The organism is Bacteroidota bacterium, assembly GCA_018816945.1.
In the GTDB taxonomy this organism is placed as follows: domain Bacteria; phylum Bacteroidota; class Bacteroidia; order Bacteroidales.
Window position 1 is genome coordinate 1 of the sequence record JAHIVC010000099.1, and the last position, 57,671, is coordinate 57,671.

40 protein-coding genes (1 of these 40 running past the window's edge) are annotated in these 57,671 nt (G+C 36.2%); 22 read left to right on the plus strand and 18 right to left on the minus strand.

The window, feature by feature from the left end; genetic code table 11:
* Positions 1-147: 147 nt before the first annotated feature.
* The 3 genes from KKG99_14375 to KKG99_14385 form a co-directional block, all read right to left on the minus strand.
* A complete protein-coding gene (locus KKG99_14375; GenBank protein ID MBU1014180.1) occupies positions 148-1,935 on the minus strand; it encodes a peptidase M14 in 1,788 nt (595 codons plus the stop codon).
* A gap of 28 nt (positions 1,936-1,963) precedes the next feature.
* Positions 1,964-3,880 carry a hypothetical protein gene (locus KKG99_14380; protein MBU1014181.1) on the minus strand — a complete coding sequence of 639 codons (1,917 nt, stop codon included), beginning with the start codon at positions 3,878-3,880 and terminating at the stop codon, positions 1,964-1,966.
* Between the two features lie 417 nt (positions 3,881-4,297).
* Positions 4,298-6,604 carry a PAS domain S-box protein gene (locus tag KKG99_14385; GenBank protein ID MBU1014182.1) on the minus strand — a complete coding sequence of 769 codons (2,307 nt, stop codon included), beginning with the start codon at positions 6,602-6,604 and terminating at the stop codon, positions 4,298-4,300.
* A gap of 263 nt (positions 6,605-6,867) precedes the next feature.
* Here KKG99_14385 and KKG99_14390 point away from each other — a divergent pair, with 263 nt between their 5' ends.
* The gene (locus tag KKG99_14390) at positions 6,868-7,986 is read left to right on the plus strand and encodes an NAD(P)/FAD-dependent oxidoreductase (GenBank protein MBU1014183.1); all 1,119 of its coding nucleotides are present in this window, start codon (positions 6,868-6,870) and stop codon (positions 7,984-7,986) included.
* A gap of 98 nt (positions 7,987-8,084) precedes the next feature.
* The gene (locus KKG99_14395) at positions 8,085-9,137 is read left to right on the plus strand and encodes a succinylglutamate desuccinylase/aspartoacylase family protein (protein ID MBU1014184.1); all 1,053 of its coding nucleotides are present in this window, start codon (positions 8,085-8,087) and stop codon (positions 9,135-9,137) included.
* On the opposite strand, the gene KKG99_14400 is transcribed toward KKG99_14395, so the two are convergent.
* From KKG99_14400 to KKG99_14420, 5 genes are all read right to left on the minus strand, one after another.
* Positions 9,134-9,337: a hypothetical protein gene (locus KKG99_14400; protein ID MBU1014185.1), complete on the minus strand. Its 204-nt coding sequence runs from the start codon at positions 9,335-9,337 to the stop codon at positions 9,134-9,136. The two genes, KKG99_14395 and KKG99_14400, sit on opposite strands and share 4 nt — an antisense overlap.
* Positions 9,338-9,854: 517 nt before the next feature.
* Positions 9,855-10,847: an ornithine cyclodeaminase family protein gene (locus KKG99_14405; GenBank protein MBU1014186.1), complete on the minus strand. Its 993-nt coding sequence runs from the start codon at positions 10,845-10,847 to the stop codon at positions 9,855-9,857.
* A gap of 85 nt (positions 10,848-10,932) precedes the next feature.
* Positions 10,933-15,378 carry a T9SS type A sorting domain-containing protein gene (locus KKG99_14410; GenBank protein MBU1014187.1) on the minus strand — a complete coding sequence of 1,482 codons (4,446 nt, stop codon included), beginning with the start codon at positions 15,376-15,378 and terminating at the stop codon, positions 10,933-10,935.
* Positions 15,379-15,864: a hypothetical protein gene (locus tag KKG99_14415; GenBank protein ID MBU1014188.1), complete on the minus strand. Its 486-nt coding sequence runs from the start codon at positions 15,862-15,864 to the stop codon at positions 15,379-15,381.
* Positions 15,865-15,906: 42 nt separating this feature from the next.
* Positions 15,907-17,403 carry a PAS domain-containing sensor histidine kinase gene (locus tag KKG99_14420; protein MBU1014189.1) on the minus strand — a complete coding sequence of 499 codons (1,497 nt, stop codon included), beginning with the start codon at positions 17,401-17,403 and terminating at the stop codon, positions 15,907-15,909.
* A gap of 236 nt (positions 17,404-17,639) precedes the next feature.
* On the opposite strand from KKG99_14420, the gene KKG99_14425 reads away from it, so the two are divergent.
* The 5 genes from KKG99_14425 (at position 17,640) to KKG99_14445 (ending at position 26,835) form a co-directional block, all read left to right on the plus strand.
* The gene (locus tag KKG99_14425) at positions 17,640-18,926 is read left to right on the plus strand and encodes a gliding motility-associated C-terminal domain-containing protein (GenBank protein MBU1014190.1); all 1,287 of its coding nucleotides are present in this window, start codon (positions 17,640-17,642) and stop codon (positions 18,924-18,926) included.
* Between the two features lie 13 nt (positions 18,927-18,939).
* Entirely contained in the window at positions 18,940-19,896 is a 957-nt protein-coding gene (locus KKG99_14430; GenBank protein MBU1014191.1) for a PorP/SprF family type IX secretion system membrane protein, read from the plus strand.
* 12 nt (positions 19,897-19,908) lie between these two features.
* Positions 19,909-23,529, plus strand: coding sequence for a T9SS type A sorting domain-containing protein (locus tag KKG99_14435; protein ID MBU1014192.1), 3,621 nt, complete (start codon positions 19,909-19,911; stop codon positions 23,527-23,529).
* A 91-nt stretch (positions 23,530-23,620) separates the two neighbouring features.
* The gene (locus tag KKG99_14440) at positions 23,621-24,601 is read left to right on the plus strand and encodes an adenosine kinase (GenBank protein MBU1014193.1); all 981 of its coding nucleotides are present in this window, start codon (positions 23,621-23,623) and stop codon (positions 24,599-24,601) included.
* A gap of 104 nt (positions 24,602-24,705) precedes the next feature.
* Entirely contained in the window at positions 24,706-26,835 is a 2,130-nt protein-coding gene (locus KKG99_14445; protein ID MBU1014194.1) for an elongation factor G, read from the plus strand.
* A 130-nt stretch (positions 26,836-26,965) separates the two neighbouring features.
* Here KKG99_14445 and KKG99_14450 read toward each other — a convergent pair whose 3' ends face one another.
* The 3 genes from KKG99_14450 to mnmA form a co-directional block, all read right to left on the minus strand.
* The gene (locus KKG99_14450) at positions 26,966-27,307 is read right to left on the minus strand and encodes a hypothetical protein (protein MBU1014195.1); all 342 of its coding nucleotides are present in this window, start codon (positions 27,305-27,307) and stop codon (positions 26,966-26,968) included.
* Between the two features lie 578 nt (positions 27,308-27,885).
* Positions 27,886-29,025, minus strand: coding sequence for an iron-containing alcohol dehydrogenase (locus KKG99_14455; protein ID MBU1014196.1), 1,140 nt, complete (start codon positions 29,023-29,025; stop codon positions 27,886-27,888).
* Positions 29,026-29,159: 134 nt separating this feature from the next.
* The gene (gene mnmA, locus KKG99_14460; protein MBU1014197.1) at positions 29,160-30,224 is read right to left on the minus strand and encodes a tRNA 2-thiouridine(34) synthase MnmA; all 1,065 of its coding nucleotides are present in this window, start codon (positions 30,222-30,224) and stop codon (positions 29,160-29,162) included.
* 271 nt (positions 30,225-30,495) lie between these two features.
* Between mnmA and KKG99_14465 the strand changes: the two genes are divergently transcribed.
* On the plus strand, positions 30,496-32,781 hold the full coding sequence (locus KKG99_14465; protein ID MBU1014198.1) for a TonB-dependent receptor: 2,286 nt from the start codon (positions 30,496-30,498) through the stop codon (positions 32,779-32,781).
* Between the two features lie 24 nt (positions 32,782-32,805).
* Positions 32,806-33,873 (plus strand): hypothetical protein, encoded by a 1,068-nt coding sequence (locus KKG99_14470; GenBank protein MBU1014199.1) that lies wholly within the window; start codon positions 32,806-32,808, stop codon positions 33,871-33,873.
* A gap of 113 nt (positions 33,874-33,986) precedes the next feature.
* Here KKG99_14470 and KKG99_14475 read toward each other — a convergent pair whose 3' ends face one another.
* Positions 33,987-34,949, minus strand: a complete 963-nt coding sequence (locus KKG99_14475) for an NAD-dependent epimerase/dehydratase family protein (GenBank protein ID MBU1014200.1) — start codon at positions 34,947-34,949, stop codon at positions 33,987-33,989.
* A 200-nt stretch (positions 34,950-35,149) separates the two neighbouring features.
* Between KKG99_14475 and kbl the strand changes: the two genes are divergently transcribed.
* The 11 genes from kbl (at position 35,150) to KKG99_14530 (ending at position 49,362) form a co-directional block, all read left to right on the plus strand.
* Positions 35,150-36,340: a glycine C-acetyltransferase gene (gene kbl, locus KKG99_14480; protein MBU1014201.1), complete on the plus strand. Its 1,191-nt coding sequence runs from the start codon at positions 35,150-35,152 to the stop codon at positions 36,338-36,340.
* Between the two features lie 108 nt (positions 36,341-36,448).
* Positions 36,449-37,969 (plus strand): cysteine--tRNA ligase, encoded by a 1,521-nt coding sequence (gene cysS, locus KKG99_14485; GenBank protein MBU1014202.1) that lies wholly within the window; start codon positions 36,449-36,451, stop codon positions 37,967-37,969.
* 325 nt (positions 37,970-38,294) lie between these two features.
* Positions 38,295-41,189 (plus strand): histidine kinase, encoded by a 2,895-nt coding sequence (locus KKG99_14490; GenBank protein ID MBU1014203.1) that lies wholly within the window; start codon positions 38,295-38,297, stop codon positions 41,187-41,189.
* Positions 41,190-41,199: 10 nt separating this feature from the next.
* The gene (locus KKG99_14495; protein MBU1014204.1) at positions 41,200-41,937 is read left to right on the plus strand and encodes a LytTR family DNA-binding domain-containing protein; all 738 of its coding nucleotides are present in this window, start codon (positions 41,200-41,202) and stop codon (positions 41,935-41,937) included.
* Positions 41,938-42,126: 189 nt separating this feature from the next.
* Positions 42,127-47,013: a hypothetical protein gene (locus KKG99_14500; GenBank protein MBU1014205.1), complete on the plus strand. Its 4,887-nt coding sequence runs from the start codon at positions 42,127-42,129 to the stop codon at positions 47,011-47,013.
* 83 nt (positions 47,014-47,096) lie between these two features.
* Positions 47,097-47,681, plus strand: a complete 585-nt coding sequence (locus KKG99_14505) for a hypothetical protein (GenBank protein ID MBU1014206.1) — start codon at positions 47,097-47,099, stop codon at positions 47,679-47,681.
* Positions 47,682-47,689: 8 nt separating this feature from the next.
* Complete coding sequence (locus KKG99_14510; protein ID MBU1014207.1) at positions 47,690-47,857, plus strand: hypothetical protein; 168 nt, start codon at positions 47,690-47,692, stop codon at positions 47,855-47,857.
* A gap of 17 nt (positions 47,858-47,874) precedes the next feature.
* A complete protein-coding gene (locus KKG99_14515) occupies positions 47,875-48,237 on the plus strand; it encodes a hypothetical protein (GenBank protein ID MBU1014208.1) in 363 nt (120 codons plus the stop codon).
* 6 nt (positions 48,238-48,243) lie between these two features.
* Positions 48,244-48,795 (plus strand): hypothetical protein, encoded by a 552-nt coding sequence (locus KKG99_14520; GenBank protein MBU1014209.1) that lies wholly within the window; start codon positions 48,244-48,246, stop codon positions 48,793-48,795.
* A gap of 31 nt (positions 48,796-48,826) precedes the next feature.
* Complete coding sequence (locus KKG99_14525; protein MBU1014210.1) at positions 48,827-49,021, plus strand: hypothetical protein; 195 nt, start codon at positions 48,827-48,829, stop codon at positions 49,019-49,021.
* A 5-nt stretch (positions 49,022-49,026) separates the two neighbouring features.
* The gene (locus KKG99_14530; GenBank protein MBU1014211.1) at positions 49,027-49,362 is read left to right on the plus strand and encodes a hypothetical protein; all 336 of its coding nucleotides are present in this window, start codon (positions 49,027-49,029) and stop codon (positions 49,360-49,362) included.
* Positions 49,363-49,372: 10 nt separating this feature from the next.
* Here KKG99_14530 and KKG99_14535 read toward each other — a convergent pair whose 3' ends face one another.
* Positions 49,373-50,647, minus strand: a complete 1,275-nt coding sequence (locus tag KKG99_14535; protein MBU1014212.1) for a tyrosine--tRNA ligase — start codon at positions 50,645-50,647, stop codon at positions 49,373-49,375.
* 107 nt (positions 50,648-50,754) lie between these two features.
* On the opposite strand from KKG99_14535, the gene KKG99_14540 reads away from it, so the two are divergent.
* Positions 50,755-51,765: an NAD-dependent epimerase/dehydratase family protein gene (locus KKG99_14540; GenBank protein MBU1014213.1), complete on the plus strand. Its 1,011-nt coding sequence runs from the start codon at positions 50,755-50,757 to the stop codon at positions 51,763-51,765.
* A gap of 84 nt (positions 51,766-51,849) precedes the next feature.
* Positions 51,850-52,371 carry a flavodoxin gene (locus KKG99_14545; GenBank protein ID MBU1014214.1) on the plus strand — a complete coding sequence of 174 codons (522 nt, stop codon included), beginning with the start codon at positions 51,850-51,852 and terminating at the stop codon, positions 52,369-52,371.
* Here KKG99_14545 and KKG99_14550 read toward each other — a convergent pair.
* From KKG99_14550 to KKG99_14570, 5 genes are all read right to left on the minus strand, one after another.
* Positions 52,368-53,822 (minus strand): transporter substrate-binding domain-containing protein, encoded by a 1,455-nt coding sequence (locus KKG99_14550; protein MBU1014215.1) that lies wholly within the window; start codon positions 53,820-53,822, stop codon positions 52,368-52,370. The genes KKG99_14545 and KKG99_14550 overlap by 4 nt on opposite strands.
* Positions 53,823-54,038: 216 nt before the next feature.
* The gene (locus KKG99_14555) at positions 54,039-55,157 is read right to left on the minus strand and encodes an ABC transporter permease (GenBank protein MBU1014216.1); all 1,119 of its coding nucleotides are present in this window, start codon (positions 55,155-55,157) and stop codon (positions 54,039-54,041) included.
* The gene (locus tag KKG99_14560; protein ID MBU1014217.1) at positions 55,157-56,263 is read right to left on the minus strand and encodes an ABC transporter permease; all 1,107 of its coding nucleotides are present in this window, start codon (positions 56,261-56,263) and stop codon (positions 55,157-55,159) included. Before KKG99_14560 ends, KKG99_14555 begins: the two co-directional genes overlap by 1 nt.
* Positions 56,264-56,267: 4 nt before the next feature.
* Complete coding sequence (locus KKG99_14565; GenBank protein ID MBU1014218.1) at positions 56,268-57,002, minus strand: ABC transporter ATP-binding protein; 735 nt, start codon at positions 57,000-57,002, stop codon at positions 56,268-56,270.
* Positions 56,989-57,671, minus strand: the 3' portion of a protein-coding gene (locus KKG99_14570; protein MBU1014219.1) for an ABC transporter ATP-binding protein. Its footprint extends 250 nt past the window's final position; the window shows 683 of its 933 coding nt (coding positions 251-933); its start codon lies beyond the right edge, outside the window — the gene reads right to left on this strand; its stop codon occupies positions 56,989-56,991. Before KKG99_14570 ends, KKG99_14565 begins: the two co-directional genes overlap by 14 nt.

Consider the following 57,671-nt stretch of genomic DNA (forward strand, 5'->3'; position numbering starts at 1 on the left):
CCGCATCTTAGCTGTAATATGCTGACTCCTGAACAAGCACATTTAACATCAGGAAAACTAAAAAGAAGATGGAAAAACTATTATAAAAAATCAGTAACTTTAAATGTTTAATCTGTAAACTTTTTTTAGGACGACACACCCTTTTTTTCATTTCACCTCAAAGGAAGTACTTATTGTACCGCCTTTTACTGAATCGTATTTAACAGTAACTTTCCCTGAACCCTTCACTAAATATTGAATGGTTCGGCTTGTTTTTCCCGGATGACCATTTCTGATCATAATCCGTTTCAAATCATGCTGATCAATTTCCTGTGTGATTGGATTCAGATAATCAAATGTTTTTGCATCATTGATCCAACTGGCAGAAATAATATCAACATTACCTTCAAGAGTAAGCAGGTCTGGCCTCACAACATTATTCTGTGCCGCTTTTGCAGTAATAGTAGGAGCCACTTTCGGGTTGCTAAACTCAATCCTAACCTTGTAAACATCACTTCCTATCTTCTCCACTTTATAGTCACCCATATTCATCATTGGCATTTCATCTGCCTGATAAAGCGTAAACGCCATATTCCTATGAGCAAGTTCTTCGTTCATAAACCTTGGAGGAATCCTTCCTCTTGTTTTTTTCCAGCGACCTCCCATCTCAACTTTTCCATAATCAGGATGATCAAATTCTTTCCAGTCAACATACTCATCCCTAAATTCAAGATAATCATCAAAAAACAAATCACCTCCTTGCCCTGAGATTGGGCTGTTAGGATCCAGTGTTTGCTTCTGTAATTCTTCACTTGTATAATATTGTCTTCCACTCCATAGTTCATTTGAGAAGGAGATAATACCCAGTCCGTCACTGGTCCAGTCAATAAAACCACCATGAACAGTATATAATCCGCTCCAAATAACTATATAGCGGTAAAATGGTAACATCCGCTCTCCATTCTTTCCAAGTTCATCATAAAATTTGACATCAGAAGCCGGATACTCTCCCAATGCTTCAGCACCCGGTCCACGCAATATCATTCCACCGGAATTATGATAAGCCTGCACTCCGGCAATATTTGGATGAGCCATTAAGAATTTATTTATCGCATTTGCTTCAGGTAATTGAAATGGGAATTCCATAGCACCGCCCTGTACATAATTAGGCTGCCAATCGACTGCCCAGTTTCTGTTCGGATCATAACCTCCGGGTCCATCTTCATTAACCAAACCATCCCCATCATCATCAATTCCTTCTAATCCAAGAATGATATAATCACCAGTTTCTCCAAAACCTACCGGTTCCATAATTCTATTATCCCTTGTACTGATTCGCATATTCCCTTTTCCGGGAACATACACTCTTATTTGTTCAATTACTCCGTTACCGTTAAGGTCGTTTGGCCCGTCTTCATCATAAAGACCATCATTATCAGCGTCTACCGGAACATGACCGGATCGGGCTCCTCCTCCGTCACCTTCCATAAAGTACTGACGACCATCGGGATTAACCGAAGGAAAAATATAAAATACTCTTTCATCGACAAGCTGTGTTATTTTATCTATCCTTCCATAATTCTCCATCAGATACCAGATCGTATACAAACAAATTTCACTTCCTTGTATTTCATTACCGTGAATATTGGCATCAATATACATTGCCGCTTTACTCAGTTCAGGGCCGGTTTCAGGATTGTTAATTGTCATATACATTATTTCCTGTCCTTTATAGGATTTTCCAACGGATCCCAATTTAAGAAATGTTGGAAAAGCCTTTTCAAGCCTTTTCATGTCATCCCACAATTCATTCACGTCATGCCAGCGGTTAAAATCAAGCTTTACCTTGAATTGGGGATCTGAGGCATATTTCTGACCATAGGACACAGGTGAAACAACTGTCGTTATTATCACAACGACAAATGCACAAGCTAAGGTTTTATATATAGTTTTCACTTTTATTTCCTCCATTTTGAATTTATTATTATTTCAATGTAATATTAACCTTATCAGTTCCTGCCTTCTGTGCAACAACTATAAGTTCAATTTTATCACCTGATTTTCCTTTGATCAGCCATTCGTATTTTTGTCGCATACCTGAACCGGCCAGTGCCTGAAAGAAATTTGTTTTGGCATTTCCCGAAATAATCGTCTCCGGTTTAACGCCCAACTGCACCATGGTGGGGCTTACGGCTCTTGATGTTACCCCCTGGCTCAGGGCAGTCGGAAGAAATCCTTCATTTTCAACTTCAACTTTAATCCTGAAAATTCCACCTCCATGGTTGATCACTTCGGTTTTGGCAATTTTAACTTTTGCATATAAACCTGATAACTTTACCGCGAATTTTGCATGAGCTTCGCCAAGTTCAACAATTTTTGATGCAGGCGGATTATTTATCTCATAAGGTGTGAATCCACCAATTTCAACCTCTCCCAGCACCGGATGAGTATATGTTTGCCAGTCAACAAATCCCTTAATATTGTTTTTATCAAGCCAGTTGAGATAAATTTTGTCGATACCTAAAGTTTGAGAAGCTCCGGGTGCTGGCATTGTAGAGTTACCGCCTGTTCCTCTAACTCCCCGAGCAGATATGGCAGCCTGAGGAGCAACTCCTCTTTCATCGCCAGCTGCCGGTCTTCTTCTTTCTTCGTTAGTCGCTTCTGCTACATCAATACCCCAGCCGGGGGTAGAAAATGAAAGTACACCATACTGAAAATAACCATACTGAAAAAATGCACCCTTTGGATCTCTTAACGCTGGTTGGGTTTTTATGCCCGTTAACTCCTTGTAAATATCACCTGCTTTTTTGAAATACTCCAAATCTGCCAGATTAAAGGTAGTTTCTGCACTTATAACAGGTCTTTGTCTGCCGGTAGGTTGAGCAGTTTGTTGATCCTGATTGCCTCTACCCATTCTGAACATACCAAATCTTCCGGCAACCTCAGTACTAACCATCCCAACTTTGCAAGCACCAGCATTACTTTCATTCGCGATATTAATCTGGTCGATACCTTTATCTGAGCTTAAAGTCCCTCTTGATCCCGGTGGAACAATCAGATTATCACTTTCACCAAAATTCAGCATAATGGCAATATTTCTGTGTTTAATAACCCATTCCATCAATGCCCTTGATTCATTTTCACTTACCATATGCTTACCTGCATCATTCTTGAAATAAGGATAATCATGCATAAAGTTTCGGTTAATATCAGTTCCTCCTTTAGCATCCTCATTAATAAATCCATCATTATCATTATCTATTCCTTCCCAGTAGATCGCGTATCCACCACTTTCACCCTTTGCCGGATCAGCTTTTTTCATGAGCCTTGGTTCATCCTTATCGATCATATACAACCCATTTTTATCTTTCACTCTCATCATGGTAATATAACCGTCTTTATTCAGATCATCAGGGCCATCCTCATCCATCCTTCCATCATTATCACCATCATATTCATTCATGTTCGTTTTTCTGCCTGTTTTAATATTCTCAAACATTCCTTCAGCAGCATCGGGATTCATTCGGGGGATAATGTAATAAACATGCTCATTGATACTCTTTTTCACAGCATCATCAGAAGTGTAATTTTTTAACAGATGATTTATGATTGAAAGAGAGATTTCACTTCCAATAAGATGATCGCCCTCAAAATTTGCACCTATAAACATACCCGGTCTTTCAGCCACGGGAACTGCTTCCGGATTAGCGATTGTAATCACCCAGAGATCTCGTCCCTCAAGCGTTTTACCAATAGATTCAATCTTAGCAATGCCCTTGTTTTCATTCACAAGCCGTTTCAACTCTTTAGTCATCGCATCATAATTATGATAGGTTGAAAAGTCCTGTGACACAGCAGCAGGGGCATGAATCAGCATTCCGATAATAGTTATTATTATCATTACCTGTTTGCTTTTAATAACAGATCGCACAATTTTATTCACTTTGGCCTCCTTTTTATATAGTTTTAATAATTAAAAGTTTATCCTGTATTAAAAATAAAATTTAAAAAATATCAAAGGGATGATTACAAGTTTTCAGGCTAATTTGGTTTATTCCTTTGAGCGTAATTAGTTAGTCATTTCAAATGTAATAATTTAATTTTTAGTTGTTTTTTAAATTCTACATACTCATTTTTTTGACATATCAAGACTTGATTTTAACTGAGATTGTGGATCGATCTGGGATCACCAATAAATTAACTTTAATAAAACCATCAGGAGATCAAGGGCATTCAGAATTTGAACGCTCATTTTATTTGGTGATAGCTGATTTTAACGTGAGGTTATAAATTCACTATCGTTTATCATTATCTTGTATCAAGCATTAAAATACTTCTGCATTAATTCTGCCAACAAAACCCGATTTATCGGTTTTGAAATATAATCATTACAACCGGCATTTAGGGCTTTTTCTCTTTCTCCCGCAACTGCATATGCCGTTTGTGCGATGATGATTACCTCTTTGTTAAACTGCCTTATTCTTCGGGTGGCTTCGTAACCATCCATCGTGGGCATTTTCACATCCATCAATATCAAATCAAGATCAGGAATATTGCGATAAATATCAATGGCTTCAATTCCATTTTTTGCTATTAATACGTCCTTACTATAGTCCTTAATAATTTTTTTTATCAGGATTTCTGATGGTTCATCGTCTTCTACAACCAGAACTTTCAATCCCGAAACTTTTGGATAAAGCTGATTATTTTCATCTTTAGCTAACATCCATTCATTTGAATAACTGATTTCTTTGGTTTTCGTATGGTAAGGAACGGTAAAGTAAAATACCGAACCAACTCCTTCTTCGCTTTCAACCCAGATTTTTCCACCCAGCATTTCAACATAGGCTTTTGAAATGGTTAATCCCAATCCGGAACCTTCATAACCTTTATTTAACAAATCATTGCCTTGCCTGAACCGCTCAAAAATGATTTCTTTTTTTTCGGCAGAAATACCTGTGCCTGTATCCTTCACAAAAAATTCCAGTAGGGACACCGAATTCGGTGTCCCTACCGACCTATATCCAAATTCAATAGATCCGGTTTTCGTAAATTTAATGGCATTTTTAACAAGATTTGTAAGAATGGCATATATTTTTTCCCGGTCGGTTTTAATTATAGACCTTTTAGAGGGCAAGCTGTTTTTAAAAGAAAATTGCACTCCTTTTTTTTCAATCTCGGGTTGAAAAAAAGTGTAAATATCCTCGATCTGTTCGTTTATATTTGTTTCGGTAAAAGATATTTCCATTTGACCTGCTTCCACTTTTGAAATATTAATGATGTCGTTGATAATGTTGAGCATCCGTTCACCACTTTTCTCAATAATATGGATGTATTTTTGTTGTTCTTCTCCTGTTAGTTTTGGTTCTTTTAGTAGTTGCGCAAAACCAAGTATCCCATTCATCGGGGTTCGTATTTCATGACTCATATTCGCTAAAAAGGCTGATTTTAACCGATCACTTTCTTCCGCTTTGTCTTTAGCCTCAATTAATTCTTTCTCTTTATTTATACGTTCGGTAATATCTGAAGCCACCCCTATTAAACCTATGGGTTTGTCAGATTTATCTTTGATTACAGTTGTAGAAAGAGATATAGGAAACTCACTTCCATTCTTTTTTGTATTGATCAATTCACCCTGCCAACTACCTTCCAAAGTAGCTAAAAATATTTTCCTGATTATTTGTGCTGGATTTTTTATTGAACCTACAATCTCCATTGTTTTACCTATCAATTCATCTTCTGTGTAACCATATGTTTTTAAGAAAGATTCGTTGAGAAATAATATTTTGTTTTCAAAATCAGTAATGCTCACACATTCGTTTACACTTTTTAAAGAATGGGCAAGTACCAATATTTCTTCTTCGGCACGTTTGCGTTCGGTGATGTCCTGAACTTGCAGCAGATATCCTTTAATTAAATGCTCTTTTGTTCCAAATATTGGTGTTATAATATAGTCTAGATGAGCTATTCCACTTTTATTTGTTCTATATTGCTTAAGCTCCTTAACTTTTTCAAAATTAAAAATTGCCTGATATGAGATAGATTTTCCTTGGCGAAGTTTTTTTTGTCTTTCAGGGTTTAAACTGGTACCCTCAAAAAGATTAAACTCCTTGATTTCTGAAACATCCGGTATTCCAAACATCTCCATAGAGGCCTTGTTTGCCGCAATTTGCTTTCCGTCTGCCTGGTAAAGTTCGATACCGATTGTTGATTCATTAAAAATAGTTTTAAACTTTTCTTCACTTTCTCGTAGTATATCGTCCGCTAGTTTACGTTCTGTAATGTCACGGGCAGAAGAGTGCATGTAATGAATGCCATTGATGATAATCCTGGTATTATTAAATTCTACATCGACTTTTTGACCATTCTTTTGCTTTATTTTTGATTCCGTCAATATTTCCTCCCCACTTATTATCCTGTTGTGGAACAGCAAAAAGGCTTGCAAATCCTGAGTTTCGTGCAAATCAGGAATTTTCATTTTTAATAATTCTTGTTCCGAATAGCCTGTCAACCGACAAGCAGCGGTATTAATCATAATAAAATTAGCATCAACATCTGAAATGAAAATTGCATCTCGCGAACCATTAATAATGGCTTCACGCCAAGTATCTAATTTCTCTATCATATCTTTGGCAGGCTTTTGTAGTTTTTTTAAGTTCAAAGTATTTCCTCTCTTTCATTATGATAAAATGAAGTATTATAACATAGCAAATCTTTAGTATACAAAATTCCGTTAATAAGTCCTTAAAGATAATCATAAATTGGAAACTTTCGGTTTTTACAAAGGTGTTAGTATCCCATTAAATTTAGAAGTATTGATCATTGAATCAAACCTAACGCTTATTAATTGCTACTTTTTGTTAAATTTGACCCATTAAAAACAACACAATGTTCGATTCAAAAATTACCATTATAGGTGCCGGAGTGGTTGGATTGGCAATTGCCGCCAAACTTTCTGAAAACTATAATTCCGTTTTAGTTATTGAACGAAACAAACTCTTTGGGCAAGAAACCAGTAGCCGGAACAGTGAAGTAATCCATGCCGGAATTTATTATCCCAAAAACAGCTTAAGGGCAAATCTTTGTGTGGAAGGCAAAAAATTGCTTTATCAGTTTTGTGAACAATACGAAATTCCTCATAAAAAATGCGGGAAACTAATCGTCGCAACAACCGAGGGGGAAATCCCTATTTTAAATGAAATCAAACAAAAAGCCAACGAAAATGGCGTTGATGATTTAATCTTTTTGAATCAGGAAGAAATTGCAAATCTGGAGCCCAATATTTTTGCTTTAAAAGCTTTGTTTTCGCCATCAACCGGAATTATCGAATCACATTCATACATGAAACGATTGGAAACGATGGCTTTAAATAATGGGGCTGAAATGGTTTATGGAACAGTTGTTAAGGCAATGAAAAAGCTGGAACAGGGTTATGAAATTTCTTTGCTTGAACCCGATGGAACATCCTATTCGTTCACTTCAGAATATGTAATTAATTCGGCCGGACTCGAATCTGATCTTGTTGCTGAAATGATTGGTATTAAGAGTGAAGAATTAAGAATCCAGTTTTGCAAAGGACAATATTTCAGTATCAATCCACCCAAAAACCGTTTGCTAAACCATTTGGTTTATCCCGTTCCGGATCCAAACTTAATTGCTCTGGGAATACATGTGACAATTGATTTAGGCAGAGGTGCAAAGCTAGGCCCTGATGCCATTTATCTGGATGAAAACCTTTATGATTATAAAGTTGATATCGCACGAAAAGAAGTTTTTTACAATTCGGTAAAACGATTTTTACCTTTTCTTGAATTAGAAGATTTAAGCCCTGAAATGGCCGGACTTCGTCCGAAAATACAAAAGAAAGGAGAGTCCACAAAAGATTTTTATATTCAGGAAGAAAGTGAAAAAGGATATTCCGGATTTATTAATTTGATTGGGATTGAATCGCCGGGATTAACAGCTTCTTTGGCTATTGCAAAAATGATTGAAAGAATGCTTAAATAAATACTATTCTTAATTTATTGATCACGAAATTAAACTTCTTTCAGAAAATAATTTGTAAATTCACTACGCATATTAACCTAACTAAAAAGGAGATTCTAATGATAAAACTATCTAAAAAACTATTTTTATTATTTCTGATTGGCAGCATAAGCATTTCATGTTTTGCCCAAAATCCTATTACCGTTGGGGAAGTTACCGCTAGGTCGGGTGAAAAAATAAGCGGCTATATCATTGTGCCTGCCGGCGCAGACAGCGACATCGTTAAGGTTCCAATCACTTTGATTAACGGGGTAAAAGCCGGACCTACTCTCGCACTTGTTGCAGGAGTGCATGGATACGAATATCCACCGGTATTGGCAATGACTAAACTATCGCAACTATTAGATCCTAACAGTATCTCCGGAAAAGTAATTATCGTGCATGTTGCGAATGTACCCTCTTTTTTAAAGAGAACGGTGTATTATAATCCATATGATTGGAAAAACTTCAATCGGGTATTTCCCGGTAAAGTTGATGGTACAAACTCCGAACGGATTGCTTTTCAAATCACAAAGGAAGTCATTGATCAATGCGATTATTTAATAGACAACCATTGTGGAGACGGGAATGAAGATCTCATGCAGTATTTGTATTACACTGAGATTGGAAATCCGGAGGTAGATAATAGATCAAAGCAACTGGCTATAAATTTCAATCTGAAGGTTATTGTTCATGAAACAAATAGAACCAAAGATGTAATTAATTCTTTGTATGTTAGCAATACTGCCCTATTGAGAGGTAAGCCTGCAATATCAATAGAAGCAGGCAAACTTGGTGGAACTGCAGAAGAAGATATTAATGCAATTATGAAAGGCAGCTATAATATTTTAAAACACCTTAAAATGCTTGCCGGCGAACCTAAGTTGGATTTTGAATCAGTTTGGGTACAAGAATTTAAAATCATCACTTCTGAGCATGAAGCCGGACTTTACTATCCAATTGTTTCAAGGGGCGATCATGTTCAAAAAGGCGAACTTGTAGGTTATTTAACAGATTTTTTCGGAAATACCTTACAGGAAGTAAAGTCTCCATTTGATGGGATCGTTCTTTATATTATTGCTACGCCACCTATGTCATTTGGTGAACCAATGGCAATGATCGGAAGGTTTTAAATTACTTGATTTTGTAAAAGAAATTCCTTAACCTTTTTTTCTTGTCCATCAGTAATAAAATATTTGAGCTTTAGGTAAAAATTAAATTCGCTGCGAAGCAGAGGATTAAACTCCAGGGACAAATAAAATAACTCCATTTCTTCTTTCGAGAACTCGTTGTAATGATACCGATCAATTAGATCCTGATAATTGAATTTCATTTTTTAATAATTTGAACCATACTAATCTGATATCCATCGTCAATGCATTTGGGACAAAATTTGATTTTTACTTTAGAAGTATATCTGCACCTATAGCATTTGCAATCGGTCAGTACTTTTGATTTTGCCAGAATGTACGTCATAACTAACAGTATTAGACATAAATATTGAATAAAGATATGACAACAGATAAGCCTTAATTGTAGGCGAAATGCCTAAATTTAAAATTATTTTAACCTCAGTTCGATCTAAGCATTTCTCATGAAATTGGTTCATTATGTCAGAAATTTAGCCTTTTGAGCTAATAAGACGTTAGATCAGTTAGAAGTTAGAAGTTAGAAAATGGAAGTTAAACTTGCAAAGGTAGGTATTTTTAAGTATCTGATATATAATGTCTAACGTCTAGCGTCTAACCGTCTTTAATTTAAATTGATCTTGTGTCTTGAATCTTGTGAATCTTCTTTTTGTCTAATATCTAAAGTCTAACGTCTTATATCTTAATTTATCAAAACAAATTTTATGCAGGAAACTGAAATGGGTATCCAATATTTTGTTTTATGGCTTTTTCATAAATAAATGCAGCTGCAGCTACATCCTGAAGAGCCGTTCCGGTAGCATCATAAATGATTACTTCCTTATGGGATTCCCTGCCTTTTTTCTTGCCAATAATGATATCTCCAAGTTCTGAATAAATGTCTTCTTTGCTCATCAAGCCTGCATGAATAGCATGGTGAATTTCTCCAACTTCAACACATTGTACTAAAATATCGGCAACAACTTTATGGTCTGCCAAAATTTGAGGATCTAATTCTTGCTTTTCAGGGCTATCAGCTCCAACAGCAGCAATAAATAGTCCCTCATGAATATATTCATTTTTGATAAAAGCTTCTTTGGAAGGAGTACAACAAACACAAATTTGACTTTGCAAAATGGCTTCTCCTAAGTCTGATACCGGTAAAACCTCAATTTTCAGTTTACCCGACATTTTTTCGATATAGTTGGTCATCGCTTCTTCATTCTTGTCATAAGCAAATACTCTTTTGATGCTTCGCACCTGCATAATCGACTCCAATTGAATTTGCCCCTGAATTCCACACCCACAAATAGTAACATTATCAGCATCTTCTAATGCAAGATATTTTGCGGCAACAGCCGTTGCTGCCCCGGTTCTTTTTATAGTAATATCGCCTGATTCAAAAATGGCCAAAGGAAATCCGTTTTCACCATCATGAAGTAAGATTAATCCTTGAATATTTGGAAGACCATATTTTGCTTTATTCTGGAAAAAGCCTCCATTACTTTTTAAACCGAAATAAACTTTAGGAAATTTTAACCCACCGACTTTAATATGAAATTCACCATTTCCCGAATCAAAATGAAGCAGACCCGGACTTAAGACTTCTCCTTCAGCGTACAACCTGAATGCATTTTCTACAACTTCTATATGTTCTGTAAGCGACATCAATGATTGAATGTCGCTTCTGTTGAAAATCAATGAATGTTTGGGCACGATAATTTTATTTTATAAATATTACTTAAAAATAAGCGTCATTCTACACGATTCTTTGCCTTTAAACAATGCCTCAATTTTAGCCTTATTGCTTAATAAGTTGGGCATTAATAACATTCTCTTCAGTAATCATCCGTATGATGTACATTCCTTTTGCTAGATTCGAAATATCCAATTGATAATTATTTGAATTTAATAATTCGATTGAATGGTAAAGCCTTCCATCTAAACCAATCACATTCAGCATTACCATTTTCCGGATTTTTTCAAATTTAATGTTTAATACATTACTTGCAGGATTTGGAAATATTAAGATTCCTTCCTTTAATAAATCTTCAATTCCTAAAGCCCTAATATAATTAGTATTCCATGGTTGAGATGCTGAATTTGGATTGCCAAGCGCATCAAAAGCAACACCCTGAGCAACGCTTGCACTAACAATTCCATCAACAATTGGGCTCAATTTAACAGAAAATGAAGAATTACCAAGTAATGTAAACTGATTTTTTGTAGCGTTTACAACCGTTATTTTCGATATATCAAAACCACTAACCTGTTCACTAAAAACAATTGAAACATCAATTGGTGAAACATTGGTCGGGTTTGCAACATTTGAAGTTACCGTGACCGTTGGACCGATAGTGTCCAAAACAATGCTAAAAGCTGCACTTTCCAAACTTGTTATAACTGGATTGCTCGATTTTATTCTAGCTTTGTAGGCTTCGCCACTAGGGGTATTGGTAGGAATAATTCCCATCAAAACACCACTATTATTTGAAACTAAAGTCCCAATTTGCGTTTCGGTGCTAAATTCGCCATTTTTATTAGATAAGAATGCGGTAAAGGTGTTAGCTGTGAAGCCGCCCGAAATTGTAAATGGGATATTGATTACTTTTCCTAATATTTTTGAAACAACAAAGGGCGACCCGGATATTGAACCTAAGGTGATGGATGAAGTTGTAGTTCTAATTTCAAAGGAACTACTCTCAGATCCAATAATAACAGGATTACTTGATTTTACTCTTACTTTATAAGAGGTACCCGCTGAAGTGCCTGCCGGAATACTAGCCTGGATTGTTCCTGAATTAGCATCAGATGTTAAAGAGCCTATCTCAACTTCATTGGTAAAACTGCCACTGGCATTTGACAGGTAAGTTTTGTATTGGTTTGAGGTGTAAGTTCCCGTGGAAGTAAATGGTACATTTATGCTGGTGCCTGTAGTGGATGAAATATTAAATGGACTTCCACTAATAACCCCTGTTGTTATTGTAGCAGCAGCAGGTTCCTGAACAGTAATTTTAAAATTATCAAAATAACAGTTTATCCCATAATCGGCAGTAAACAGGAAGGCAATATAAAGGGATGTTTTGTTTTCGGCATCAACCGGCAAAGTAAAGGTCTTGGATTCCCATCCGGGATTAGCATTGTTATATCTTATAAATGTTTTACCATAATTCCAAGATATACCATTAGTTGACCATTGAACGGTTAAACTATCCTGATTGCTGTATGTGGCACTCTCGCTCCATTGGAAACTAACCGTAATGTTGGATTTCCCCTCAGATGAATATGCAGGGCTGATCAAACGAATCTGATCTCCTCTTTCACAATCATCTGAATTAAATTTTACCATATGAGTACCCTCATAAGGTGTTTGTGTAGGGTTTGTGCTTGCACCAACATAAGTAAGCTTCGGTGCTACACCACCCAAATCTCTTACTATTTCCTCTGTCCAACAAACAGGGATACTTGATGAATTAAATCCTTCGGTAATAGGATAAGTATAATTACCCGAAACAATGGTGTAATTTATAGACTTATTATTGTTTATACTTACTTCGTCTAAACCGCCGTTTATGTTTGATAATGATGCATTAAATGTATAAGTGCCAACAAGGAGTGAAATTTCGGCAAAGGTTATTGTATCAATTTTCCCTTTTGCCAACGATCCCGTCCATGAATAAGATATCGGAGCTCCGCCATTGATATTATATGATAATATAAAGCTGGTAATATTATTTGTTCCATTATTTTTAACAATAATTGTTGGGCTAATTTTAGTTTCCATGCAATAGGTTTTTTCTTTTGGAAGCACAATTTCCAAGATACTTGCGTCAACTGATAATATTGGAATTTCTTTTAAATCAGATTTCCACAAACCCCTGCCATAAGTAGAAGCAAATAGTATACTACTATCAGGACTTGATGAATTATAATAAATATCGAGTTCTGTAACCATTACATTTGGTAGCCCAGTATTAAATAATGTCCAATTTGCTGTTCCATCTTTAAAATAAACTCCACGATCAGTTCCAACATATAACTGATTTTTAGTAAGTGCATACTTGTTTTGAACAATGCTAAACGCTGGCAAGCTGGGTAATCCTGTTGAAATATTGGTCCAGGTTGTTCCTCCGCTGGTTGATTCATAAACTTGATTTCCGGTATATCCTCCAAGGGTTGCCCAAACGGTATTTGGATCATTGGCATGAACGGCCAAATAAGTTATTCTTGTGGGTAAGTTTCCGGTTACATCAGCCCACGTATTCCCACCATTAGTGGTAACCCATAATCGAGATTGATCAGCAACATACATCACCTTGTTGTTGGAAGGCGCAATGGCCATTGATCTGATATTATTAGATGTGTTGATGGAAGAAATATTAACAAAACTGTCACCCAAATCCGTTGATTTCCAAACATCCTGATATCCAACATAAATTGTATTGTGATCAACCGGGTCAATTAAAAATGGAGTTACCCAATGTCCTTCCAAGGTACCATCTCCAATATTTTTGTAAATATCAGTAGCCGTAGCCCAAAGATTTGTTGTTCGTGCAATTTGTCCATCAATATAGGTAGCATACTGAATATTCTGATTCGTATAATCAATTAAACATTCCATTCCATCGCCTCCTTTTACATCATACCAAGTTCCGTTATGGAAAAGTTTAGATCCATTATCTTGTAGACCTGTAATTACTGTATTGAGTGATGTTGCGGATACACCTAAACGATAAATTTGACTAATGGTCATCCCATTTGTTAGATCAGTCCAACTGGCTCCTCCATTGGTGCTTTTGTATATTCCTCCGTCATTACCTTCAAAAAGGGTATATGGACTTTGAAACTTTAACACGTGTTTATCTGCATGAACCTCTGGTGCCTTGGGGACAGCCTTATTATAATTCGAATGATCTGTCCACATATTATTTATAGTCCAGCTTACCCCACCATCGATGGATTTCCATGTATTAATCCCACCTAAATATAAAGTATTTGCGTCTGTAGGGGAAACAGCTAATGCAAGATCATACCAACCCTGGCCTGTATTATTTCCGCTTCCATCACTATAGTATCCCATAATGCTATGACCACTAACAGCACCATCAAATATTTTATCAAAGGTTTCTCCATTATCAAGTGATCGATAAATGCCCGACAAACCACCGCCGGAATTAGTAACGGCAGCATATACCATCGAAGGCGCATTGGGGCTGACTGCTAATTCTATTCTTCTATCTGTTGATTCAAAAGCCTGTCTTACTGTCCAAGTAACTCCCCCATCAAGACTTCTAGTTATTTTTGGTCGACTCCCTTTTGATGCAATATACAAAGTATCAGGATTTGTTGGATGAAATTCCATGTCGATTACATAACTGGAATCTCTATATATGTATGTTCCCCATGTAGTTGCACCATCTGTGGTTTTATAAACCGCATTACTAATCCCTCCATACAATACTGAATTATTTTTTGGATGTATGCGCAAAAATCCTGATAAATAGCCGGCCGATAGATTAAAAGAACCAGCTGAAGACCATGTGCTGCCTCCATTTGTAGATTTTAGAAATCCAATGGTATTGTTATCCCCACTATTTCCTCCACCTAATGTATGGGCAGATCCACCATCCCTATCACCTGTTGCTATATATAAAGTATTTGAAGTTGCATAATCTGATGGAATTGCAATATCACTAACCCCTAAAACATTGTTATTATCGGTTAAAGCTGTCCAACTATTACCATCATCGGTTGTTTTCCACAGCCCTCCGCTGGGTGCTCCAACCCAATAAGTATTTGTATCTGTCGGATGAAATGAAATACAATTAATTCGACCAATTCCTGCATAGCCACCATCAGAGTTGACCGGACCCATGCTTGTCCAACTTCCATTTGAGCTTTTTAGTTGTGAAAAATTAGATGAAGATTTATATTTCTCCCATTCCTTTTCAGTTGTAGTTTCGGGAAATTCTCCGGTTTCAAGATCTACTCTTGATTCCCAATACCACTCCCATCGCTTAAACAACTTCCAGCCCGGGGCCTTAATTTCTTCTCCATTCCTGATATATTTTCCGTTCTTTACATTAAATGGTTTCCAGTATTCATTAAATGCATCTTGAATATCAAAAAAGGTCAACTCACTTTTTCTACTTTTTAATTCTTCAAATTTTTGTTGCCAATCTTGAGTGTATCCAATTTGAAAAACAAGTATGAATAACAATGTAAATATGATTTTCTTCAGTTTCATTTAGTATAATGTAAAACTTTTATAACTCGTTTTGTCTCCCTCCCCTTCGGTTTTGTAATTGATCCTCACTCTATATTGACCTTTCTCAACCCTCTGATAAATTGACTTTCGAATGTGTTCATCCAATTTAGGTCCACACCAACTCTCCATTTGATCCCAAACTAATTCAATTTCGCCACCGGGATGTAACTCAGCAATATCAATTGAAGCCTGACAAGGAGCATCACACGGACATTGGAGAATCTTGATTTTACGCCAATCTCCATCTTCAAGTTTTTCAATGAGTAATTTTTCGGGATAATAGATTATAATACTCTTCGAATACATATTCTTTACTATGATTGAAATTGGTTTACCTGCTATAATGGGTTTATTGTCATTGATCACAATATTTAGCTGAGATGATGATATTCCGGTTGTTTGTCTTGTAGGATAACAAGCTATTAAAAGGACAATTATTAATATGTTAACCAATGATTTTATCATCAATAAAGTTTTTGCAATATTAGTTAAAAGTAAAGAGAATTTCTACAATTCGTTATTTGGATCACAGGAAGGAAGCAAAACGTGAAAACTACTACCACTTCCCAATCTGCTTTCAACCCAAATTTTGCCTTTATTTTTCTCGATAAACTCTTTACAAAGTATTAGTCCAAGTCCGGTTCCTTTTTCTTTGGCAGTTCCCTGAACTACAACCTGCTGGTTCACTTTAAATAATTTCTGGATATTTTCCTGGTTAATTCCAATGCCATTATCTTTTATCTCAACATCAATAAATTTTGGAAGTAAATTTGAACGGATAATTATCTCACCACCTTCATTCGTAAACTTAATAGCGTTTGAAATCAGATTCCGCAATACCATTCCAATCATATTTTCATCAGCAAAAACACATTCGTCATCTGAGAGTTCTGATTGTAATGTAATCCGTTTCGCGTTTGCTTGAGCATTTAAGGTCAACACTTCACGAGAGGCAATATCTTGTAGATTTAATACACTTGGATTGAACGTAACTCTGTTCAATTGCAACCTCGACCATTCAAGCAGGTTCAGTACCAGGTCATAGGCGCTTTCTGTTGCTTCCTTAATTTGTCCAATCACAAGCTTAAGTTCTTTTTCATCAAACTCTTCCAAGTCGTTATGCAATAGCTCTACAAAACCCAAAATACCCTGAAAAGGATTTTTCAAATCATGTGCAACTATTGAAAAAAACTTATCTTTTGTAGCATTTAATTCTTTGAGCTCTTTCTCCGAATTTTGAACCATTCGCAATGCATCTTTGTACTGTGTTATATCAATAAAAATCGTTGAGAATTGTCCTTTTTTAGGACTAAAAGCTACTACTTCAAAATATTTCTGATGATCCTGTGAGAATTGCTCGAATTGAATTTTCTCACCTAAAAGTGCAACCTCCCCATAAGTTTGGATGGTGCTCATATTAGTGGCTGGGAATAATTCTAAAATCGTTTTACCAACAACATAATTTGCTTTTAACCCAGTAATTCTTTCAAAAGCCGGATTAACTTCGAGATAACGATAATTTACCGGATTGTTTTCCTCATCGACAATTATTTCATGAAGTGCATATGCACTAAACATGGTTTCAAACAGCATGCGATATTTTTGATCACTGTTTTCTTCCGTTTTTTTTGATTTTTGAATGCCAAGAAGTGATTTCAGATACAAAATAACCCAATGCGGATTATCCAAATTGTGTATAAAACCATCCACTCCAACCTTCATCAACGATACCTGAGATTTCTCTAAAATAGCATCAACTGAATAAACAACAATAATAGGTAAGTACCCTTGTATACTTTTAAGCTTTCGAACAAGCCTGAAATTACCCTCATTAAGTATGCTCTTATTAATAAGTATCAGCCTTGGATGAAGATTTAAAAGTTTGCCAAATAAGTCTTCAAACTTCTCAACAACAATCGTTTTAGCAAGATTGGTTTTAACGATATTATTAAGTTTAAAACTAAGTAATGGATTCTCATCCACTATGAAAAAAAAGTCATCCATATCCGGGCCTCAAGATATAAAATAAGATTGAAATAAATTTAACAAATGTTTCCTTGATATTAGTAATTTTAAATTTTCTTTTAGAGTTTAGGGTCGCAACATGTTGAAAACTCAATGTTTTTTTTCTTTTATCATGATACTTAATAACCTATTTTTATCAAAGCGTAAATTAGGTCGAAGTCTATCTTATTGATTATAAATCTGATTTTTATCTGACACATACTTATTAGCAATTAATGAAAAAATTGTATTTTGTACTTCTTTTTATCTGCTTTTCAGTTACAGGTATTTTTGCCCAAACCTTGGATTTTGAATATTCAAATGGTTTTGTTGGAAAAGAAACTGTTTTTGTTAACAAATCTGTTATTGATGAGGAGGTAATTACTGTTGCCTGGGACTTGACAGGAAATGGTGTTTATAATAACGGATGGGGCGATACAGTTAGGTTTGTCTACGCGGCTATTGGTACATATACCGTTGGATTGCGTATAACGGTTCGATCGCTTCAATCTTATGTTTTTACCAAGGAGATTGAAATTGTTCATGAATTAAATGCGAATTTTACTTCTACAATTGTTTGTATTGGTGGTACTACAAAGTTTACAAATACCTCAACAAGCTCTGATGTCATTGTTAGTACTAATTGGGATTTCAATAGTGATGGGATTTTTAACGATGCATCCGGAAATTCTATAAATTATCTTTTTACAACTCCCGGAATACATGTTGTGGGCTTGCGGATTGTAACCCAATCGGGCTTAGCAATGTCAATTTACCGTCAGGTTGTTGTGGCTGAATTGCCAACGGCTAATTTTTCGACCAGCAATACCTGTGTTGGCACTTATACTGAGTTCACAAATTTGAGTGTTATAAGAGCTGATGACATCGCCGATTTTATCTGGAAATTTGGAGATGGGAGCGCATGGTCGAATGTAAGCAACCCTATACACATCTATTCTTCACCCGGTATCTACAACGTGACCTTGATTGTAAACTCTTCTTTTGGGTGTTCTCACACCATTACAAAAAATGTAAGTATTAAACCCCTCCCGGAGTTTACTCTTGAGTTTAGTGGACCAACTGAGTTCACTGAAGGTGAAAGTGTAACTGTTACTGCTATTGGAGATTTTGATCAGGCGATATGGTCAACCGGAGCAATTAGTAATTCCATAATAATTACACGAGGTGGAACCTATACAGTTGAGGTTTCAAAAAATGGTTGTTCAAGTGCAAAATCTTTTACGATTATTGTCAATGATAGAATCGGGATCATGAACCTGATCACACCTAACGGTGATGGTTATAACGATAGATGGGAGATTTTTCACATTGAAAAACGACGACCATGTGCAGTAAATATTTACAATAGGTCTGGTATAGAAGTTTTTTCAGACACTAATTATATTAATGATTGGACGGGAACTATTAATGGAAAACCCTTACCTGAAGGAACTTATTACTATATTCTTAAATGTGATAAGGATGCTGATGTGATAAAGGGGGCAATTTCAATAATACGATAGCTATTATTCCGATATGAAGAATGTGATTAAAATATTATACATTATATTTTTTGTTCATGGGGCTCAACTCATGGCACAGCAATTACCATTAACAAGCCAATACCTTACCAATCCTTATTTGTTATCTCCAGCCTTTGCAGGTTATAATGAAGATTCTAAAGTATTTTTAACTTACCGTAAAGAATGGGGTGATATTCAGGGAGGTCCCAAAACTGCCACCATTAACACCTATTTCCCTGTCTCTGAAAGAGTTTGGTTAGGAGGAGAAGTAATTAGTGATCAAACTGATATTTCTAAGGTCTTTAAAGCAGAATTTAGTTATACTTATCACCTTCCCATCGGCCCAACTCAACAATTATATTTTAGCCTCTGGGGTGGTTTGTTTCAAAATTCTATTAATTTAAATGGAGCAATTGTATCTGACCCTAACGACCCGATTTTGATTGGAAACAGTCAACTAACAGGAACCTCACTTAATGCCGGAAGCAGTTTAATTTTCCGTTGGCGGGATGGTAATTTCGGCTTTACAGCTCCTTACTTGTTTGTAAGTGAAGATGCATATGCTGTCGGAAGCGGGAATAATTTACTTGTTATTAAGCCTCAACTCATTGCACACATCACATATGATTTTAGGCTGAACTATAATTGGAATTTACAACCCTTCTTTGTTTATCGTTCAATAAAAGATTCACCGTATCAATATGACGTATCTTTACTTACAATTTACAAAGATAACTTTTGGGCAGGATTTATGTATCGTAATTCAGGTAAATTAGGTATTAACTTAGGGGGCAACTTAACAAAGCAGTTAAGTTTAAATTATACTTATGAATTTGCCAGCCAAGGAGTGCTTGCCAATCCTTCTGCGGTGCATGAGTTTATGATTGGATTCAATATAGGTTCGGGTGAAAAATATAAATCAAATCGATGGCGGGATTTATTAAATTCACGAGGGTATAACTTTAATTAAAACGGAAGGTCAATGAAAAATTTGCTTGCATTGATAAAATTAATTCTTTTCACTCTCACATTTTTGAGTTTGAACCAAAATTTGTTTGCTCAAAATGTTGGGATAAGCAGTATTGTCATAACTTTTGACAGCATTCCAAATGCCACTATTACTAAAGCCGGTTTAAAATACAATAAACATTTTGCACTAAGTTATCATCTCGAAGGTGCAAATAAAGATGTTTATTCCCATGCGTTTAAATATTTGAATGGAGGAACTATTAATAATGTTACCTATCCCGGGAAATTTTACACGAATGGTTGCAATAGCATACCTATTCCCTTTAAAATGAGCACATCAATATTTTCAATGAATGATGCTAAGGATACAGATTTACACAACCCTAGTGGGGCTTATGCAGCAACGTATCTGACCTGGCCCGAAATCATTGAACTATATCAAGCGGGTTGGGGAATTTATAATCAGGGGCTGACCTCTGCTGATACCGGTAATATAGATTATCTGATTGGGCGTAATCACAGTTATTTAAAACTTAAAACACAAGCAGCTACCAATAATGGTATCGAATCGAAAATATTAGTTAACCCACAAGGAAATATTGCTTTTTCCAGCCCTGCTTTTAACCTTGGATACGATGCAGCATACCGTCCATATGTTTATGGAGTTCCCTATCTTGATGTCACAAATCCTTCAACAATTACTGATATTGATAGTTTAAAAATGGGAAGGACTAATTTAATTGGGACCGAAAGCTTAGGTAAGCTAGCCGATTCTTTAAATGCCCACAGTAGTTACTCGTTAAACAACTGGGTCTCTGTTTATAATAAATCCGTTACAGGCGGAAGCACTGGATATTCTTTTGATGTTTTTAAATTTTATATCGATTATATTGCAACTAAATACGGCAAAGATAGTACCGATAATATTTGGATGACCTCTGAAGAAGAAGTATTAGATTATCTGACCGTAAGTAAGAATGTAACAATTAACACAGAAGTTTTAGGAAATCAGCTATTGATTACTTTCAATGGTACACTGCCTACCGATCTTCGTTATTACGCACTAAGCTTGCTGATTAATGCTAATGTTAAAATTACCGGAATTAGTGTTAACGGTGGTGTAAATAATTCTTATAAAGGAATTGGATATACAAGTGGGATGATCAATTTAAACTGGGATGGAAAAGTCGTAGTTTCAAAAACAGTTAATGCAGAAACTTATGTAAGCAAAGCTGAATCATCTCAATCAAATTATGATGTTTTAATCGCTATGGATTATTTAAACATGCTTGACCCGGGACAAACAATGCAAAATTTTCGAAATCGTTTATGTGCCATTCCCGGTGCTGTTCTACCCGATGGATGGTGCAATTGCAGTTTCTCTCTGGGCAATGATACAGTTATTTGTTTAGGTGATACCATAACTATTACTGCACCATTAGGCGTTTCTTATGAATGGAGCACCGGGGAAATAACACAAAGCATTCAAGTCAGTCCAACACAACACACACAATATTCTGTTACGGTTTATAACAATCAAGGCTGCTATTCCAGTGATTCCAAAATGGTCCTTGTGGTTAGTAATGAATTTGCCACATTAGTAGCCTCAAAGGACACCGTTTGTGTTAATTCTTGTGTAAATATTGTTGCATCGGGTGGGAGAAATTATTTGTGGAATACAGGTGAAACCACACCATTAAAAATTGCCTGCCCTGATTCAACTAAGACATATTCCGTTAAGGTGACAAATGCTTTTGGGTGTATTGATAATGACACCATTACTATTCACACTTATCCCAAACCTATTATTCAATTATCAAACGACACCGCAATTTGTCAAACAAAATGCGTCACACTTACAGCTAGTGGTGGCTATCAATATGCATGGAGTTCAGGACAAACAACGAACTCAATTCAGGTCTGCCCGAATGTAACCACAACCTATTATGTTACTGTTACAAATGACAAAAACTGCAGTGCCATCGATAGTGTTACTGTTACTGTTTTAGGAGTACCAACTATCTCTTTAAAATCCGATACAAGTATTTGTATCAATGATTGTATAAGTTTGACTGCATCAGGAGGCTCTTCATATTTATGGAGCACGGGAGCAACCACTGCTAGCATTCAAGTCTGTCCAACAATTACAACAAAATATATTGTTAATGTATTAAATACAGCAGGTTGTTCAGGGAAAGATAGTGTTACGGTAAATGTTTTGCCACTTCCTACCCTTGTAGTTTCAAATGATACCAGTATCTGCATAAATAGTTGTGTTACCTTATACGCTTCAGGAGGAAATACATACCGATGGACCAAATCAGGAGATACCACTCTTATTGGAACAGCAGATTCAATCGTTGTTTGCCCTAGCGAGCAAACAACATATCTTGTAAAAACATTTAATTTGAATGGATGCAGTGTTACCGATAGTGTTAAGGTAAGCCACAAGTATGCTACCAATGCAAAAGCTGGTCTTGATACAACAATTTGTATAGGTGGCACGGCAACTTTAATCGCAAGTGGTGGCTTTACTTATTTATGGACCTCAGACGATACTGCTACAATAGCAGGTTATAATACACGCCAAATAAATGTCAGCCCTTTAGATACAACTAACTACTATGTTTTGGTTGGAGGAAATTCAAATGGTTGTTACGCGAGCGATACCGTTAGGGTAAATGTTCGTCCTAAACCAATTGCAAATGCAGGAATGGATACGACGATTTGTTCAGGAGACTGCATCATTCTTACGGCAAGTGGGGGAGTTGACTACACTTGGAACAATGGAACCCAGGGTGCATCAAATTATGTCTGTGCAACTGCGAATACCAACTATTCTGTTACTGTTTACGATGATTATGGCTGTTCCAACACAGATACCGTAAAAATATTTATTGCCGAAACTGCCCCAATTAGTTTTTCGGGATTATCAAATGTATACTGTAGTACAAATCCTGCAAGTTTACTTGAAGGCACTCCTGGCGGTGGAGTATTTGAAGGACCCGGTATCAGCAACAATATTTTTTATCCTTCAATAGCTGGGGTTGGAACCCACAACATAAGTTATAGTTTAGTAAATGATAATGGATGCTTGAGCAACACTGTTCGAACGACCAATGTTTATGCTTCTCCAAATATCTTTTTAGGAAATGATACCACGATATGTAAAGATGCATCATTAACACTCACTGTACCACAAGGTTTTGATAATTATCTCTGGTCGAACGGAAGTACCAGTTATACAACTGTTATATCCGGAGCAATAGCTGGAGTTGGCACAGATACTATACGTTTGATTGCTACCCAGAACGGATGTGCAGCTTTTGATGAAATTATCGTAACGGTTATATCCTGTAATGTGGGCATTGAAGATTTAAATAAAATTGGAATTTATATGTATCCCAACCCTACCAAAGGGCAATTCAATATTAAATTTAATACACAGGAAAAAAACATGCAGCTTGATATTATCAACCTCCAAGGACAGATTATTTTTAGCGAAGAACTTGAAGATTGTAATCAGTTTGATTGTACTAAATCTATTAACTTATCAGGATACAATAAAGGACTTTATATTGTAAGATTCTCAAATAAAAATTTTATACAGACAGCTAAATTGCTGATTAACTAATCAAAATCCGGATTTTATACAACTTTTCATCCTTACCTTTTTGCATAAGGCTGCATTTTTAATACTTTTGCCACGCTAATAAAATATAATGATGAAAAAAATTCTAGGTATAGGTAATGCATTGGTGGATATTATGATCAGAATTGATGATGATCGGATACTAACAGATCTTGAACTTCCTAAAGGGAGTATGCAATTAGTAGATAAGGAAAGATCTGCCAAAGTATTGTCTGCAACAAATCATTTAACTCGAGAAATTAAATCGGGAGGAAGTGCTGCAAACACTATTACCGGATTAGCCGAGCTTGGCTTAAGCACTTCTTTCATCGCAAAGATTACCGAGGATCAAATGGGTGAAGTATTTAAAAACGATCTGATTCGCTCAAACATTGAACCTAAATTACAATATTCAAAAACCGGAACCGGTACTGCTGTCACATTGATAAGCATAGATTCAGAAAGGACTTTTGCAACTCATTTGGGAGCTTCTATTGAATTATCTGAAAATGATCTTACAGATGACTTATTTGTAGGTTCTGAACTATTTTATATTGAAGGTTATTTGGTTCAAAATCATGAATTGCTTGAAAAAGCAGTTAGTCTTGCCAAGAAAAACAATCATAAAATATTTTTGGATTTAGCAAGCTATAATGTGGTTGAAGAGAATATTGATTTCTTAAAATATATTTTAGTGAATTACGTGGATGTTGTTTTTGCCAATGAAGAAGAAGCGAAAGTAATTACCGGAAAAGAACCACGGGCAGCAATCGTTGATTTGGCTAATTATTGCGAAATAGCAATCGTTAAAATTGGCAGTAAAGGATCGCTTATTTTAACTAACAATCAATTGACCGAAGTTGGGATCATAACGGCCAACAGTATTGATACTACAGGTGCAGGTGATCTTTATGCTGCAGGTTTTATTTATGGTTTCGCACATCAGGCAAGTATGGAAACATGCGGAAAACTAGGTTCCTTACTCTCGGGTAAAGTTATTGAAAATGTAGGTGCTAAAATTAATTCGGCACATTGGCCCGAATTAGTAAAAACAGCAAATAGTTATCTTATCTAGAACTCATTCAAATATGCAGTATTCCTTTTTATTATTGCATAGATTTTCATACTTTAGCAGCCCTTTAAGAGGAATAGAAAAATAATTTTTATAAACTACTAAAAATGAAGGTATATCAAACTAACGAAATTAAAAACCTAGCGCTTCTTGGAGGTGCAAAAACGGGGAAAACAACACTGGCAGAAGCAATGCTTTTTGAAGGTGGAGTGATAAATAGAAGAGGAAGCATAGACGATAAAAATACCGTTTCGGATTATCGTGACATAGAATTAGAACGACAAAATTCTATTTCTTCAACGGTACTATATGCAGAATTCGCTGACAAGAAAATTAATTTCATCGATGCTCCGGGTTTTGATGATTTTACAGGTGAAGTTATTGCAGCCTTAAAAGTAGTTGAAACAGCAGTTCTGGTTATTAATGCCCAAAACGGTGTTGAAGTAGGTACAGAAATTTCTTGGAGATATACCAGTAAAAATAACAAGCCTGTTATTTTTGCATTAAATCATCTCGAACATGAAAACTCAAATTTTGAAGAAACAGTTCGTCAATTAAAAGTTCAATTTGGAAAAAGTTGTACGATTTGTCAATATCCGGTTAATCAAGGATTAGGATTTAATGCTATCGTGGATTTAATTCAGATGAAAATGTACAAATTCAAAGATGATGCTAAAGCCGAAATTGTCGAAATTCCAGATTCTGAAATAGAAAAAGCAAAAGAACTCCAGTCCATATTAATTGAAGATTTAGCCGCAGTAGATGAAGCTTTGATGGAAAAATTCTTTGAAGCTGGAACCTTACAAGAAAAGGAAATGCAGCAAGGATTGAAACTTGGGATTACCTCAAGAAGTTTGTTCCCGATTTTATGTGTAAATGCTAAAAAAAATATGGGGGTTGCACGATTAATGCAATTTATAACCAATAACGCACCTAGCCCTAACGAAGTAGCTGCACCTAAAACAATAGAGGGAAAAGAAATTCCATGCAATCCTGCAAACCCACCTTCAGTCTTTATTTTTAAAACCGGTATTGAACCTCACTTAGGTGAAGTTTCTTATTTCAAAGTAATTTCAGGTCAAATTTCTGAAGGCTTTGATATGGTAAACACTAAGAACGGATCAAAAGAGCGGATTTCACAAATCATGATTACTGCCGGTAAAAACAGAGAAAAAGTTGAAAAAATAGTTGCCGGAGATATTGGGGCTACCATAAAACTTAAAAACTCTCATACCAATACATCCTTAACAACTGCAAAAAATACGAATGATTTTGTTGCCCCAATTGTATTCCCTGAACCCAAATATCGGGTTGCTGTAAAAGCAGTTAGTTCAACCGATGATGAAAAACTTGGAGCTGCATTGAATGAAATGCACCGTGTTGACCAAACTTTGTTGGTAAATTATTCAAAAGAATTAAGACAAATGATTTTACAGGGGCAAGGTGAGCTTCACCTTAATATTGTAAAATGGAAATTGGAAACCATTGAAAAAATTCCCGTTGAATATTTAACTCCAAAAATTCCCTATCGCGAAACGATTACAAAATCAGCTAAATCAATGTTCCGTCATAAAAAGCAATCGGGTGGTGCAGGGCAATTTGGTGAGGTTCATATGATGATTCAGCCTTATACCGAAGGAATGGCCGATCAAACTGAATTCCCAATTAGAGGCAGGGATGAGGTAAAATTAGACTGGGGTGGAAAACTAATAATGAATAATTGTATTGTTGGTGGAGCCATTGATGCCCGCTTCCTGCCTGCAATTATGAAAGGTTTAATGGAACGAATTGAAAATGGGCCATTAACCGGTTCGTATGCCAGAGATATTGTAGTTAATATTTATGATGGTAAAATGCACCCTGTCGATTCAAATGAGATTTCATTCAAATTGGCTGCCCGACATGCATTTAGAGATGCTTTCAAAAATGCGGGCCCAAAAATTCTTGAACCTATTTATGATGTTGAAGTTTTAGTTCCGGAAGACAGAATGGGTGATGTAATGACAGACCTTCAAGGTCGTCGTGCCATTATCATGGGAATGGATGCTGAAGGCAATTACCAGAAAATTAAAGCCAGAGTTCCGTTAGCAGAAATGAACCGTTACTCAACCGCTTTAAGTTCGATTACTTCAGGCCGTGCAATGTATGGAATGAAATACGCTGATTATACACAAGTACCAAGTGATATTCAGGATAAATTATTGAAAGAATATGAAGAAAGCCTGGAAGAAGAATAGGCCTGAAAACAATTTGATATACAAAAAAACCCGCCAAAATTGGCGGGTTTTTTATTGGATTTCAATTCACAGATTTGAATCAAAAACAGAATTATAATTAACAATTAACCTAACAAAGCCCATCTAAAATTTACCTTTCCCAAATCGTTTTTATAAATTTAGATTCGGTAATAAAAATTATCCCATTTATTTTCATATTTCCGATAAGCCCCCCAAGGTAACCCAGTGTATTACAATCCTCATCCATGACTTCCAACGTCATATCTGCGCCACAAAGACCTGGGTCAAACACATATACCTTTTCATTCATAAATTCATACTCCTTGACATTTGCCCCTTTGGTACATGCATAATCACTCTTTTCAAATTCCCGAATTTTATTATTCAAGCAATCGGATAAGCCAAAATCCTCTTTATCGCAGGCAACCAATGCTACCAGAGATAATATTATAACGATGTATATTTTTTTCATAATAATCAATTTAACGATACCTCATCTTTGGGGTAGCACGTATTAATGATGGCATAAAGATTAAAATGGTTGCGTGGGGTTTGAATTTTAGGGGTGACACCCAGCAGGGTGTCACCCCTCATGATTAATTATGGGATCTTTTGGAGATTAGAATGATTTTAAATTTTATTAATATGCAAGGGTTACCTTTTAGCAAGAACTGGAATTAATAGGTAATCTTCCTATTGATTTTTTATTTTTTATACTCCCCGATTATATTTATGAGACAATTGTCTTTTATAAAGTATATATAATATGAGTTATTAGATTTAGTAAATCACATAATGTATAAACACTAAAAACAATTACAATGGCAAAAATTAAATGGTTTTCAAGAGATAACCACTTTCTTGGGTTTAGGATCAGACCGGTGACATTAATCATTGTAATCATAATATTCTTGTTTTCCATGATCTACCCGTTTATAAAATAAATGAAACTTAATGAAATTGCCCATCATTCTATGGGCAATTTCACAACTTGCTTTTTATCCTTAGGGGTGACACCGTGCAGGGTGTCACCCCTAATTCCTCTAATTCTTACCAGAAAAGATCTAAAATCTTTGCATGATCATCATTGGTAAGTTTATGATTTGCACCACCAACTTTATTCAGATTCATTACCTCTAAAATTTCTGCTTTACTTTCCTTACCTGTTGCAATATCACTTAGTCTGATCGGACACTCGATTGATTTAAAATAAGCCTCGAAAGCATCAATGGTTTCATCTGCAGTTTTTACACCAAAAACATTTTGCCCCAAAAATGCAATCCGATCCGAAACTTTTTCTTTATGGAATTTCATCCAGGCAGGAATTACTATTGAGAGGCTTGCTCCATGAGCAACGTCGTAAAGTAATGATAAAATATGACCAATACTATGCACACCCCAATCACCTGATACCCTTCCGTACATGGTAGTCTGATTTAAAGCCATGGTTGCAGCATACATTATTTTTGCCCGCAAATCATAACTTTCTAAATCATTTAACAGCAGTTCTCCATTCTCCCTTGCTTCATTAATGATGGCGAATACCAGTTTATCAGACAAAGTAGCATCACCGGCTCCAAAATAAGCTTCAAGGCTATGTGCGATCAGATCTGCAATTCCAAATGCCGTATAATCCCTTGATACTGAAAAAGTGTTTTCCGGGTCAAGAAAAGAATGGCGATTATAGGTATGATCGCTTCCGTATCCCAGCTTTTGTTGGGTAGCTTTATTTTGCACCACAGCAAATGGATTCATTTCAGTTCCGGTAGCGGCCAAAGTAAGCACGGAAACCAATGGAATTGATGATTTAGGTTTTGCTTTTCCTGAATAAAAATCCCAGCCTGAATGATTTACAGGGATTGTTATTGAAATAATTTTTGCCGAATCAATAACACTTCCCCCACCTACAGCCAGAATTACATCAACCTTATTTTTCCTGCCCAATTCAGCCGCGGCATCCACATCCTCAATGATGGGATTTGGCCTGATTCCCCGATATTCAAAAATCTCCGCATTGATGCTTTTTAACTGTTGAATAGCCTTATCATAAATGCCATTTTTTTTAATTGATCCACTGCCATATACGAGTAAAACACGTTTACCATATTCTGCAACGGCATTTCCTAAGCCATTCATTACTCCTTTTCCAAAGTGTAGTTTGGTAGGATTATACATTATAAAGTTTTCCATTTTTTATTTTTTAGATATTAGATTCAAGTATTAACCTGCCTGCCGCAGGAAGGGATACAAGATTTGTTTTGTTCAAACGCTCAATGGTTCAGAAGTTCAGATTTTTTTCATTTTCAAATCTTCAAATTGCCAAATTAAGCAATCGTTCCGCTTCCAAAGCAAATTTGCTCAGTCTCATCATAAATCACCCCAAACTGCCCTGCAGCAATTCCTGCAATTGGTTCGTCGGAAGTTAAAATATACACATCCTCATTTTTGATCATTGATCCTCCTGTAAATTCAGGCGTATGACGGATTTTAAATTTAACTCGTTTTGGTGTAGAATAATCCTGATCGGGTCTTTCGTTGATCCAGTGAAAATATTTTAACTCGACCACATTTCCATATTGAGAAATGGGATCGTAACCATTTGAAATATAAATTATATTATTTTCAATATCCTTCTTTACCACAAACCATGGTCCCTGACTTAAACCCAATCCTTTTCTTTGACCAATTGTATGAAACCAAAAACCTTTGTGTTTGCCAAGTTTTTTGCCTGTTTCAAACTCAATCACATTGCCTTCCTTTTCCCCAACATAACGACGGATAAAATCATTGTAATTAATTTTTCCCAAAAAACAAATTCCCTGACTATCGGGGCGATGGGCGCTCGGCAGTTTCATTTCCTCCGCCAGGCGTCGAACTTCACTTTTCTGCAAATTGCCGATCGGAAACATTAATTTTTGAACCTGGGCTTTGGTAATTTGAGCCAAAAAGTACGTTTGATCCTTTCGTTTATCAGCTGCTGTTGCCAGATATTTTTCACCATTAATTTCTCTTGTACTCGCATAGTGCCCGGTTGTAATTAAATCAAAATCCTTGCCGTACAATTCTTCGAAAGCCCCGAACTTGATCATTTTATTGCACATCACATCAGGATTGGGAGTAAGCCCTTTTTTAACCTCATCCAAAGTATATCTGATTACACGTTCCCAATATAATTTCTGCAGATCAACAATTTCCATCTCCAGTTTATGCTTGTTGGCTATGTATGTGGTAATTTCTATATCCTCTTCTGATGGGCAATCGGTATAACCCGGTTCATCTTCCATCCCAATTTTTATATAAAAAATCGTAGGTTTATAACCCAGCTCAATCAATTTTGGGATGGTTACCGAACTATCAACTCCACCGGAAACCAAGGCTGCAATTTTCATTCAAAATATTTTTGTAAAGTTAAGTAAAGAATTTCAGATAAGATGCTCCTTAATCTCTTCAATCTTACCATTAAGCGATGCAAAAGCGATATGTATTTTGATTTTGTCTAAATTATTAGAAACTGTTTTTTATCCAGCTATTTAACTGTAGATTTGCACTCATAAATACATATTGTTTATGTGTTTATATGAGCCGGGTTTCTCGGTTATTTTTTTGAATATCGAATCGCATTTAATTACATATCGTTTAACTATTAACCATTTAATTCAAATGAAAAAAACAATTACATTCTTAGCCTGCCTGATAATAAGCATTGGTATGACTTACGGATTAGGTGTAGTGCATGGTAAAATAGCAGATAAAACAAGTGGAAATACATTATCTGGTGTTAATGTCCGATTACTTAACACTAATAAAGGAGCCAGTTCAGATCAGGATGGGAATTACAAAATTGAACTTGAATCTGGCATCCAACTGATTGAATTTAGTTATGTCGGATACGAAAATATTATTCGAACCATTAACATCAAAGATGGAAACACCATTGAATTGAACATACAGATGATTTCAACCGTTTTAAGTATAGATGAACTTGTTGTTACTGCATCTCGAATTCCTGAATATATGACCGAAATTCCGGGGCGGATTGAAGTAGTTAGTTTAAAAGATATTAAGGCAACATCTGCCAAATCGGTTGATGAATTACTGACCCAAACCTCAGGGGTAATCGTTGACAGATCATTGGGGATTTTTAGCAAATCGGTTGTTGGTATTAGAGGTATTGCAGGAGGAGAACAAGGCAGAATTCTTGTACTTCAAAATGGGGTACCAATCAATAAAACAGATGGTGGCAGTGTTAACTGGAACCGAATCAATGTTAACGATATTCAAAAAATAGAAATCTTTAAGGGCCCCGGATCTTCCATTTATGGAAGCAATGCGATGGGCGGAGTTATCAACATCTTAACCAAGAAAAACACCACGAAAGGTGTTCATGGATTTGTGAGTACAGATTATGGAACTTTCAATACTTTCTCACAAAATATTTCAATAGGTGGAAAATTAAAAGATGGAGCAAAAGGACTTTATTGGGGATTAACGGCCAATAACCGGACCAGTAATGGTTATATCAGTGTCCCTGATTCATTAATTGATGAAACTGTAATTGCCTCAGGCCTCAAAGAAAAAGGAATTACGGCCCGTATTGGTTATGATTTAGATGAAAAAAACAATGTAGAAATCGAATACAACTATTATGATGATGAACGCGGACGGGGCGAAAAAATCCAAACTGAACAAATTCGCGAATTTGATACTCATTTCCTCAGGGGAAAATGGCAAGGATCAAAGGGTGTGATGAAATGGGATATTAGTTCTTTTTATCAATTTGAAAACTATTTGGATATTCGGGAGAAGTTCAGTAAAAATAAATACAGCAGGTGGGATGTTAATTCTGAAAGAAAAGAAATGGGAGCACTGGCAAATGTTGTTGCAGATTTATACCATCACCGGCTCATTTTTGGAACAGATTTCAGAAATGGAAGTGTTGACGGTGCAGATGTTTACCAAACCTCAACCGACATTGTCCGTAATATTGGCTCAATGGACAATTTCGCACTCTATGCTCAGGACAAATACAGCATCACCGAAGCACTGAAATTAACCGCAGGAGTTCGTTTTGATATGATCAATTTTCATGATGGTGAATTCAGGATAGATGGTATGACCAGTGAAACTGATTTTATGGCAGGTTTTACTGGAAACCTTGAAGAACATAACTGGTCGGCTTTCACACCAAAGGCAGCCGTTCATTATACAATCAATAATCAAGTGAATACTTATGTTGCCTGGTCAAAAGGATTCAGGGCTCCAACATTGGACGATTTGTGCCGATCAGGTTTAATTTCCGGCGGATTTAAACTTGCCAATCCAAACCTTGGACCGGAAAGCGTGAACAGTTTTGAATGGGGCATGAACATGAACATAAGCCAAAAACTAAAAATGATGTCCAGTATTTACTTTATGAAAGGTCAGGATTTCATGTACTACCTGAATACAGGCGATTTTGTGATGGGCGGTAAAAAACCTGTTTTACAAAAAGCAAACATTACCGAAGTTTCTTTAATGGGTATCGATCTTGATCTTAAATATCAATTGAACGAAAAGCTAAATCTTTATGCCAATTATACCTTTACGAAATCAAAAATCAAAAAATTTGATGAGCAGCCTGAATTGGAAGGAAAGGCACTAACATACACACCAAAACATATGATAAATACGGGTTTCGGCTATGAAGATAAAATTGTTAACTTCTCCGTTAATTTCCATTACCAAGATAAGCGTTATAGGGATGATTCCAATACGGATGTGTTAAAAGGATACTCAACCTTTGATGCTAAATTGTGGAAAGAAGTTAAATGCGTGAACATCAAATGGATCAAAAGTTGGAATTTTACTTTAGATGTCAGTAATTTGATGGACAAAACTTATTTGGTATATTCCGATCAGATCAGTATTGGAAGATTTATTACCGGAGGTATTAGTATTTCATTCTAACAAAAAAAAATAAAAATTTGAATTATGAAAAAGCAGATATTCAGTTTAATAGCATTGCTGGCAATAAGCCAATTTAATTTTGCACAGAATTTCAAAACGCAATTGGTAAAGGATAAATCAGAAAGGGACGCTACCGATCGTACCAATAATTTCTATGACAATGAAGATACTTATTTACTTCCTCATTCGATGAAGTTAGAAATTTCAGGTGAAATTGCAAATCCGGGAATTATCGATATCAGCAAATTACCGCTACATTCGGTAATTGTAAAAGAAGCCTTACCTAAAGGAAATACGACCGAATTTATTGGATCGTACCGATACGATGGGGTTTCATTATACGATATCCTAAACGAGTATATTTTGGCGAAAAAGAATGCCAAAGAATTTCGTCCGATCATTGATTTATATGTTGAAGTTGAGAACGACAAGGGAGAAAAGGTTTGTATTAGTTGGGGCGAATTGTATTATCCTGTTCATTTACATGAAATCATCATCGCTACAAAGGTGATGCACATCGTTCCAAGCAAAACCAAAGAATATTGGACACTTCCAACAGAATCAAAACTCATTATAGCTTCTGATTTATTGACTTGCCGTAATATTTTAAACCCGACAAAAATTACCATCAAATCACTGGATAAAAACTTTGTGGTAAATCAGGGTATGGAAAATATGTGGAGTGAAGAATTAAAAGTTACAAAGAATGGAAAAGTAATGGATGTTTACAACCAACTTCCCACAGAATTGCCCGATCTTACTTATCCCAATATTTTTTATGGAAGAGGAAAAGGAATTCATGGTGTAACACCCTTTGTTGGCTCAGAGCTAAAATCTTTTCTAAATAAATACATCCAATTGAATGAAAAAAATATAAGAACCGGTATGGTTACAATTTCCGGGTTGGATGGTTATCGTGCTGCTTACACAGTCAGTGAAATTATAAATAGAAATGATCAGAGTGAAATCCTGATTCTCGATAAAAATAATTATGAAGGTGCCGGACGGTTTTCAATTTATCCTGCATGTGATTTCTTTTCCGATCGTGCTATCAAATCAGTTTCCGAAATACATATCGATCTGCAGCAATAAGGAAAAAGAATGAACAACAATCGTATATCAACTGTATTACTATTGTATGACAAATAAAAATAAGACTTTTAAGCAGGCTTGCTCAAAAGTCTTATTTTTATATCCTTTTAAATTTAAATCAATCCTTTTTTGTGTTTTTCACCAATGGCTTTTAACATATCCTGAGTCATAGCATCCAAATCGTAACTTGGTTCCCAACCCCATTCTTCTCTGGCAGCAGTATCATCAACAGAATTTGGCCAGGAATCGGCTATCTTCTGACGGAAGTCTGGTTCATATGAAATTGTAAATTCAGGGATGTATTTTTTAATCGAGTCAGCCAATTGTTTCACGGTAAAACTCATGGCTCCAACATTAAAATCGGAGTGATGTTTTAGTTTTGAATAATCCGCTTGTAAAAGATCAATTGTAGCTTTTAAACAGTCGGGCATATACATCATGGGCAAACGAGTATCCTCTTTTACAAAGCAGGTGTATTTTTTGTGTTTGATTGCTTCATAATAAATAGCTACGGCATAATCGGTTGTACCACCACCCGGAAGGGTTTCGTTACTGATGATTCCGGGATATCTCAATCCGCGTACATCCAAACCATATCTTCTTACATAATAATCAGCCAATAATTCACCGGCCACTTTGGTTACTCCGTACATGGTAGTAGGGCGAAGGATGGTTTCCTGTGGAGTGTTGTCGACGGGTGTTTCAGGGCCAAAAACAGCGATTGAACTCGGAACCAGTACTTGTTTCATATTCAATTCGCGGGCCACTTCCAAAACGTTGATCAGACCGTTCATGTTTACATTCCAGGCCAACATTGGATTTTGTTCGCCAGTGGCCGATAAAATGGCCGCCATGTTGATGATTACATCAATTTCATGTTTTTTACAAACTTCGGTTAGTTTTTCACGTTCCGTTGCATCAAAAAATTCAAAAGGTCCGGAGTTCATTAATTTTTCGGAAGGAGCTGTTTTTCTTCCATTGGCAACAACATTTTCGTTTCCATAAATTCTTCTTAACTCAAGGGTTAATTCGGAGCCAATTTGTCCAACAGATCCAATGACTAAAATTTTCTTCATATTGTATGTTTTTTATGTAGTGTTATATAATTAACAAAAAGCGTGGCAAATGTAATCAAATTTACAAAAAGAGGGGACTTCTTTTTAGGTTTTTCAAGTTTATTTTGCTGTAAACAATCCATTTAAAACACAAAATGTACTATATTTGCGCCACGTAATGAAAAGCAAATATTACTTGTTATAAATAAAACATTATTAAAATGTACGGTAAAATAAAAGAACATCTACAAAAAGAAATAGCCGATATTAAAGAAGCCGGCTTATTCAAAAACGAACGTATTATTACAACCCCTCAAAAAGCGGATATTAAAGTCAGTACCGGCGAGGATGTATTAAACTTTTGTGCAAACAATTACCTTGGTTTGTCAAACCACCCACGATTGATTGCAGCAGCTAAAAAAGGGTTGGATTCACACGGATATGGAATGTCGTCTGTACGTTTCATTTGCGGGACCCAGGATTTACACAAAACATTAGAAGCTAAAATTGCTGAATTTTTTGGTACCGAAGATACCATTCTTTATGCAGCTTGTTTTGATGCCAATGGTGGAGTATTTGAACCTTTGTTCAACGAAGAGGATGCGATTATTTCGGATTCACTGAACCATGCTTCTATTATCGACGGTGTTCGCCTATGTAAAGCACAGCGCTATCGCTATAATAATGCCGATATGGCCGATCTTGAAGTAAAATTGATTGAAGCACAAGCACAACGTTTCAGAATTATTGTTACGGATGGTGTATTTTCAATGGATGGAAACGTAGCTCCTTTGGATAAAATCAACGAACTAGCTAAAAAATACGATGCTATGATCATGGTTGACGAATGTCACTCTGCCGGCGTTGTTGGTAAAACAGGCCGTGGAGTAACCGAACTTTTCAATATTCGCGGCGAAGTTGATATCATTACCGGAACCCTTGGAAAAGCCTTTGGTGGTGCCATTGGTGGATTCACAACCGGGCGTAAAGAAATCATTGACATTTTGCGTCAGCGTTCTCGTCCTTATTTGTTCTCTAACTCAATCCCACCAGCTGTAGCCAGTGCGGGTATCGAAATGTTCGACATGATGGCCGAAACTTCTGAATTGCAGGATAAATTGCACAAAAATACCGAGTATTTTGTTGGAAAAATGACTGAAGCAGGATTTGATATTAAACCTACCAAATCTGCTATTTGCGCTGTGATGCTTTACGATGCAAAACTTTCACAGGTGATGGCTTCCAATTTATTGCAGGAAGGCATTTATGTGATCGGGTTCTATTATCCAGTGGTTCCAAAAGATCAGGCACGTATCCGTGTTCAATTGTCAGCCGGACACGAACAAAAACACCTTGACAAATGTATCACAGCCTTTACCAAAGTGGGTAAAGAATTGGGCGTTTTGAAATAATCCAAAAAACAAAACTATATTCGCAGCCCACGGTTAGACCGTGGGCTGTTTTTTTTATGCATCTAATGAATTCTTAGTAAATTTGTCTTAACAACCAATCTAATCTCAATGGAAAACAATCTTATCATATATAATACCCTGAGCCGTAAAAAAGAACTTTTTCGACCTTTGAATAGTCCATTTGTTGGGATGTATGTTTGCGGACCCACCGTTTATGGCGATGCCCATCTGGGACATGCCCGTCCGGCCATTACGTTCGATCTTGTCTATCGATATCTTCTTCATTTGGGATATAAAGTACGTTATATTAGGAACATTACTGATGTTGGTCATCTGGAAGCTGATGCCGATGAAGGTGAAGATAAGATTGCTAAAAAGGCCAGAATTGAAAAATTGGAGCCAATGGAAGTGGCACAATATTATATAAATCGTTACCGCGATAATATGCGGCAATTAAATGTTTTACCACCAAGTATCGAACCTCAGGCATCAGGCCATATCATTGAGCAAATTGAAATGGTCCGGAATATTTTGGAGAAAGGTTATGCTTACGAAACCAATGGTTCCTTATATTTTGATGTTGAAAAATACAATCAATCGCATCCTTACGGAATTCTTTCCGGTCGAAAAATCGAAGATTTGATGGCAAATACCCGAGAACTTGAAGGTCAGGATGAAAAGAAAAATCCCATGGATTTTGCGCTTTGGAAAAAAGCACAACCCGAACATATCATGCGATGGCCCTCTCCCTGGAGTGATGGTTTCCCCGGTTGGCACATGGAATGCTCTGCCATGGGATGTAAATATTTAGGTGAACAATTCGATATTCATGGTGGTGGCATGGATTTGATGTTCCCACATCATGAAGCGGAAATTGCCCAATCACAGATTGCCAATGGCAAACAAGCCGTAAAGTATTGGATGCACAATAATATGGTAACGCTGGATGGACAAAAAATGGGTAAATCCTTAGGTAACGCGATCGATTTACAAGCGACATTTAGTGGCGACCATAAATTGATGGAACAGGCTTACAGCCCTATGACCATCCGTTTCTTTATTCTTCAGGCTCATTATCGTTCCACTTTGGATTTTTCAAACGCAGCATTGCAAGCAGCGGAAAAAGGTTTAGCCAGATTACTCAGAGCCACAGAAACACTCCATGGATTAAAAGCTAGTGATAAATCTGATTTTAATGTTCAGGAATTAATACAGAAATGCTATGATGCCATGAACGATGATTTCAATAGTCCTATTACAATAGCCAATCTGTTTGATGGGGTAAGATGGATCAATTCGGTAAACGACGGTAAAGCCAGTCTGGATTCAAAAGATTTAGAAGCCCTTAAAAAGCTTTACAACGATTTTGTGTTTGATATTTTGGGATTAAAAACGGAAGAAACAAATACTTCTAGAAATGATGAGGTGGTAGAAAAATTATTAGAAGCCTTATCAAATGCAAGACAACGTGCTAAGGAAACCAAAAACTGGACTGAGTCTGATAAAATAAGAAATGATCTTGCCAATGCTGGAATTATTGTTCTGGATCAAAAAGACAATGTTAGCTATGAAATTAAAGATATGATGAACAGAATCTTTAACATAAACTCAGCTCCTAAGACAGAATAAAGAAAATTCTTAAAATTGACTATCCCCATGGCAAGCCAAGGAATTTTTTGCCAACTTTATTTCAGCAAGCTGAAAATCGATTTTTCTTTTTTTAACCCCTCTACCTACGGCATCTCCCCTAAAAATAGGGGAGAGAGTTTGGAAACCCCGATTCAAGCATCGAGGAATTTTAAGACTAAATAACTTTCACCAAAAAATAATTTTTCTTCCCTTTCTGGATCAGGATATATTTTTTTCAGCAGACAATATATTTTTATTTATCTTTATATACTCCCATTTTAATATAGACTAAAATAATTAATAGAGGGTTAGCTTCGTTTGGAAAATGAAGAAATTAGCTTTTTTAACAATAATACTGATTATTTCTCTTAAAGTTAATTCTCAGGAGTTCGCTACTCGACTATATACCCCACAACAAGATGGGTTACTTCATATTCAGGTGCGATGTGTGAAGCAAGCATCAGATGGCCGGATATGGGTTGGGACCCAGGGAGGATTAAGCTGCTTTGATGGACTGGAATTTAAGAATTATACTGAACAAGATGGATTATCTGCCAACTTAATCTATGACATTCAACCCTGGAAAGATTCTATTTTTGTTGTCACACGAGATGGAATTGATATAATTGTCGATGGAAAAATAATTAATTATTTTTCAGATGAGAAAATTAAATTTGTCAGGGGGAAATTTAAAATAGATGAAGAATATCAATACCTTATTGCTTACGACTATAATCAATCTTTTCTTTTTGACATCAGAAAAAAAGAAATGCACCTATTTCCTGACTCCCTGCAAACAAAAGGAAATCTTATTGCAGACATAACTGAAAATTCTATCATCATTGGTAAAGGAAACACCCTTTATGAATTACCTTTTGGCAGCGAAGAATTTAAAACTGTTTTTGAATTTAAGACCAATATTGGCAGAATAGAAATTTTTAACGATCACATTTTTGTGCTTTGCTATCATCCTGATTATCCAAACGAAGAAAGGGGGATTATGCACCAACTTGTAAATAATGAGGGAATAATTAACGAAATTCCTTTTAAAATTAATAATGGTTTAACTTTTACAGGCGATGAATTCATAGATCATTATTGGGTTTTTTCGAAATACGGAAATAATTTTTTATCAACTAATGAGGGCCATTTAGTCTATTTTGATAATAAAAAACCTACAATTTATTCAAAAAAATATAATTTTATTAATGGTGCTACTGAAGATCAGAATGGGAATGTTTGGATTGCTACAGAAAAAGGCTTGTTAAAAATTTTTACCAAAAAATTTCAATATTACACTCCCGAACAAGGCTTTACTGAAAATGTATGGACAGCCGCAGGGATTAACGATTCCCTTATGTTATTTGGATCGTATAATAATCGTATTCATGTTTATAAAAATCAAAAAGATTTAAAAATTAATGATTCTGGTGCGTTTTATCATTCAAGTTATTCAGGGGCATGTTATGGTTTTCATAATGATTTATTGGTTTGTACTTTCCCTGGAATTGCCAGATATGATTTCACTACCAACAAGATATACATCATCAACGACAAGATGCCGGAACCTTCCCTAACTTTATATAAAGATGACCTAAATAAAAGAGTGCTTGTTGGCAATTTACGGACACTGGTTTCATTAAACGATGATTATAGCACTGAACGATTGTTTGATTTAACCAGCATTGGCAATTTCTATACCATCATATCAATTGCTGTCAAAGACAATAAAATATTATTGGGTTTAACAAAGGGACTTTTAGAGTTTGACCCCATTACAAAAAGTGCCCATTATATTATCAATGATAATATCAGATTTAATTCCATCCTAGTTGATGATGCCGGGGCAATTTGGGCTGCCACCAGCAAAGGCTTAATGCATATCACAAAAGACACTTCATACTTTATTCAGGGAATTGAAAATCCAAATGAGCTATATGGAATAATAAGTGTTAAAAATAAATTATTTACAACAAGCCAAACAACACTTTATACGGTTGATTTAAAAGAATACGATCAAACAAAAAGCAATTATCTTAAATCCTATGATTTATCCGATGGTTTTCAGGGTAACGGCCCACATCAAAATGCTTTTTTTACCGATTATGAAAATAATATCTGGTTACCCGCATCAACGGCTGTAGTTAAAATTTTCCCGAGCCAATTCGAAAACAATAGTCAACTTTTAAATACAGAAATTGTTGATTTCGGTATTTCTGATGGAAAAACAGATTTCATTTCTCTAAATATAAACGAAGATTTAGCCATATCATATTCGCAAAACAATGTTAAATTAACCTTTGTTGCAGTAAACCAGATAAACCCTGAAAAAACAGAATACTCTTTTACCTTGGAAAATAGTAAAAGGAAATGGCATGCTGTGCAAAAAGAACGTTACGCTTCATTTATCAACTTGCCTCACGGAAATTATATATTCACAGTAAAGGCATCTTCTGAAAATTCATTTGAAAAGTCGCAGGAATCAGTCCTGTTTTTTACCATTCGCGCACCATTTTGGTATCAATGGTGGTTCTTAATTTTTGTATTCTTTTCATTTACCGGGATGGTTATTGGTGTGATTAAATTTGTCAAACTCAAAGAACAGAAAAAAAAATATATAAAAACCGAACTGCTTCAACTTAAAAACATCGCTTTATCCCTTCAAATAGATCATCATTTTATTGCCAATTGTACCTCAAAAATTGTGATCCTAAACGAGTCCGGAAACTTTAATGAAGCAAACAATTATACTCGTACATTCTCAAATTTTCTTAAATCGAACCTCAAACACCTTAGGGCAGATGAAATTACTTTGGAAGATGAATTAACGATTATTAAACACTATGTTGAACTTGAACAGTTGTATGGCAAAAGATTTAAATTTGATCTGAACCTAGATAAAAACATTGAACCAACACAAATAAATATTCCTCCTTTTTTGATTCAGCCCTTGGTGGAAAACGCGATTAAACATGGCGCCAAAAAATGTGATGAGGGTATTGGTGAAGTATCAATTGAGATTCAATCAATCAATAAACAACTTTTCATAAATATATCCGATAATGGGCCGGGAATGGACAGCAAAAATGAATTTACCGATGGAAATAGGTTGAGCCTGGATATCATCAAGGACAGATTGAGGTTAATTGGGAAAAGTGCAGGAATAAATTTTAACAGCTCTGAAAAAGGCACAAAATTTATTATTACTTTACCATTGTAATTTTAAAAATATGATCAATGCAGTAATCATCGACGACGAACCTTTCCACAGCAACCATTTAAAAAAGTTATTAACTGAATATTGTCCAGAAGTTAGTATTATTAAGGAAATAAGTTCCGGGAAGAAAGCCATTAAAGATTTGGCAAAACAAGATTTCGATTTGGTTTTTTTCGATGTGATGTTGGGAGACATGACCGCTTTTGATGTCCTTAAACAAATTGCTGATTATCGGTTCCATATTATTTTTATTACCGCTTATGATGATTTTGCGATAAATGCCTTTAAAGTCAATGCCATCGATTATCTCCTAAAGCCCATTGAAGGAAAGAATTTACAAAAAGCTGTTGAAAAAGCTATGAAACAAATCTTTTCGGAAAACGAGAAACATAATTTATTGTTTGATTTTAACCTGTCAAAATCAAAATGTATTTGTATTTCCGAAAGTAATTCATATACATTTATCCCATGCACAAGTATTCAATACTGCAAATCGAGTGGGAATTACACCGAAATATTTTATGAAGAAAGCGGTGTACAACAAAAAGTGCTTGCCACCAAAAATCTTCTGTATTTTGAAAAGAAACTTCTTAACTACCAATTCATACGCATTCATCAATCGGTATTGGTGAACCGTGAAAATATCCGTAAAATAATTAAAAAAACGGGCGAATTGATTTTGAATAATGAAATGAAGTTTGAGATAGCCCGCAACCGGAAAAATGCAATTTTAAAATTACTCATAGAATAAATACCTATTTGCATTTCTTCCCTTTTCTTTGGAAACCCATAAATCCAATCTCAAAATAACAGAATCAATGCTGCTTATAACCAAATATTAAGTGGTTATTCTTATTAAATGACTGATTGATTGCTTATAGTAAATTTGTTTGTAAGCCCAGTATTGCAACACCAATATTCAAATTAACGATAAGTTATAATGAAAAAATTCATCCCAATTTTATTCTTAGGAATAATTTTAAGCTCAATAATTTATGTAAGCTGCAAAAAAGAAGTCGCAAAAGTTATTCCTGCCATTAAAGCATTAGCTGTGACTAACATTACAGCAAACTCAGCTACATCGGGAGGAGAGGTTACTGCAGATGGCGGTGCACCAGTAACAGCTCGTGGAATGTGCTGGAGCTTAAACCAAAACCCAACTACTGTAGATACTAAAACAAGCAATGGTTCAGGTATAGGCAGTTTCACAAGTTCGATAACCGATTTAACTCCGGGTACAACCTATTATATAAAGGCATACGCCATAAACTCCGTTGGAACTTCATACAGCAGCCAATCAACATTTACAACTTTGGCTTTGGCACCTGTTTTAACCACTACTGACTTGACCGCTGTTACTTCTACTTCAGCAAATAGCGGTGGTAATATATCCAACGATGGTGGGTCTCCGGTAACAGCACGTGGAGTATGCTGGACCACTACTCAAAACCCAACCATTGCTGATAGTAAAACAACAGATGGCACAGGTACAGGTGAATTTACAAGTTCCATTACGGGATTAACTCCCGGGTCAACTTATTATATCAGAGCTTATGCCACCAATAGCATAGGAACTTCGTATGGAAACCAAATCAGTACAACCACAACTGCTATTCTACCAACTGTAGCTACTACTCCTGTTACAGCTATAGCTTCAACAACAGCTACAAGTGGAGGTAATATCACCGATGATGGGGGAGCTGCTATAACTGCCCGAGGAGTTTGTTGGAGCATTACACAAAACCCTACCATTGCTGATAATAAAACTACAGATGGCACAGGCACAGGCGTTTACACCAGTTCCATGACTGACTTAACTCCCGGTGCAACTTATTACATCAGGGCTTACGCCACCAATAGCATAGGAACAGCTTATGGAAACCAAATAACAATTACAACTTTGGCTATTTTACCGACAATCACAACTACTGCTGTAACTGCTATTACATCAGCAACGGCAACAAGCGGTGGTAATATTACAAACGATGGAGGTGCATCAGTGACTTCCCGAGGAGTTTGTTGGAATACAAGCCAAAACCCGACCACAGCCGATAATAAAACCTCAAATAGCACAGGAACAGGTGTATTCACAAGTTCTCTGACAGGATTAACACCGGGAACGACTTATTATGTAAGGGCTTATGCAACAAATAGCATCGGTACATCCTATGGTAGTCAGGCCACCTTCACAACTTTGTCTGTACTTCCTGTTTTGGTCACTACAGATGTTTCATCAATTACCTCCACAACTGCAAGTAGTGGCGGTAATATTATTTCTGATGGTGGAGCACCTGTTACTTCCCGTGGTGTTTGTTGGAGTACTTCTTCCTCTCCTATAATTACCGACAGTAAAACCATCAATGGCAATGGAACAGGATCCTTTACTTCAAATTTATCAGGTTTAACGGCTAATACTTTATACTATGTTAGAGCCTACGCCACAAATAGCCAGGGGACAGCATATGGCAATCAATTATCTTTTTTAAGCACAGTTGGAGTTACTGGAACTTTTACCGACTCAAGAGATGGGAAAATTTATAAAACTGTTAAAATAGGTAGCCAAACCTGGATGGCCGAAAATCTGGCTTACCTGCCCGCAGTAAGCCCATCATCAAATGGGTCTGAAACTGCACCTTATTATTATGTATATGGTTACGAAGGAACCAGTGTAAGTTCAGCAAAAGCTACTGCTAATTTCGCAACTTATGGTGTTTTGTATAATTGGCCTGCCGCAAAGACAGCTTGCCCCAACGGTTGGCATTTACCAAGTGATGCCGAATGGACAACCCTTACAACTTATTTGGGGGGCGAAAGTGTTGCGGGAGGTAAACTAAAAGAAACAGGCACAAGCCATTGGCTAAGCCCGAATACTGGAGCAACCAATAGCAGCGGCTTCACGGCTCTACCGGGTGGTGGCCGTAACGGTTATGGTGGTTTCTACGTTATTGGCAGCCAAGGTCACTGGTGGAGTTCTACAGAGTACTATACATACTATGCCTGGAGCCGGACAATCTACAATGGTAATGAAGGTGTAAGCCTTTACTACAACTATGAAGGAAATGGGTTTAGTGTTCGTTGCATAAAGAGTGAGGGGCAAACATCAACCCTACCAACTGTTACCACAAGTTCAATTTCAAATATAGATCAAACTACTGCCACTGGAGGTGGGAATGTTACTAGTGATGGAGGAGCATCAGTGACTGCAAAAGGAATTTGTTGGAGCACTTCTTCCTCTCCTACAATAGCCGACAGCAAAACTATAGATGGTAACGGATTAGGAACTTTTAGCTCTAATATAACAGGGTTATCTGGAAATGTTCAATACTATGTTCGTGCTTATGCTACAAACAACCAGGGAACTGCTTATGGAAACCAAGTAACATTTACCACAGAACAGGCATTGTCACAACCAACTGTTACCACAACCTCAATTACAAGCATTACCCAAACCACCGCTATCGGTGGGGGAAATGTTATGACTGATGGTGGAGCACCTGTTACTTCCCGTGGTGTTTGTTGGAGTACATCTACTTCTCCAACTACTGCCAACAGCAAAACTACTGATGGGACAGGAACAGGTACTTACACCAGTTCAATTACTGGATTAGTTCCTGGTACAACTTATTATATCAGAGCTTATGCAACAAATAGCCAAGGAACTACTTATGGTGTACAGGTTACCTTTACTGCACTTTTAGGCGGTGGCACTGGTAACGTAACGGATGTTGAAGGCAATGTTTATCAAACTGTTACCATTGGTACACAGGTGTGGATGGTTGAGAACCTTAAAACAACAAAGTACCAAGATAATACATCTATCCCGTTGGTTACCGACAATGCTGCATGGAGCAACTTAATAACCCCCGGTTATAGTTGGTATAACAATGATGCAGTAAATAAAGCTACTTATGGAGCATTGTACAACTGGTACACCGTGAACACAGGTAATCTTTGCCCAACAGGATGGCATGTGCCTACTAATACCGAATGGACAACCCTCACAAGCTATTTGGGTGGTACGAGTATTGCGGGTGGCAAATTGAAAGAAACTGGCACAAGCCATTGGCTAAGCCCAAATACAGGCGCAACCAACGAAACAGGCTTTTCAGCAGTTCCGGGTGGCGACCGTAACGACCTCACTGGAAGATTTTACAACATTGGGTTTGGTGGTAACTGGTGGAGTTCCTCAGAGACTGGTACAGAGTATGCCTGGTCTAGGGGAATGGGCTACTATGACAGCGATGTCTATGTCTCAAGCTATCGTAAGCAAAGCGGGCTTTCTGTACGTTGTATTAAGGGTGATAACTATCCTCAACAAATTCCTGTCTTAACAACTACCACTCCAACAATCATTTCTGCTGGCTCCGTTCAAAGTGGAGGTAATATCACAAGCGATGGTGGAGCTGTAGTGACTTCCCGTGGAGTATGCTGGAGCACGAGCCAGAACCCTACAACGGAAAATAGCAAAACAACGAATGGAACAGGCACAGGCATTTTCACAAGTACCATTACAGGATTAACTGTCGGTGCAACCTATTACATAAGAGCTTATGCCACTAATAGTATTGGAACTGCTTATGGAAACCAGATAAGTACTACCATAACGGCAATCATACCAACCATAACAACTACTTCTTTAACAGCTATTACATCAACCACTGCAACTAGTGGAGGTAATATAACCGATGATGGAGGAGCAGCAGTGACTGCCCGAGGGGTTTGCTGGAATACAAGCCAGAACCCAACAATCGCAGATAGCAAAACAACGGATGGAACAGGCACAGGTATTTTCACAAGTTCTATTACAGGATTAACTCCCGGTGCAACCTATTATATCAGGGCTTACGCCACCAATAGCATCGGAACTGCTTATGGAAACCAGATGAGTACTACCATAGCGGCTATCATACCAACAATAACAACCATTAATGTTACAGACATTACATCAACCACTGCATCAAGTGGAGGTAATATCACTAGTGATGGTGGAGCACCAGTAACTGTGCGAGGAGTATGCTGGAGCACGAACCAGAACCCTACTACGGCAGACAGCAAAACCTCTGATGGAACAGGAACTGGCATATTTACAAGTTCCCTTACAGGATTAATAGTAGGCACAACATATAATTTAAGAGCCTATGCTACTAACTTAGTAGGCACTGTTTATGGCAACGTTATATCGTTTCATATACAGATTAGTGAGATAATCTTTAATCCTAATATAACTTATGGAACAGTAACTGATACTGTTGGGAATGTGTACAAAACAATAATAATTGGCACGCAAACTTGGATGGCTGAAAATTTGAGAACTACCAGGTACAAAAATAATTTATCTATCCCATTGGTTACCGATCATATTACTTGGAGCAACAAAACAAACTCAGCTTATTGTTGGTTTAACAATGATGCAGCAACTTATAAATCTACTTATGGAGCATTGTACAACTGGTACACCGTGAACACAGGTGATCTTTGCCCAACAGGTTGGCATGTACCTACGGATGACGAATGGACAACCCTTACAACCTATTTGGGAGGTATAAGTGTTGCGGGTGGCAAATTGAAAGAAACTGGCACAAGCCATTGGCTAAGCCCAAATACAGGAGCAACCAACGAAACAGGCTTTTCAGCCGTTCCGGGTGGCTACCGTGGCGACACTGGGTTGTTCTTCTACTCTGGGCGCGAAGGTGGATTTTGGTGGAGTTCTACAACGTCCAATACGAGCGCAGCCTGGTATAGGATAATGTACTTCGGTGGCTACAACGTAGGTCGGAACTACGACTCTAAAAAAGATGGGGCTTCTGTTCGTTGTATTAAGGATTAAATATTTACTAAACTCAACCCTATGATCTTATAACAAGTTACTATCAAATTATTAAAACTCCTATCAAACCTAACATTTAGAATATGAATACAATTAATGATTCAAGAATGAAAAAAATTGCAATAGATATTTTTGAGGTATCTAAATTATTTCCTGGTAAAATAAAGGTGAAACAGATGGAAGAACCAGTGCCTAAGGAAGAAATTATGATAGATTTTGATTGTGATTTTGAAGCAGAATACCAAATTGACAATCAAGCTGTTATTGAGAAAATTAAAGAAATTGCAAAAAGAGGTTATGATGATCATGTTATTGTAATAGCAAATAAGCAAGAGTTGAAATATGAATTGTATTCCCATAGTGGTTCGAATTATTCTAAATCTTCCGCAACTTCAACCTATTCAAAATCATCCGGTAATAGTGGCGGGTGTTTTATAGCAACTGCTGTATATGGGACTCCTTATGCCAATGAAGTTATCATCCTTAAAGAATTTAGGGATAATTGGTTATTGAATTTCAGATTCGGAAAAATATTCATAAAGTTCTACTATCTTATTTCACCTCCAATAGCCAATAAAATTTCTAAAAGCAAATTACTAAAGACTTTTACAAAAATTACATTAATAATCCCTGTAATTAAAATTGCAAAACATTTTAAAAGAAAGTAAATTTAACCATGTCAACAATTAAATCTGGCGATCGATGTGCCGATTGCCCTCATTGTAAAGTATGGTCGAGCGACCATAAAAAGGCAAGTTGCACTCTTTATACAAGCGATCAGGGGTTCCATCCTGACAGGCCAGCACCTGGCAAATGTGTAAATAAAGTTACCCGCAAATATTAATATCAAAAATATGAATTATGAATACCTTTAAAGTACATCAACTTAAAGTTCATATGACCCCTAAATCGGAAACCTTGTTAAAGTTTCCAGATATTGGGAATGTTGAATTTTCCTTTCCAACGACAATAAAAACAGTCCTTTTTATTTATTGTAACAACAGGGGCTTTGATGAGTACGAATGTTGTGGAAGGCTTTATGCATCGGATAATCCAAAAGAAACTGGAGAGCTTCACATCGGGAAACTTTTTATTACATTTAGTGGGAGTTCCGAGGGTAAAAATTACAAAACCATCATTGAAATTTTGGAACATCATAAGGATGGTTCTTTTACTATTATAACAGAAGATGGGAAGAGAAATCATATTAAAAAATCGTATTAAAATATCATGATGGAATTAACCGGTAATTGTCCATTCTGCAATCACCCTATAGACCCAACAAACGTATCTGTTTTGTGTACGCAATGCGGGCAAATTAATGAACATCACAACATCATATTCAATTGTGATTTTTGTCATACAGATATTGATAAAATGGCTTGCCCAAACTGTAAAAAAGAGTTTACAGGAATATTACTTATTGGGAGCTATAAATATAAAACAAAATTTATTGAACCTTTTAACATCCCTCCGGTTGATAATTTTGAAGCAGCAAATTTCTTAAAAAAAATAACAGGGGATGAAGAATTCGATTTTATATGGGATGAACCACCAAAAGCAATGATGGTATACGAGTTGAAATATGCTTATCCGGAATATAGTTATGCACATGGGATGCTACTATCTATTAGTATTGATTTATGGGAGCATTTATTAAGTAGCGGTGAATTTAGCACAATGGAACCATATTTAAAAAAATACGTTATCGGGAGCATCACCATTGAGTATGGTGGAAACCTCCCAACTACAAGAATTAAGGCCAAGCCCTTAAAACTTTAATTATTCAACTAATAACCAAAAACATAAAAATATGAGCGATTTTTATAGTTGTCCAAACTGTGGGCGAAAAGCAGAAAAATCAGTTTCATCCAATCATTTCCCCTTACACACTTGCCGTAAATGTGGGAGAAAATATTGCAGTAATTGCGGTAATGGAAGCGGAACAATTTGTCCTAAATGTGGATCAACGGATTATTCTGACTATGATAAAGTATATTCAAAATAGATACCATGGGGCTAATTTATACTAAAAGTTTTGGAGGTGGCACTTGTGTTGGACGAATTGATAATTCCGGTAATGTTTATACTGGGTCATTTGGTGGTTCATACAAAGGAAAAGTCGATTCAAACGGATATGTTTTAACCCCAAGCTTATCGGTTGTTGGGAGGATAAATTCAAATGGACAGGTTTATTCTGGTGCTATCGGCGGTAGTTATAAAGGTAAAGTTGATTTATCCGGAAATATCTATGACAATAGTGGGTTTTTATTCGGATCAATAATTGCTAAAGCAGAGCCCCCCAATCAAAGAGCAGGAGGGGCTGCATATTTGATACTTCTAAGATAAGTGTAAAATTTTAAACTACTTTCACCAAAAAATAATTTTTTTTCCCTTTCTGAATCAGGATGTATTTTTTGTTTAGAAGATCTGTTTCGGAAATTTCGTAAGCATCATTCACTTTTTCTTTGTTGACAGAAACCCCATTATCCTTTAACATTCTACGAGCTTCTCCCTTTGATGTAAATATGTTTGTAATATCAGAGAGAAATTCGATAATTCCGATTTTACCATTCACCAATTCACGATTTACTTCACTCTGTGGAACGCCCTCAAAAACGCCCAACAAAGTACGCTCATCCAATTTTTTTAAACTTTCGGTAGTTCCCTTGCCAAACAGGATTTCAGAGGCTTCAACGGCCTGAATATATTCTTCCTCTGAATGTACCCGAACGGTAATATCTTTTGCCAACGCTCTCTGCAATTCACGTAAATGAGGAGCTTCAGCTTGTTGCTTTAATAATTCTTCAATTTCTTTCTCTGTAAACAAAGTAAATATTTTGATGTATCGGGCAGCATCTTCATCCGAAGTATTTAACCAGAATTGATAAAATGCATAAGGTGATGTTCTTTCCGGATCGAGCCAAACATTGCCCGTTTCAGTTTTCCCAAATTTACCCCCATCCGCTTTTGTCACAAGGGGAGTGGTTAACGCAAATGCTTCGCCTCCTGATTTTCTGCGAATTAGTTCTGTACCTGTTGTAATGTTGCCCCACTGATCGGAGCCGCCCATTTGAAGCTTGCAGTTTTTATTTTCGTAGAGCCAATAAAAATCATAGCCCTGAACCAATTGGTAGCTGAATTCAGTAAAAGATAATCCGAATTCAAGCCGTTTCTTCACCGAATCTTTTGCTAACATATAATTGATGGTAATGTGCTTGCCGATGTCACGGATAAAATCAAGGAAGTTGTAATCTTTAAACCAATCGTAATTATTCACCACAATGGCTGAATTTTCGCCACAATCAAAATCCAAAAATTTTACCAATTGCCGTTTCTGTCCTTCTAAATTAAAATTCAAGGTTTCCATATCCAGCAGGTTTCGTTCTTGCGATTTACCTGAAGGATCACCAACCATTCCTGTGGCCCCACCAACCAAAACAACAGGTTTATGACCCGCCAATTGGAAATGCTTAAGCAACATTAAGGTTGCCAAACTTCCAATATGCAATGAATCGGCTGTTGGATCAAACCCAATATAACCGGCGGTCATTTCTTTTGCTAATTGTTCTTCAGTGCCCGGCATGACATCATGAATCATGCCCCGCCATTTTAATTCATCAATAAAATTCATTACTTAGTTTTCTTGCAAATATAAAACTTAATGGGATATAGAGCAGGATGGATAAAGCAGATATTAAAATCCCTTTTCGACTTTCTGAAATTATGTAACTTTGTAAAATGAATTTTGTAACAGGAGGAACGGGATTATTAGGCTCACATTTGCTATATGATTTACTAAGCAGGGGTGAAAAAGTAAGTGCCTTAAAAAGAACCTCAAGTAATATTGAGCAGGTGAGGAAGGTGTTTTCCTATTATAGACAGGAAGGTGATGATTTGTTTAATCAAATTGTATGGGTAGATGGGGATGTTTTGGATCTTTACTCATTGAAAGAAGCCCTGGAAGGAATAGATCATGTATATCATTGTGCGGCGATTGTATCTTTTGATGCAAAAAAACGAGAACAAATCATACAGGATAATGTGTCTGGAACGGCCAACCTGGTTAATGCCTGTTTAGACCAACGAATAAAAAAATATTGTCAGGTTAGTTCAATTGCCGCTATTGGAAAATCAGAAATATCAGGCACAATAACTGAGGACGGTCAATGGCAAAATTCTAAAAATAAATCTGCTTACTCAATAAGTAAGCATCTTTCGGAAATGGAAGTATGGCGTGGAATAGCGGAAGGACTTAATGCCGTTGTAGTAAACCCAAGCATTATACTTGGCCCTGGAAACTGGAATTCAGGGAGTTCTAAAATTTTCTCGACTATTTATGGTGGGTTGCGTTTTTACACAAAAGGCGTTACCGGCTATGTTGATGTACGAGATGTCAGTAAAGCGATGATTTTGCTAATGAAAAGTGATATTAACAGTCAACGATTTATTGTGAGTTCTGAAAATCTTTCGTATGAATATGTCTTTAAAAAAATGGCATCAAATTTAGGAGTTAAAAAACCGGATATTTATGCACGAAAGTGGGTGAGTGAATTAGGTTGGAGAATTGCTAAACTCAGAGAATCAATATTTAATAAACCGGCACTGCTCTCGCGTGAAAATGCAAGGACTGCGCATAAATCATCTTATTATTCGTCTCAAAAATTGATCGATCATTTAGATTTTAAGTTTATACCCATCGAACAATCAATAAAAGATATTTCGAGGTTATTTTTAAACGAGTTTAAATAGTTTGAATCTTTAATAAAGATATCACCATTCAAATATATTCTTAATTTTACACAATTAAACTTTTAACCTTATTAAGTTAATATCATGGAAAAAATTGGAATCATTTATTGGCCAAAAAACGGAAATGCAGAAGCTACTGCACAAAAAATTTACGCTCATTTCAATGAGTCTGATGCAGATTTGATGGACATTACCGCTGTTAAAGCAGAAAATTTAAATAAGTACGATTTAATTATCATTGGAGGTTCAACAGTAGGTGCTGAAATTTGGGAAGAGGCTAAACCAAATAATAAATGGAACGTCTTTTTTAAATCCCTGGATGAATTTAATTTAGAAGGAAAGAAAGTGGCACTGTTTGGTTTAGGTGATCAGGTACTTTATCCCGAAAATTTTGTTGATGGTTTATCAGTAATTTATGATGAGATGAAAAAGAGACGCGCTAAATTAATCGGAGCATGGCCACTTGAAGGTTATTCCTTTACAGATTCAAAAGCTATTGAAAATGATCAATTTTTAGGCTTGGCTATTGATGAAGATAACGAAAGTGAACTTACCGATATTCGAATAAATAAATGGTTGGCTCAACTTAAAAAAGAAATGATTTAATTCTTGATCAAATTACTATAATGATTATAACGGTCTAAGATTTCAACAACGAAATTATAAGGCTCAGATCCTCTGCAATATCCATATCTTACCACACTATCCCGATAATAGACCGGATTGGATTTTTGCAATAGAAAAGTATCTACATTATTGGTCCAGACATTTGGATCGCGATCATATTTTTCGGCCAGGCGCCGGGCATCCCAAATATGTCCCAGACCAACATTATACGCTGCCAGTACAAATTTTTTCCGCTCTAAACTATCCGAAACAACATCCTTAAATTGTGTGTCGAGCCAATGCATATATTTAACTCCCGCTTCAATCTGTTCGGAAGGGGATGAAAGACTATCTATTCCAAATATTTCTGCTGTTTCAGGCATTAATTGCATCAGGCCAAAAGCGCCTCTCCACGATTCAACCTGTGTTCTAAAACCGGATTCCTGATAAACAATTGAAGAAAGAAGCTTCCAATCCATGCCATATTTGGCACTTATATCCTTGATGATCTCATCATATTTAGAAATCTTACCACCACCTATAGTATGAAATTCACTTCGAGCATAATTAACTGTTCTTGGATTTTTAAAATATTTATTATACAATAAACGAGCTGTATACGTATTTTTAAATTCATTCAGCCAATTGTTTAATTCCCGTTTAAAATCATCATCCCTCAGGCGAATACCCCAGGCAATATTTTGTGGAAAACTAACTGCTGTATTAACATCAATATCAGGATGAAAATTTTGGTTAACCAATGCAATGTGCTCATCACTAATTGTATAGTCAATTTCACCTAACGCGACAGCAGTAATTAATTGTTCAACTTCCCTATTGTCATCCTCAATAATATTAATTGTTTGGCCTATTTCATTTGATAAATTTTCAAGGCGTCCTTTAAAAGAAGAGGTTTTTTGTATCACGATTGTTTTTCCGGCCAATTGCAAAGGATTGCGTATGAGCCGGCTTTCAATTTCATCATTGGTTTCTAATTTTCGCCAGTTTTCAGGTTTACGCTGTACCAATACCTGTACTGTCTGATTCAGCGGATCTGTAAAATCAATAAACTGATTTCTTTCATTTGTTATAGTCAATCCTGTTGCAATAATATCAACCTCTCTGTCTTGCAATTTGCGAAAACTCTCTTCCAGGTTATTATTCGTTACAATTTCAAGCTTTACTCCTAAATGTTCTGTAAAAGCTTTGAGAAGCTCGAATTGATAGCCCATTGGCTGCCCCCGATAAATAAAATAATTGGTTGAATTGTAATCTATCAAGGCTGTTAGCTTACCGCTTTGTTGGATCAGCTCCAACGTATTTATCCTTTCAACCTCTTTTCCGTAAACAAAATCCCGTATTTCATCTTTATAAAAAAATGCAACTGAAATGATGAGGCTAAGAGATAAAAGTGGGAAGATTAACCAATTATATAAAAGGCTTCTTTTCATCCGTTATTATATATGTTAATATTGCTTGGATTGCCTGTTCCGGCTCTTGGCGAAAGTAGTTTCCTGAGATATTTACATCCTTGTGTATTCTAAATATGCGGGATGCTTGTTTCATATTTTGTTTTAATATCAAGCGACAAAATTAGGCATTATCACAATATGAGTGATATAAATTTTGTTAAAAAGCCTTAAAACCATGTGACCAAAACTGCTGAATCACGCTATTTTCCTATACTTCCACGTAGCTAAACCAAGAATTATAAAAGCGTAAATTAAAAGGGAAGCAAAGGATTTCCATATATCAATAAACCCTGAACCTTTCAGTAAGATCATTCGAATGACCCGCATAAAATATGCTGTGGGATTAATAATATTTACTTTCTGTGCCCAAACAGGCATGCTTTCTGTCGGGGTAAAAATTCCGCTCATCATGATAAAAACAATCATGATGAAGAAATTGACAAACATTACCTGTTGTTGAGTTGAGGAGAGGGTGGAAATAAACAGACCAATTCCCAGTGCCACTAAAAGATAAACAGCAGCGAATAGAAAAAGCAATGGCAAACTGCCCAACATTGGAATATTAAAAATCAACTTTCCGATGCTTAATCCAAAAGCCAATTCAAATAATGCTATACATAAAAATGGAAATAATTTTCCAACAATAAATTGATATTTTTTGATTGGGCTTACGTTTATCTGTTCTATGGTTCCCATTTCTTTTTCACGAACAAGGTTTAAGGCTGTTAAAAACATGCCTATTAAAGTGATAAGAATCCCAAGGATGCCGGGAAGCATATAAATTTTATAATTCATTTCAGGATTGTACCAAAAAGAATACTCGATATTGATATTTGATTGAGCCGAAGGAGGATTGATATTGATATTTTCGACGATAACATCCCTGTTATAATCAGCAATTACGGATGAGGCATAAACATTGGTAAGCCCTGCTGTTGTTCCATTAATGGCATTAATTAACAATTGAACATTCGCTGTATTTTCTTTTAATAAATCATGTTCAAAACCGCCGGGGATATTCAGGATAAAATCAGCCTTATCTGCTTCTAAGAGTTCTTCCGCCTCCCTTTGTGAAAAAGTATTCAGTTGAATTTGAAAGAAGGGCGAACCTTTAAATTTACCAATCAATTTCCTTGATTCGGAAGATAAATCCTGATCTACAACAACCATGTCAATATTTTTCATTTCAAAAGTTGCTGCAAAAACAAGGATCAATAGCTGCACAATTGGCAACAGAAAAATGATTGGCAACATTGTTTTGTTCCTGAAAATCTGGATGAACTCCTTACGAATAATATGAATGATCGTATTCATTATTCAAGTCTTACTTTAAACTTTTTCACACTCAGGCTAATAAAAATGAAAGTCATTCCAATCAGGATAAGGCTCTCTTTCCATACAAAGAGCAAGCCGGTTCCTTTTATCATTACATTTTTCAGGATAACAATAAACCATCGTGCAGGCATGATATGACTAATCCACTGCAAAAGTACCGGCATGTTTTCAATCGGAAAAATAAAGCCGGATAAAAGAATGGTGGGTAGCATTAAGGCCATCATGGAGATAAACATGGCTACCTGTTGATTTGGGCTTACGGTGGAAATTAATATTCCCAATGATAATGACATTAGAATAAACAACATGCTTTCTCCCAATAACAGCATGAGGCTTCCTTTAACAGGCATTCCAAAAACAAAATAACCTAATAAAAGAATTGTGATTGCATTAATAAAGGACAATACAAAGTAAGGTGTTACTTTTCCTAAAATAATTTGTAAGGGTTTTAATGGTGACACAAGCATTACTTCCATGGTTCCCATTTCCTTTTCCCGGGCAATAGAAATGGAAGTCATCATGGCTGAAACCAACAACAGAATTAATGCCATGGTGCCGGGAACAAACATATAAACTCCTTTTAATTCCTCATTATACAACATACGGGTTTGCGGAATAACCTTGATATTTAGATTAGGCCCCTTATTTAAGCTCAAAGCATAATCCTGAATGATGGCCCGTGTATAATTTAATATCAGATTAGCCGTATTTGCATCTGAAGCATCCGTAATAATCTGGATATTTGCTTGTCCTGTTTTACTAAGGTTTGCAGAAAAATTAGGTTCAAAAATGATGACTTCACGAACTTCTCCTTTTTTAAAAATCTCTTCAATTTGTTTTTCGGTATTCAAATTTTCTTTTAAAATAAAATACCCTGATGACAAAATTTTATTGGTTATTTCGGTTGTTATTTCGTCTTTTGAATGATCTAAAATCGCAATTTTGGCATTTTTTATTTCGCTTGTAACTACATACCCGAAAATTAGGATCAGGGCAATAGGTAAACCAAAAAGAATCAGCAAGGTTCTGACATCCCTGAAAATGTGATAAAACTCCTTTTGTACAAACGATCTGAATAATTTCATCTGATTATTTTCTTGCCAACTTTATAAAAACCTCATCCATTGATTTGGCTTGATACTTATTTTTTAAATTTTGTGGAGTGTCCAATGCACTTATTTTCCCATCTACCATGATTGAAACACGATCGCAGTATTCAGCTTCATCCATATAATGTGTGGTAACAAACACCGTTGTTCCCTGATGTGCCGTTTCATAAATTAATTCCCAAAATTGCCGACGTGTAATAGGATCAACACCACCTGTGGGTTCATCTAAAAAAACAATTTTAGGATCATGCATGATGGCCACTGAAAATGCTAACTTTTGCTTCCAACCCAAAGGGATGGAGCTTATAATTTTGTTTCCTTCATCGGCCAGATTCAATCTAACGAGAAGTAATTTTGTTTTATCCTGAATCTGCTTTTTGTTTAGGCCATAAATACCCCCATAAAAGCGAAAGTTTTCTGCAATGGTCAGGTCTTCGTATAAGGAAAATTTTTGGCTCATGTATCCAATATTGCGTTTGATTTTATTGGTTTCCGAATAAACGTCGAAGCCGGCAACCTGAATATCTCCTGAAGTTGGCGCCGACAATCCGCATAAAATTTTAATCGCTGTTGTTTTTCCTGCTCCGTTAGCCCCTAAAAAACCAAATATTTCACCCTTATAAACCTCAAAATTTAAGTCATCATTCGCAACGAAATGACCAAATTTCTTAACAAGATTTTTTACAGAAATAATGATTTCTTTAGATGTCGCCATGTTTAATTTCGTTCATAAATGCCATAAAACAATCCTCAATATCTGCCTCAACCATATTTAGTCTGATAATTTGATGACCTTTATTTTCAAGAAATGTTTTAATTTCCTGTTCCTCTAGTTCACCTTTGTTATAAGAAATATGGATATTATCTCCAAACCTGAATGCTGAAACTACTTTTTTATTTTCATGCAGATGATTGATGATATCGTACATATTGTCAGTCCGAACTGCAGCAATCTGGTAAGGATATTCTGATCGAATATTTTTAGGCGTATCGATCTCCATTATTTTACCATTTTGCATCAGCGCAACCCGATCGCACAAACTTGCTTCATCCATATAAGGGGTTGACACAACGATGCTAATTCCAAAATTTTGCAGGTTTTTCAGCATTTCCCAAAATTCCTTTCTTGAAACAGCATCTACACCCGTAGTTGGTTCATCTAAAAACAATACTTCTGGCTTATGAATCAATGCACACGAAAGGGCTAATTTTTGCTTCATCCCACCCGAAAGTTTTCCGGCAGGACGATCCTTAAATGGTTCAATTTGCTGATAAATATCCTTGATGAGGTGATAATTTTGTTTTGGAGTGGTATTAAAAATACTGGCAAAAAAATTGAGGTTTTCTTCAACAGAAAGATCCTGATATAAAGAAAACCTGCCCG

Excerpts from the sequence above, each read along its gene's own strand:
- KKG99_14380 (MBU1014181.1), bottom strand. The coding sequence starts at position 3,880 with ATGATAATAATAACTATTATCGGAATGCTGATTCATGCCCCTGCTGCT.
- KKG99_14385 (MBU1014182.1), bottom strand. The coding sequence starts at position 6,604 with ATGATAGAGAAATTAGATACTTGGCGTGAAGCCATTATTAATGGTTCG.
- KKG99_14390 (MBU1014183.1), top strand. The coding sequence starts at position 6,868 with ATGTTCGATTCAAAAATTACCATTATAGGTGCCGGAGTGGTTGGATTG.
- KKG99_14395 (MBU1014184.1), top strand. The coding sequence starts at position 8,085 with ATGATAAAACTATCTAAAAAACTATTTTTATTATTTCTGATTGGCAGC.
- KKG99_14400 (MBU1014185.1), bottom strand. The coding sequence starts at position 9,337 with ATGAAATTCAATTATCAGGATCTAATTGATCGGTATCATTACAACGAG.
- KKG99_14410 (MBU1014187.1), bottom strand. The coding sequence starts at position 15,378 with ATGAAACTGAAGAAAATCATATTTACATTGTTATTCATACTTGTTTTT.
- KKG99_14415 (MBU1014188.1), bottom strand. The coding sequence starts at position 15,864 with ATGATAAAATCATTGGTTAACATATTAATAATTGTCCTTTTAATAGCT.
- KKG99_14420 (MBU1014189.1), bottom strand. The coding sequence starts at position 17,403 with ATGGATGACTTTTTTTTCATAGTGGATGAGAATCCATTACTTAGTTTT.
- KKG99_14425 (MBU1014190.1), top strand. The coding sequence starts at position 17,640 with ATGAAAAAATTGTATTTTGTACTTCTTTTTATCTGCTTTTCAGTTACA.
- KKG99_14430 (MBU1014191.1), top strand. The coding sequence starts at position 18,940 with ATGAAGAATGTGATTAAAATATTATACATTATATTTTTTGTTCATGGG.
- KKG99_14435 (MBU1014192.1), top strand. The coding sequence starts at position 19,909 with ATGAAAAATTTGCTTGCATTGATAAAATTAATTCTTTTCACTCTCACA.
- KKG99_14440 (MBU1014193.1), top strand. The coding sequence starts at position 23,621 with ATGAAAAAAATTCTAGGTATAGGTAATGCATTGGTGGATATTATGATC.
- KKG99_14445 (MBU1014194.1), top strand. The coding sequence starts at position 24,706 with ATGAAGGTATATCAAACTAACGAAATTAAAAACCTAGCGCTTCTTGGA.
- KKG99_14450 (MBU1014195.1), bottom strand. The coding sequence starts at position 27,307 with ATGAAAAAAATATACATCGTTATAATATTATCTCTGGTAGCATTGGTT.
- KKG99_14455 (MBU1014196.1), bottom strand. The coding sequence starts at position 29,025 with ATGGAAAACTTTATAATGTATAATCCTACCAAACTACACTTTGGAAAA.
- mnmA (MBU1014197.1), bottom strand. The coding sequence starts at position 30,224 with ATGAAAATTGCAGCCTTGGTTTCCGGTGGAGTTGATAGTTCGGTAACC.
- KKG99_14465 (MBU1014198.1), top strand. The coding sequence starts at position 30,496 with ATGAAAAAAACAATTACATTCTTAGCCTGCCTGATAATAAGCATTGGT.
- KKG99_14470 (MBU1014199.1), top strand. The coding sequence starts at position 32,806 with ATGAAAAAGCAGATATTCAGTTTAATAGCATTGCTGGCAATAAGCCAA.
- KKG99_14475 (MBU1014200.1), bottom strand. The coding sequence starts at position 34,949 with ATGAAGAAAATTTTAGTCATTGGATCTGTTGGACAAATTGGCTCCGAA.
- kbl (MBU1014201.1), top strand. The coding sequence starts at position 35,150 with ATGTACGGTAAAATAAAAGAACATCTACAAAAAGAAATAGCCGATATT.
- cysS (MBU1014202.1), top strand. The coding sequence starts at position 36,449 with ATGGAAAACAATCTTATCATATATAATACCCTGAGCCGTAAAAAAGAA.
- KKG99_14490 (MBU1014203.1), top strand. The coding sequence starts at position 38,295 with ATGAAGAAATTAGCTTTTTTAACAATAATACTGATTATTTCTCTTAAA.
- KKG99_14495 (MBU1014204.1), top strand. The coding sequence starts at position 41,200 with ATGATCAATGCAGTAATCATCGACGACGAACCTTTCCACAGCAACCAT.
- KKG99_14500 (MBU1014205.1), top strand. The coding sequence starts at position 42,127 with ATGAAAAAATTCATCCCAATTTTATTCTTAGGAATAATTTTAAGCTCA.
- KKG99_14505 (MBU1014206.1), top strand. The coding sequence starts at position 47,097 with ATGAATACAATTAATGATTCAAGAATGAAAAAAATTGCAATAGATATT.
- KKG99_14510 (MBU1014207.1), top strand. The coding sequence starts at position 47,690 with ATGTCAACAATTAAATCTGGCGATCGATGTGCCGATTGCCCTCATTGT.
- KKG99_14515 (MBU1014208.1), top strand. The coding sequence starts at position 47,875 with ATGAATACCTTTAAAGTACATCAACTTAAAGTTCATATGACCCCTAAA.
- KKG99_14520 (MBU1014209.1), top strand. The coding sequence starts at position 48,244 with ATGATGGAATTAACCGGTAATTGTCCATTCTGCAATCACCCTATAGAC.
- KKG99_14525 (MBU1014210.1), top strand. The coding sequence starts at position 48,827 with ATGAGCGATTTTTATAGTTGTCCAAACTGTGGGCGAAAAGCAGAAAAA.
- KKG99_14530 (MBU1014211.1), top strand. The coding sequence starts at position 49,027 with ATGGGGCTAATTTATACTAAAAGTTTTGGAGGTGGCACTTGTGTTGGA.
- KKG99_14535 (MBU1014212.1), bottom strand. The coding sequence starts at position 50,647 with ATGAATTTTATTGATGAATTAAAATGGCGGGGCATGATTCATGATGTC.
- KKG99_14540 (MBU1014213.1), top strand. The coding sequence starts at position 50,755 with ATGAATTTTGTAACAGGAGGAACGGGATTATTAGGCTCACATTTGCTA.
- KKG99_14545 (MBU1014214.1), top strand. The coding sequence starts at position 51,850 with ATGGAAAAAATTGGAATCATTTATTGGCCAAAAAACGGAAATGCAGAA.
- KKG99_14550 (MBU1014215.1), bottom strand. The coding sequence starts at position 53,822 with ATGAAAAGAAGCCTTTTATATAATTGGTTAATCTTCCCACTTTTATCT.
- KKG99_14555 (MBU1014216.1), bottom strand. The coding sequence starts at position 55,157 with ATGAATACGATCATTCATATTATTCGTAAGGAGTTCATCCAGATTTTC.
- KKG99_14560 (MBU1014217.1), bottom strand. The coding sequence starts at position 56,263 with ATGAAATTATTCAGATCGTTTGTACAAAAGGAGTTTTATCACATTTTC.
- KKG99_14565 (MBU1014218.1), bottom strand. The coding sequence starts at position 57,002 with ATGGCGACATCTAAAGAAATCATTATTTCTGTAAAAAATCTTGTTAAG.